At 70.9% G+C, this 55060-nt stretch carries 58 protein-coding genes (2 of these 58 only partly in view); 34 read left to right on the forward strand and 24 right to left on the reverse strand.

What is annotated here, in order from left to right; genetic code table 11:
* Nucleotides 1-128, forward strand: partial view of an ROK family protein gene (locus tag ABFX50_RS03510; protein WP_346143130.1) — the end only. Its footprint begins 745 nt before the window's first position; only the last 128 of its 873 coding nucleotides appear in the window; the start codon falls outside the window, past its left edge; its stop codon occupies nt 126-128.
* 41 nt (nt 129-169) lie between these two features.
* Here ABFX50_RS03510 and ABFX50_RS03515 read toward each other — a convergent pair whose 3' ends face one another.
* The 8 genes from ABFX50_RS03515 to ABFX50_RS03550 all read right to left on the reverse strand — a co-directional run bounded on the left by ABFX50_RS03515 (nt 170) and on the right by ABFX50_RS03550 (nt 10865).
* Nucleotides 170-1837 (reverse strand): acyclic terpene utilization AtuA family protein, encoded by a 1668-nt coding sequence (locus tag ABFX50_RS03515; RefSeq protein ID WP_346143132.1) that lies wholly within the window; start codon nt 1835-1837, stop codon nt 170-172.
* The gene (locus ABFX50_RS03520) at nt 1828-2601 is read right to left on the reverse strand and encodes an enoyl-CoA hydratase-related protein (RefSeq protein ID WP_183645790.1); all 774 of its coding nucleotides are present in this window, start codon (nt 2599-2601) and stop codon (nt 1828-1830) included. Before ABFX50_RS03520 ends, ABFX50_RS03515 begins: the two co-directional genes overlap by 10 nt.
* The gene (locus tag ABFX50_RS03525; RefSeq protein ID WP_346143134.1) at nt 2598-4532 is read right to left on the reverse strand and encodes an ATP-binding protein; all 1935 of its coding nucleotides are present in this window, start codon (nt 4530-4532) and stop codon (nt 2598-2600) included. Before ABFX50_RS03525 ends, ABFX50_RS03520 begins: the two co-directional genes overlap by 4 nt.
* On the reverse strand, nt 4529-6061 hold the full coding sequence (locus tag ABFX50_RS03530) for an acyl-CoA carboxylase subunit beta (RefSeq protein ID WP_346144064.1): 1533 nt from the start codon (nt 6059-6061) through the stop codon (nt 4529-4531). Before ABFX50_RS03530 ends, ABFX50_RS03525 begins: the two co-directional genes overlap by 4 nt.
* A 53-nt stretch (nt 6062-6114) precedes the next feature.
* Nucleotides 6115-6774 (reverse strand): TetR/AcrR family transcriptional regulator, encoded by a 660-nt coding sequence (locus ABFX50_RS03535; protein ID WP_346143136.1) that lies wholly within the window; start codon nt 6772-6774, stop codon nt 6115-6117.
* A gap of 169 nt (nt 6775-6943) precedes the next feature.
* Nucleotides 6944-8917 (reverse strand): serine/threonine protein kinase, encoded by a 1974-nt coding sequence (locus ABFX50_RS03540; protein ID WP_346143138.1) that lies wholly within the window; start codon nt 8915-8917, stop codon nt 6944-6946.
* 41 nt (nt 8918-8958) lie between these two features.
* Entirely contained in the window at nt 8959-9513 is a 555-nt protein-coding gene (locus tag ABFX50_RS03545) for a chloramphenicol phosphotransferase CPT family protein (RefSeq protein ID WP_346143140.1), read from the reverse strand.
* Nucleotides 9510-10865: an FAD-binding oxidoreductase gene (locus ABFX50_RS03550; RefSeq protein ID WP_312895458.1), complete on the reverse strand. Its 1356-nt coding sequence runs from the start codon at nt 10863-10865 to the stop codon at nt 9510-9512. Before ABFX50_RS03550 ends, ABFX50_RS03545 begins: the two co-directional genes overlap by 4 nt.
* Nucleotides 10866-10922: 57 nt before the next feature.
* Between ABFX50_RS03550 and ABFX50_RS03555 the strand changes: the two genes are divergently transcribed.
* Nucleotides 10923-11504, forward strand: a complete 582-nt coding sequence (locus tag ABFX50_RS03555) for a hypothetical protein (protein ID WP_346143143.1) — start codon at nt 10923-10925, stop codon at nt 11502-11504.
* A 118-nt stretch (nt 11505-11622) separates the two neighbouring features.
* Here ABFX50_RS03555 and ABFX50_RS03560 read toward each other — a convergent pair whose 3' ends face one another.
* Nucleotides 11623-12876, reverse strand: coding sequence for an aspartate aminotransferase type Ic (locus tag ABFX50_RS03560; protein WP_346143145.1), 1254 nt, complete (start codon nt 12874-12876; stop codon nt 11623-11625).
* A gap of 91 nt (nt 12877-12967) precedes the next feature.
* A complete protein-coding gene (locus tag ABFX50_RS03565; protein WP_346143147.1) occupies nt 12968-14053 on the reverse strand; it encodes a methyltransferase in 1086 nt (361 codons plus the stop codon).
* A gap of 220 nt (nt 14054-14273) precedes the next feature.
* Between ABFX50_RS03565 and ABFX50_RS03570 the strand changes: the two genes are divergently transcribed.
* Nucleotides 14274-14759, forward strand: a complete 486-nt coding sequence (locus ABFX50_RS03570) for a DUF3293 domain-containing protein (RefSeq protein WP_346143149.1) — start codon at nt 14274-14276, stop codon at nt 14757-14759.
* On the opposite strand, the gene ABFX50_RS03575 is transcribed toward ABFX50_RS03570, so the two are convergent.
* The 5 genes from ABFX50_RS03575 to ABFX50_RS03595 form a co-directional block, all read right to left on the reverse strand.
* Nucleotides 14703-16052, reverse strand: coding sequence for an MFS transporter (locus ABFX50_RS03575; protein WP_346143151.1), 1350 nt, complete (start codon nt 16050-16052; stop codon nt 14703-14705). The two genes, ABFX50_RS03570 and ABFX50_RS03575, sit on opposite strands and share 57 nt — an antisense overlap.
* 73 nt (nt 16053-16125) lie before the next feature.
* The gene (locus ABFX50_RS03580) at nt 16126-16704 is read right to left on the reverse strand and encodes a TetR/AcrR family transcriptional regulator (protein ID WP_346143153.1); all 579 of its coding nucleotides are present in this window, start codon (nt 16702-16704) and stop codon (nt 16126-16128) included.
* A 234-nt stretch (nt 16705-16938) separates the two neighbouring features.
* Nucleotides 16939-17784, reverse strand: a complete 846-nt coding sequence (locus ABFX50_RS03585) for a fumarylacetoacetate hydrolase family protein (RefSeq protein WP_346143155.1) — start codon at nt 17782-17784, stop codon at nt 16939-16941.
* A gap of 85 nt (nt 17785-17869) precedes the next feature.
* Entirely contained in the window at nt 17870-18721 is an 852-nt protein-coding gene (locus ABFX50_RS03590) for an SMP-30/gluconolactonase/LRE family protein (RefSeq protein ID WP_346143157.1), read from the reverse strand.
* Complete coding sequence (locus ABFX50_RS03595) at nt 18718-19494, reverse strand: IclR family transcriptional regulator (RefSeq protein ID WP_346143159.1); 777 nt, start codon at nt 19492-19494, stop codon at nt 18718-18720. Before ABFX50_RS03595 ends, ABFX50_RS03590 begins: the two co-directional genes overlap by 4 nt.
* A 43-nt stretch (nt 19495-19537) precedes the next feature.
* Here ABFX50_RS03595 and ABFX50_RS03600 point away from each other — a divergent pair, with 43 nt between their 5' ends.
* The 11 genes from ABFX50_RS03600 (at nt 19538) to ABFX50_RS03650 (ending at nt 31438) form a co-directional block, all read left to right on the forward strand.
* Nucleotides 19538-21238, forward strand: a complete 1701-nt coding sequence (locus ABFX50_RS03600) for an IlvD/Edd family dehydratase (RefSeq protein WP_346143161.1) — start codon at nt 19538-19540, stop codon at nt 21236-21238.
* Nucleotides 21239-21401: 163 nt separating this feature from the next.
* Nucleotides 21402-23174, forward strand: a complete 1773-nt coding sequence (ctaD, locus tag ABFX50_RS03605) for an aa3-type cytochrome oxidase subunit I (protein WP_183645772.1) — start codon at nt 21402-21404, stop codon at nt 23172-23174.
* A 109-nt stretch (nt 23175-23283) separates the two neighbouring features.
* Complete coding sequence (locus tag ABFX50_RS03610; protein WP_183645771.1) at nt 23284-23517, forward strand: hypothetical protein; 234 nt, start codon at nt 23284-23286, stop codon at nt 23515-23517.
* A 3-nt stretch (nt 23518-23520) separates the two neighbouring features.
* Nucleotides 23521-25254: a fumarate reductase (quinol) flavoprotein subunit gene (gene frdA / locus ABFX50_RS03615; protein ID WP_346143163.1), complete on the forward strand. Its 1734-nt coding sequence runs from the start codon at nt 23521-23523 to the stop codon at nt 25252-25254.
* A 21-nt stretch (nt 25255-25275) separates the two neighbouring features.
* Entirely contained in the window at nt 25276-26040 is a 765-nt protein-coding gene (gene sdhB / locus ABFX50_RS03620) for a succinate dehydrogenase iron-sulfur subunit (RefSeq protein ID WP_346143165.1), read from the forward strand.
* Nucleotides 26037-26423, forward strand: a complete 387-nt coding sequence (locus ABFX50_RS03625) for a hypothetical protein (protein WP_346143167.1) — start codon at nt 26037-26039, stop codon at nt 26421-26423. The genes sdhB and ABFX50_RS03625 overlap by 4 nt, the downstream gene beginning before the upstream one ends.
* On the forward strand, nt 26420-26761 hold the full coding sequence (gene frdD / locus ABFX50_RS03630) for a fumarate reductase subunit FrdD (RefSeq protein ID WP_346143169.1): 342 nt from the start codon (nt 26420-26422) through the stop codon (nt 26759-26761). Before ABFX50_RS03625 ends, frdD begins: the two co-directional genes overlap by 4 nt.
* A 111-nt stretch (nt 26762-26872) precedes the next feature.
* Nucleotides 26873-29563: an immune inhibitor A domain-containing protein gene (locus ABFX50_RS03635; protein ID WP_346143171.1), complete on the forward strand. Its 2691-nt coding sequence runs from the start codon at nt 26873-26875 to the stop codon at nt 29561-29563.
* 47 nt (nt 29564-29610) lie between these two features.
* Nucleotides 29611-30549, forward strand: coding sequence for a diacylglycerol/lipid kinase family protein (locus ABFX50_RS03640; protein ID WP_346143173.1), 939 nt, complete (start codon nt 29611-29613; stop codon nt 30547-30549).
* An 80-nt stretch (nt 30550-30629) separates the two neighbouring features.
* A complete protein-coding gene (locus ABFX50_RS03645) occupies nt 30630-31058 on the forward strand; it encodes an Hsp20/alpha crystallin family protein (RefSeq protein ID WP_183645764.1) in 429 nt (142 codons plus the stop codon).
* A 68-nt stretch (nt 31059-31126) separates the two neighbouring features.
* Entirely contained in the window at nt 31127-31438 is a 312-nt protein-coding gene (locus ABFX50_RS03650; RefSeq protein WP_344836598.1) for a MerR family transcriptional regulator, read from the forward strand.
* Nucleotides 31439-31456: 18 nt separating this feature from the next.
* Here ABFX50_RS03650 and ABFX50_RS03655 read toward each other — a convergent pair whose 3' ends face one another.
* The 5 genes from ABFX50_RS03655 to ABFX50_RS03675 are packed head-to-tail and all read right to left on the reverse strand — an operon-like array spanning nt 31457 to nt 36171.
* On the reverse strand, nt 31457-32389 hold the full coding sequence (locus tag ABFX50_RS03655; RefSeq protein WP_346143176.1) for an NAD-dependent epimerase/dehydratase family protein: 933 nt from the start codon (nt 32387-32389) through the stop codon (nt 31457-31459).
* Nucleotides 32386-33648 (reverse strand): nucleotide sugar dehydrogenase, encoded by a 1263-nt coding sequence (locus tag ABFX50_RS03660; protein ID WP_346143178.1) that lies wholly within the window; start codon nt 33646-33648, stop codon nt 32386-32388. The genes ABFX50_RS03655 and ABFX50_RS03660 overlap by 4 nt, the downstream gene beginning before the upstream one ends.
* 2 nt (nt 33649-33650) lie before the next feature.
* Nucleotides 33651-34577 carry a glycoside hydrolase family 191 protein gene (locus ABFX50_RS03665; RefSeq protein ID WP_346143180.1) on the reverse strand — a complete coding sequence of 309 codons (927 nt, stop codon included), beginning with the start codon at nt 34575-34577 and terminating at the stop codon, nt 33651-33653.
* On the reverse strand, nt 34574-35449 hold the full coding sequence (locus ABFX50_RS03670) for an NAD-dependent epimerase/dehydratase family protein (protein ID WP_346143182.1): 876 nt from the start codon (nt 35447-35449) through the stop codon (nt 34574-34576). Before ABFX50_RS03670 ends, ABFX50_RS03665 begins: the two co-directional genes overlap by 4 nt.
* Nucleotides 35446-36171, reverse strand: coding sequence for a sugar phosphate nucleotidyltransferase (locus ABFX50_RS03675; RefSeq protein WP_346143184.1), 726 nt, complete (start codon nt 36169-36171; stop codon nt 35446-35448). Before ABFX50_RS03675 ends, ABFX50_RS03670 begins: the two co-directional genes overlap by 4 nt.
* Nucleotides 36172-36267: 96 nt before the next feature.
* Between ABFX50_RS03675 and ABFX50_RS03680 the strand changes: the two genes are divergently transcribed.
* The 10 genes from ABFX50_RS03680 to ABFX50_RS03725 are packed head-to-tail and all read left to right on the forward strand — an operon-like array spanning nt 36268 to nt 42371.
* Nucleotides 36268-37005, forward strand: coding sequence for a class I SAM-dependent methyltransferase (locus tag ABFX50_RS03680; protein WP_346143186.1), 738 nt, complete (start codon nt 36268-36270; stop codon nt 37003-37005).
* Complete coding sequence (locus ABFX50_RS03685; RefSeq protein ID WP_346118399.1) at nt 37002-37148, forward strand: hypothetical protein; 147 nt, start codon at nt 37002-37004, stop codon at nt 37146-37148. The genes ABFX50_RS03680 and ABFX50_RS03685 overlap by 4 nt, the downstream gene beginning before the upstream one ends.
* A 36-nt stretch (nt 37149-37184) precedes the next feature.
* A complete protein-coding gene (locus tag ABFX50_RS03690; protein ID WP_183645757.1) occupies nt 37185-37580 on the forward strand; it encodes a phage holin family protein in 396 nt (131 codons plus the stop codon).
* A complete protein-coding gene (locus ABFX50_RS03695) occupies nt 37577-38329 on the forward strand; it encodes a DUF3618 domain-containing protein (RefSeq protein WP_346143189.1) in 753 nt (250 codons plus the stop codon). The genes ABFX50_RS03690 and ABFX50_RS03695 overlap by 4 nt, the downstream gene beginning before the upstream one ends.
* 6 nt (nt 38330-38335) lie before the next feature.
* Nucleotides 38336-39229 (forward strand): YihY/virulence factor BrkB family protein, encoded by an 894-nt coding sequence (locus tag ABFX50_RS03700; protein ID WP_346143191.1) that lies wholly within the window; start codon nt 38336-38338, stop codon nt 39227-39229.
* On the forward strand, nt 39226-39564 hold the full coding sequence (locus ABFX50_RS03705; RefSeq protein ID WP_346143193.1) for a hypothetical protein: 339 nt from the start codon (nt 39226-39228) through the stop codon (nt 39562-39564). The genes ABFX50_RS03700 and ABFX50_RS03705 overlap by 4 nt, the downstream gene beginning before the upstream one ends.
* 32 nt (nt 39565-39596) lie before the next feature.
* Entirely contained in the window at nt 39597-40310 is a 714-nt protein-coding gene (locus tag ABFX50_RS03710) for a DUF1838 family protein (RefSeq protein ID WP_183645754.1), read from the forward strand.
* 17 nt (nt 40311-40327) lie between these two features.
* On the forward strand, nt 40328-40825 hold the full coding sequence (locus tag ABFX50_RS03715) for a MaoC family dehydratase (RefSeq protein WP_312895456.1): 498 nt from the start codon (nt 40328-40330) through the stop codon (nt 40823-40825).
* A complete protein-coding gene (locus tag ABFX50_RS03720) occupies nt 40825-41973 on the forward strand; it encodes an acyl-CoA dehydrogenase family protein (RefSeq protein ID WP_346143196.1) in 1149 nt (382 codons plus the stop codon). Before ABFX50_RS03715 ends, ABFX50_RS03720 begins: the two co-directional genes overlap by 1 nt.
* A complete protein-coding gene (locus tag ABFX50_RS03725) occupies nt 41970-42371 on the forward strand; it encodes an HIT family protein (RefSeq protein ID WP_346143198.1) in 402 nt (133 codons plus the stop codon). Before ABFX50_RS03720 ends, ABFX50_RS03725 begins: the two co-directional genes overlap by 4 nt.
* Here the strand turns inward: ABFX50_RS03725 and ABFX50_RS03730 are convergent.
* Complete coding sequence (locus ABFX50_RS03730) at nt 42355-43287, reverse strand: DUF2332 domain-containing protein (protein WP_346143200.1); 933 nt, start codon at nt 43285-43287, stop codon at nt 42355-42357. The genes ABFX50_RS03725 and ABFX50_RS03730 overlap by 17 nt on opposite strands.
* Nucleotides 43288-43315: 28 nt before the next feature.
* Between ABFX50_RS03730 and ABFX50_RS03735 the strand changes: the two genes are divergently transcribed.
* Nucleotides 43316-44494: a sensor histidine kinase gene (locus tag ABFX50_RS03735; RefSeq protein WP_346118384.1), complete on the forward strand. Its 1179-nt coding sequence runs from the start codon at nt 43316-43318 to the stop codon at nt 44492-44494.
* Here the strand turns inward: ABFX50_RS03735 and ABFX50_RS03740 are convergent.
* Nucleotides 44454-45455 (reverse strand): hypothetical protein, encoded by a 1002-nt coding sequence (locus tag ABFX50_RS03740; RefSeq protein WP_346143203.1) that lies wholly within the window; start codon nt 45453-45455, stop codon nt 44454-44456. The two genes, ABFX50_RS03735 and ABFX50_RS03740, sit on opposite strands and share 41 nt — an antisense overlap.
* A 128-nt stretch (nt 45456-45583) precedes the next feature.
* Nucleotides 45584-46678, reverse strand: coding sequence for a hypothetical protein (locus tag ABFX50_RS03745; RefSeq protein WP_346143205.1), 1095 nt, complete (start codon nt 46676-46678; stop codon nt 45584-45586).
* 89 nt (nt 46679-46767) lie between these two features.
* Here ABFX50_RS03745 and ABFX50_RS03750 point away from each other — a divergent pair, with 89 nt between their 5' ends.
* Genes ABFX50_RS03750 through ABFX50_RS03760 form a run of 3 tightly spaced genes read left to right on the forward strand, consistent with a single transcriptional unit; the run spans nt 46768 to nt 49365 of the window.
* Complete coding sequence (locus ABFX50_RS03750; RefSeq protein WP_346118379.1) at nt 46768-47505, forward strand: LytR/AlgR family response regulator transcription factor; 738 nt, start codon at nt 46768-46770, stop codon at nt 47503-47505.
* A 7-nt stretch (nt 47506-47512) separates the two neighbouring features.
* On the forward strand, nt 47513-47878 hold the full coding sequence (locus ABFX50_RS03755) for a hypothetical protein (RefSeq protein WP_183645744.1): 366 nt from the start codon (nt 47513-47515) through the stop codon (nt 47876-47878).
* Nucleotides 47875-49365: a sodium/solute symporter gene (locus tag ABFX50_RS03760; RefSeq protein WP_346143208.1), complete on the forward strand. Its 1491-nt coding sequence runs from the start codon at nt 47875-47877 to the stop codon at nt 49363-49365. The genes ABFX50_RS03755 and ABFX50_RS03760 overlap by 4 nt, the downstream gene beginning before the upstream one ends.
* Here the strand turns inward: ABFX50_RS03760 and ABFX50_RS03765 are convergent.
* A complete protein-coding gene (locus ABFX50_RS03765) occupies nt 49325-50344 on the reverse strand; it encodes a LacI family DNA-binding transcriptional regulator (protein ID WP_346143210.1) in 1020 nt (339 codons plus the stop codon). The two genes, ABFX50_RS03760 and ABFX50_RS03765, sit on opposite strands and share 41 nt — an antisense overlap.
* A gap of 11 nt (nt 50345-50355) precedes the next feature.
* On the opposite strand from ABFX50_RS03765, the gene ABFX50_RS03770 reads away from it, so the two are divergent.
* From ABFX50_RS03770 to ABFX50_RS03795, 6 genes are all read left to right on the forward strand, one after another.
* Nucleotides 50356-51519 (forward strand): trans-sulfuration enzyme family protein, encoded by a 1164-nt coding sequence (locus tag ABFX50_RS03770; protein ID WP_346143212.1) that lies wholly within the window; start codon nt 50356-50358, stop codon nt 51517-51519.
* A gap of 29 nt (nt 51520-51548) precedes the next feature.
* Entirely contained in the window at nt 51549-52802 is a 1254-nt protein-coding gene (locus tag ABFX50_RS03775; protein WP_346143214.1) for an ABC transporter substrate-binding protein, read from the forward strand.
* Nucleotides 52769-53689 carry a carbohydrate ABC transporter permease gene (locus ABFX50_RS03780; protein ID WP_346143216.1) on the forward strand — a complete coding sequence of 307 codons (921 nt, stop codon included), beginning with the start codon at nt 52769-52771 and terminating at the stop codon, nt 53687-53689. Before ABFX50_RS03775 ends, ABFX50_RS03780 begins: the two co-directional genes overlap by 34 nt.
* Entirely contained in the window at nt 53686-54507 is an 822-nt protein-coding gene (locus tag ABFX50_RS03785) for a carbohydrate ABC transporter permease (RefSeq protein WP_346143218.1), read from the forward strand. The genes ABFX50_RS03780 and ABFX50_RS03785 overlap by 4 nt, the downstream gene beginning before the upstream one ends.
* Before the next feature lie 202 nt (nt 54508-54709).
* Nucleotides 54710-55000, forward strand: coding sequence for a DUF485 domain-containing protein (locus ABFX50_RS03790; RefSeq protein WP_346143220.1), 291 nt, complete (start codon nt 54710-54712; stop codon nt 54998-55000).
* Nucleotides 54997-55060: the 5' portion of a solute symporter family protein gene (locus tag ABFX50_RS03795; protein WP_346143222.1), read on the forward strand. 1538 nt of this gene lie beyond the right edge of the window; 64 of the gene's 1602 nt are visible here — the first part of the coding sequence; its start codon is at nt 54997-54999; its stop codon lies beyond the right edge, outside the window. The genes ABFX50_RS03790 and ABFX50_RS03795 overlap by 4 nt, the downstream gene beginning before the upstream one ends.

Raw genomic sequence — 55060 nt, forward strand, 5'->3', positions numbered from 1 at the left:
GGACGCGCCTCGCCGCCCGACTGGCCTTCCGCCGACCGCCCAGGGTGGAGGTGTCGGCGCTCGGCCCGCAGGCGGGCCTCCTCGGCGCCGCCCTGCTCGCCGCCACCGCGCTCGACACCACTGCCTGAAGCCGGGACGCCGCGCCTCGTGGCGGACGGGCGTGCCGATCTCAGCGCAGGAAGGTCTCGGGCACCTCCAGCATCCGGGCCCGGAGCTCCTCGCCCAGGGCCTTCGCCTGCGGGTCGAGCCGGGGGCTGGCCGCGACCCCCCTGCCGAGCAGCCCGTGGACGACGAAGTTCAGCGCGTTGAGGTTGGGCAGCTCGAACCGCTCCACCATCAGCCCCTCCAGCGAGGGCATCAGCTTCACCAGCCGATCGACTGTCAGCGTCTGCGCCAGCCAGCCGTACTCCTCGGGGGTCCGCACCCACACGCCCAGGTTCGCGTTCCCTCCCTTGTCGCCCGATCTGGCCCCGGCGACCCGCCCCAGCGGCGCGGGCACCGTCGGCACGCCCGTCGCGTCCCATCGCGACGCCACGGGCTCGACGAGCACCTCCACCGCAGGGTCCGGCCGTTCGGAAGAGGGGAGCGCGACCTCCTCGCCGCCCACGAAGACGCGGGGGCGGACGTCGGCGGCGGGGATCAGCGTCGGCCAGTAGACCCCGTACGGCGAGGCGTCCCCCGGCGGCGTCAGACCGTAGAAGCCCGGATAGCTGGCCAGGCCCGTCTCCACCACCGCCGAGGAGAAGGCGCGTCCCGCCCTGCGGGCGTCGCGGTCCATGACGGTGATCCGCAGCAGCGGCGGGTCGAAGGAGACGTCCACCGACTCGAACGACTCGCGGGGCAGGCGGGCCCAGATCGCCTCCTGCGCGATCCGGGCCTTCTCCTCCAGGTCGAGGCCGGTCAGCATGAGCGTCATGGTGTTGCGGTACCCGGCGAGGTAGTTGACGGCGACCTTCAGCGTGCCGGGTGGGGGTTCGCCCTTCACCCCCGAGACCCTCACCCTGTCGGGGCCCTCCTGCGACAACGCGATGGTGTCGAAGCGGGCCACCACGTCGGGCCCGAGATAGCGAGGCGAGCCGATCTCGTACAGCAGTTGCGCGGTGACCGTGCCCACCGAGACCAGGCCGCCGGTGCCGGGATGCTTGGTGACCACCGACGAGCCGTCCTCGTGCAGTTCGACGAGGGGGAATCCGCAGTGCGCCAGGTCGGGCACCTCGCCGAAGAAGGAGTAGTTGCCTCCGGTGGCCTGGCAGCCGCACTCGATGACGTGCCCGGCGACGACCGAGCCCGCGAGCGCGTCGAGGTCGCCGGGGCCCCAGCCGTACCGCCAGATGCCTGGCCCCGTGACGAGGGCGGCGTCGGTGACCCTGCCGGTGACCACGACGTCGGCGCCCGCGGCCAGGGCGGCGGCGATGGGACGGGCGCCGAGGTAGGCGTTGGCCGTCAGGACGGGCTCGGCGAGCCGCTCGCCTGTGTCGAGGTTGACCAGGTCGAGGTCGTGCCCCGTGACGTCGTCACCGGTGACGTGGGCGACCCTGGCCGACAGGCCCAGCTTCTCGATCGCCGCCGCGCACCCTTCAGGGTCGAGCCCTCCGGCGTTCGAGACGATCTTGATGCCCCGCTCCAGGCAGGCGCCGAGCACCTGCTCCATCTGCCTGACGAAGGTGACGGCGTAGCCGGGACGGCCCTTCAGCCTGTTGCCCGCCAGGATCAGCATGGTCAGCTCGGCCAGCCAGTCGCCGGTCAGCACGTCGATCGGGCCGCCCTCGACCATCTCGCGCGCGGCCGAGAGCCTGTCGCCGTAGAAGCCGCTGCAGTTGGCGATCCTCAGCACCACTTGGGCGGCCTCTTCTCCATGAAGGCGGCGATGCCCTCCTGGCCCTCCTCGGAGGTGAAGCGCTGCGCCGACAGCGCGGCCATCTGCCTGAGACCCTCCTCGAAGGAGACCGACGGCAGGTCGCGGACCAGGCGCTTGGTGATGGCCAGCGCCTCGGGGCCACCCTTGACGAGCATGTCGGCGTAGCGGGCGACCGTGGCGTCGAGCTCCTCCATCGGCACCGCCCTGTTGATCAGCCCGATCTCCTCGGCCCTGGCCGCGTCGAACACCTCGCCGGTCATGAGGTACTCCGAGGCGGCCCTTGCCTGCAGCCGCCGCAGGACCGGCACGGAGATCATCGCGGGCACCACGCCGAGCCGTACCTCGGAGAAGGCGAACGAGGCCGTCAGCGGCGCGATCGCGAAGTCGCAGGAGGCGACCAGACCGAGGCCGCCCGCGCGGGCGGTGCCGTTCATGCGGCAGATGACCGGCTTCGGGCTCTCCCAGATCAGCGTCATGATCTCGGGGAACGAGGCGGTCACAGGGGCGTCGCTGACCCCGCGGGCGGGCTCGATGCGCTGCTCCTTCAGGTCGGCGCCCGAGCAGAAGACCGTTCCCGTGGCGGTCAGCACGATCACCCGCACCTCGGGCTCGGCCAGCGCCCAGTTCAGCCGGTCCTCCAGGTCGCCCAGCAGCCGCACCGACAGCGCGTTGCGGTTGGGCGGCGAGTCGAGGGTGATGGTGGCGATGCCACCCTCCAGCTCCTTGTGGACCAGGCGCGTCATGCTTCCCCTTCCTCGATGATCGCCAGCACGGCTCCCGCCTCGACCTGATAGCCCTTCTCGACCATGACGGCCGAGACGACTCCCGCGGCGGGCGCGGCGATCTGATGCTCCATCTTCATCGCCTCGAGCACCAGGACCACCTGCCCCTTGCTGACGGCGGCTCCCTGCTCGACCTCGACGCGCAGCACGCTACCCGGCATCGGCGCCAGCAGGGAGCCGGGCGCGTGCTCCTCGGCGGGTTCCGGCAGGCGCGGCAGCGGGGTCAGCCGGGTGTCCCCGACGTAGACGCGGCCCTCGTAGTGCGCGATCTCGAAGGTCTGGCGCAGGCCGTCCGTCTCCATGACCACCCGGTACGGCCCGGCGCTCACCACCCCCCGCGGCGCGGGGTCGTAGACCGCCTCCGCCTCCTCGAACCTGGCGACCTGGGGTTGCGATCTCACGTTGCGCCAGCCGCACGGCAGGCTCCTCTGCACGGTGGCCTCGCTCCTGTGACGGGCGGCGATGGCGAGCGCCGCCGCCAGCGTCTGCGCCTCGGTGGGCGGCTCGTGCGCCGCGAGCCGGTGCTCGTCGAGGAATCCGGTGTGGGTGTCGCCTTCGCGGAAGGCCCTGCTTCGCAGGATGTTGCGCAGCAGGACGCGGTTGGTGGTCAGCCCGTGGACGCGGGCGCCGTCGAGGGCGGTGGTCAGCTTCCTGATCGCCTCGCCCCTGCTGCGGCCGAACGAGATGATCTTCGCCAGCATCGGGTCGTAGTGGGTGGAGACGGTCGAACCCGACTCCACCCCTGAATCCACCCGCACCGGACCCTTCACCTCGAACAGGTCGACCGTGCCGGACTGGGGCAGGTAGGCGGCGTCCTCGGCGTAGAGCCTGACCTCGACGGCGTGCCCCGAGGGAGAGGGCCGGGTGCCGGGCAGCGGCTCGCCCTCGGCGACGCGCAGCTGCAGCTCGACCAGGTCCACGCCGTAGACCAGCTCGGTGACGGGATGCTCGACCTGAAGGCGGGTGTTCATCTCGAGGAAGGCGATCGTGTCGTCCTTGACCAGGAACTCCACCGTGCCCGCGCCGACGTACCCGATCGCCTGCGCGGCCCTGACGGCCGCCGCCTCCAGCCTGTCGCGCAGCGCGGGGGTGACGGCGGGGGAGGGGCACTCCTCCACCACCTTCTGGTGGCGGCGCTGGATGGAGCACTCCCGCTCGCCCAGCGCCCACACCGTGCCGTGGGCGTCGGCCAGGATCTGGACCTCGATGTGGCGCGCCCGCTCGAGGAGCGGTTCGACGAACACGGTCCCGTCGCCGAAGGCCGATTCGGCCTCCCGCCTCGCCGAGGCGAGCGCCCTGCCGAGGTCGGCGGGCCCGTCGACGACGCGCATGCCGCGTCCGCCGCCGCCCGCCGACGCCTTGACGAGCAGCGGATAGCTCCATCCCGCTCCAGCGGCGCCTTCCGTCTCTCCGCCCACCGGCGGCCCGTCCCCCGGAGCCTCGCCATCCTGGAGGAGGCCGTCACGGGTGGGGGTCTCGCCCAGGGAGGCGGGGACGGCCAGCGAGGGCAGCACGGGGACGCCCGCCTCGGCCATCAGCCGCTTCGCCTCGATCTTGGAGCCCATCGCCGCGATGGCGCCGGGCGGCGGGCCCACCCAGGTCAGCCCCGCCTCGACCACCGCGACGGCGAAGGCGGCGTTCTCCGACAGGAAGCCGTAGCCGGGATGGACCGCGTCGGCGCCCGACCGCTCGGCCGCCCTGACGATCGCCTCGATGTCCAGGTACGCCATGGGCTCGCCCAGCCGTACGGCGAGGCCGGCCTCCGACACGTGCGGGGCGTCCGCGTCGGCGTCGGAGTAGACGGCGACCGTCTCGACGCCCAGCTCGCGGCAGGTGCGGAAGATCCTGCGCGCGATCTCGCCCCGATTGGCCACCAGCAGTCTCGTGATCATGGCCTGAACACCCCGTATCCGGCCGTCTCCGGGACGGGCGCGCTGTTGATCGCCGACAGGCAGAGACCGAGCACCGTGCGGGTGTCGCGCGGGTCGATCACCCCGTCGTCGTAGAGCCGTCCCGACAGGAAGAACGGCAGCGACTCCTGTTCGATCTGCGCCTCCACCATCGCCCGCATCGCCGCGTCGGCCTCCTCGTCGTAGACCTGGCCGCGCGCCTGGGCGGCCTGCCGTCCGACGATCGACAGCACCCCCGCCAGCTGCGCGGGGCCCATCACCGCCGACTTCGCGCTCGGCCAGGCGAACAGGAAGCGCGGGTCGTAGGCGCGCCCGCACATCCCGTAGTTGCCGGCGCCGTAGGAGGCGCCCATGACCACGGTCAGGTGCGGCACCGTCGAGTTCGACACCGCGTTGATCATCATCGCGCCGTGCTTGATGATGCCGCCCTGCTCGTACTCCCTGCCGACCATGTAGCCGGTCGTGTTCTGCAGGAACAGCAGGGGCGTGCGCGACCGGTCGGCCAGCTGGATGAACTGCGTGGCCTTCTGCGCCTCCTGGCTGAACAGCACACCGCGCGCGTTGGCCAGGATCCCGATCCGATATCCGTGCAGGCGGGCCCAGCCGGTCACCAGCGACGCGCCGTAGAGGGGCTTGAACTCCTCGAACTCGCTGCCGTCGACGATCCTGGCGATCACCTCGCGCGGATCGAAGGGGATCTTGAGGTCCTCGGGGACGATCCCGAGCAGCTCCTCCTGCGGGTAGCGCGGCTCGACGACAGGGCCAGGCCGCACGCCGAGCTTCCGCCACCCCAGCGACTTCACGATGGCGCGGCCGATGCGCAGGGCGTCGTGCTCGTCGGCGGCCAGGTGGTCGGCCAGCCCGCTGGTACGCGCGTGCATCTCCGCACCGCCGAGCGACTCGTCGTCGGACTCCTCGCCGGTGGCCATCTTGACCAGCGGGGGGCCGCCGAGGAACACCTTGGCGCGCTCCTTGACCATGACGACGTGGTCGCTCATGCCGGGAACGTACGCCCCGCCGGCCGTGGAGTTGCCGAAGACCAGCGCGATCGTCGGGATCCCCGCGGCCGACAGCCGCGTCAGGTCCCTGAAGATCCGGCCGCCGGGGATGAAGATCTCCTTCTGCGTCGGCAGGTCCGCGCCGCCCGACTCCACCAGGTTGATGTACGGCAGGCGGTTGCGCAGCGCGATGTCGGCCGAGCGCAGCGTCTTCCTGAGCGTCCACGGGTTGGACGCGCCTCCGCGCACGGTCGGGTCGCTGGCGGTGATCACGCATTCGACGCCCTCGACCACCCCGATGCCGGTCACGACGCTCGCCCCCACGGGGAAGTCGCTGCCCCATGCGGCCAGCGGCGAGAGTTCGAGGAAGGCCGAGCCAGGGTCGACGAGCAGCTCGACGCGCTCCCTGGCCAGGAGCTTGCCGCGCTCGCGGTGGCGCCGCACGTACTTCTCCCCGCCGCCGGCGACCGCCTTGGCGTGCTCGGCGTCGAGGTCGGCCAGCTTGGCGAGCATGGCGTTCCTGCGGTCACGGTGGTCGGCGCTCGCCGGATCGAGTCGGCTGATGATCACGCCTCACCCCTTTCCTCTCGGTTCTGCCCGCCGGGACGCGGAGTTGACGCACGCGTCAGCCCGATGGCGCGGGCCCACAGGCGGGTGAGGTGGTCGACGGCGGCGGCCTCGTCGGCCCGCTCGCCGAGATCCAGCCAGACGTGGGCGAAGTGCTCCACCATGCCGCCGAGCATGATCGCGGTCAGCCGCGGGTCGAGGTCCCTGTCGGCCAGGCCCTGCTCCTGCAGCCTGCGCAGGCCCTCGGCGCCCCTCCTGACGAACACCTCGCGCAGTTCGAGCAGCAGCCGTCCGAAGCGGTCGTCGGTGGTCGCCGCGTGCTCCAGCATCCGCACCAGCCTGGAGTTGGCCGCCCATGCGCGCAGGTAGAGCCGGTTGGCGGCCTCGACGCGGGCGTAGGGGTCGTCGGGCGCGGCGGGGCCGACCATGCTGGCGGCGAACATCTCGCCCACCACGGCCCCCGCCACCTCGCCGAAGAGCGACTCCTTCGAGTCGAAGTAGGTGTAGAAGGTGCCGTGCGAGACCCCTGCCCTGGCGCAGACGTCGTCGACGCGCACGGCGTCGTACCCCTGCTCCTCGAAGGCCTCCCGCCCCGCCTCGAGCAGCGCGGCCCTGGTGCGCCGGCCTCTCGCGGTCAGCGTCTCAGACTTGACGATCACGTCAACAACGTAGGCAGGTCAGCACGTCTTCGCAAGAGCCCCCCATAACGGCCCCGACGCCGGCGAAGTACCAGCTGCTGCGGATTCGGGGTGGGCCTGACAGGCCGGCGGCCCGCGTCTCAGGACGCGGGCCGCCGGGAGTCACAGCAGGGGAAGTGCGGACGGAGGGTCAGCCGCAGTGGCTCCAGCCGCTCTTCCACGTGAGCGTGCCCCAGCTGCCACCCCAGATGACGCACTTCTTGACCGCCGGGAGCCTGACAGGCCCCGAGTAGGTGGAGAACTTGCCGGGGTTGGAGCCGCTGGCGCCGCCCTTCACCTGGAGGATGGCGTTCATCGAGATCTTGGCGGGCACCACGTACTTCGACATGGTGATCACGCAGTTCTTCCCCGCGGCGGTGTTGTACAGCAGGTAGATCGTGGCCTTGGCGCCGAGCGCGTGGGAGTTGATCACCTTGTACCCAGAGCCGCAGACCGTCGTCGCCTGGTAGGGGTTCGGCTTGGGCGGGGGAGTGGGCTTGGGAGTGGGCTTGGGCGTCGGCTTCGGCGCGACCGTGGGCTTCACGGTCGGCTTCGGGCTCGGCTTGGACGAGTGGCCGTAGTAGTCGCCCGTCGTCGGCTCGGTCAGCCCGGTGGGCTCGGGCTCCGGGTCCACCAGGTCGGTGTTCTTGGTCGGCTTGACCTTGGGCGTGGACGGCTTGGCCGTCGGCCGCACCTCGGGGGGAGCGATCGTGGTGTGCGGCACGGAGACCGCTGGCTCGTCCTCGCTCTTCTTGGACTTGCTCGCCTTGGGCGTCGGCGACTCGTCGATGAGCTCGGGCGTCAGCTCGAGGTCGCTCGGCGGGTCGACGGGCGCCTCGGTGGAGGCGGCGGCCGGATCGGTGGCCGGATCGGTCGCCGCCGAGGTGGCAGGACCGTTGGCCGCGACCAGCGAGGCGGTGGTGTTCTTGCCCGCCTGGGCCCAGACCACGGTGCCCGCCAGCACGAGCGCGCCCGCCGCCGCGGCCGAGACCGCGATGGTCAGCGTACGGCGGCGCGTGGCCGAGCCTGGCGCCGTACCACCCGAGGGAGGACGCTGGCCGGGGACCTGGGACCCGGGATAGCCGTGCTGTCCCGGCACGGGCCCGCCGGGCTGCCCAGGCTGCCCAGGCTGCCCGGGAACGTGCGGCCCAGGGCCGCCAGGACCACCGGGAGCACCGGGAACGGGACCGCCCTGCGGCCCTGGACCAGCGGGAGCGCCGGGAGCGCCCTGCGGCCCGGACGCCGCACCGGGGTGCGGGAACGGCGGAGGGAGCTGGCTGCCCGTCTGGTGGACGGCGACAGGGCTCTCCCCTGTCTGCTGGCCCGTCAGGCGGGCGATGAGCTGCTCGGCGGTCGGGCGGTGCGCGGGATCCTTGGACAGGCAGGCCTCGACCAGCCCGCCCAGCACCCCTTCGAGCCCGCCGATCTCCGGCTGCTCGTGGAGGATCCTGTTCATCACCACGGGGATGGAGTCGGAGCCGAACGCGGGCTTGCCCGTGGCGGCGAACACCATCGTGACGCCCCAGGCGAACACGTCGGCCGCCTCCGAGACGGGGGCGCCGCTCAGCTGCTCAGGAGCGAGGTAGGCAGGCGTCCCCATCGCCATGCCGGTGGCCGTCGCGCCCGGCGAGTCGAGCGCCCGCGCGATGCCGAAGTCGATCACGACAGGGCCCTCGGGCCCCATCAGCACGTTCGCCGGCTTGAAGTCGCGGTGCAGGATGCCCGCGCGGTGGATGGCCGCCAGCGCGGTGGCCGTGCTGATCGCCAGGCGTTCGAGGGCCGCTCCCCTGCGCGGACCCTCCCTGTCGACCAGCTGCCGGAGCGAGGGCCCCGGCACGTAGTCCGTGACGATGTACGGCCGGCTGCCTTCGAGATCGGCATGCAGGACAGGCGCGGTGCAGAACCTGGCCACGCGTTGCGCCACCGCCACCTCGCGCAGGAACCGGGTCCTGGCGTCGGCGTCGGCCACCAGCGCGTTGTGCAGGAGCTTGACAGCCACCTGCTCGCCCGACTGCCCCTTGGCCAGGTAGACCACGCCCTGCCCACCCTCGCCGAGCCTGGCGACGATCTCGAACGCACCCAGCCGTCGCGGGTCGTCCGCCGCCAACGGCTGGAACTGATTCACGTAGAACCCCCGGAATTCCTCATAGGTGGGGCAAAACGTTATCAGTGTGGTTCGTGTGTCGTCTCACCGGTTTGACGATTCATCCGCTTTGCTATCAACTGCGCGCAGTCATCCGCCGACATGAACGACGTGTCGACCTCCATGTCGTAGACGACTCCCTCGTGGACCATGGTGGCCTGGGACCGCGCCATGCCGATCGGCCGGTCGCCGCGCTCGCCCTCCCTGCGCGCGGCCACCTCAGGGTCGCAGCGCACACCCACCCAGAGCACATCGAGCCCGGTGAGCGGGACGCGCCAGCGCTCCTGCGAGGCAGGGCCGCTGAGGAAGACGTCGTCGAGGATCACCCGCGCGCCCGACCTGGCCATCGTGGCGACACCCGCCATCCAGGCCTCCTCCAGCTCCCCGAAGCGGGGGCCGAGGTGGACCTCCCCGTCGGGCGTGAAGGTGATGCACGAGGACGGCATCGCGTCGACGAGCGTGTCCACGCTGAACGCCAGCCACGGATCGGGCAGCAGCTCCTGGAGCGAGCGGGCCAGCGAGGACTTGCCCGAGCTGGACCCGCCGTTCAGCACGATGACCGCAGGATCGCCTCTCATATCGCCTTTCCCGGGTTGAGAATGCCGAGCGGGTCGAAGACCCTCTTGATGCCCTGCTGGACCTCGGTCGCGACCGGTCCTGACTCCAGCGCGAGCCAGCGCCGCTTGAGCAGCCCCACCCCGTGCTCGCCGGTCAGCGTGCCGCCCATCTCGAGCGCGGCCTTGAACACCTCGTCCGCCGCCGCCCACACGTTGGCGGGCGGCTCCACGGTGCCGTGGTCGAAGATGAACACCGGGTGCAGGTTGCCGTCGCCCGCGTGGGCGACCGTGCAGATCATCACGTCGTGCCTGGCGGCCGCCGCCTCGATCGCGGAGATCATGTCGGGCAGCGCCGAGCGCGGCACGCACACGTCCTCGACCAGGCAGGCGCCCAGCCGCTCCTTGGCCTGGTAGGCCATCCGCCTGATGCCGATCAGGTCCTCGGTCTCCTCGGGCGTCGAGGACAGCGCCACGAAGGAGGCGCCGTTGGCCTCGCACAGCTCCTGCATCATGGCCGCCATCGCCTGGCCGTCCGAGGCGTCGGACTGGCCGATCAGCATGGCCTGGGTGGACTCCTCCAGGCCGATGTTGCGCCAGTCGTCGATCGCCTTCAGCGTCGCCCTGTCCAGCAGCTCCATGAGGGACGGCTGGCAGCCCGCCGCGATGATCGCCGAGACGGCCGCGGCTGCGTCGCGCAGCGAGCCGAACTCCGCGGCGATCGTCGCAGGAGGCGCCAGCGGCGCGCGGCGCAGCCGTACCGTGGCCGAGGTGATGACCCCGAGCGTGCCCTCCGAGCCCACGAACAGGCCGGTCAGGTCGTAGCCCGTCACACCCTTGACCGTGCGGCGGCCGGTGTTGAGGATCCGTCCGTCGGCCAGCACCACCTCGAGGCCGAGCGCGGAGTCGCGGGTCACGCCGTACTTCACGCAGCGCAGCCCTCCGGCGTTGGTGGCCAGGTTGCCGCCGATGGTGGAGATCTCGTAGGAGGACGGGTCGGGCGCGTACATCAGCCCGTGCTCCCTGGCAGCCCTGTCGAGGTCGGCGGTGATCACCCCGGGCTCGACCACGGCGAACTCGTCGGCGGGGTTCAGCTCGCGGATCGCGGTCATCTTGGCCAGCGACAGAACGATCGACCCCTCGCTGGCGGTGGCCGCGCCCGCGAGGCCGGTGCCCGCGCCGCGCGGCACGACCGGCACCCTGTGCTCGGTGGCCCAGCGCAGCGTCGTCACCACCTCGTCGCGGGTGGTGGCCAGGACCACGCCCAGAGCCTTGCCCGGTTCGAGGAACGTGCGGTCGCGCGCGTAGGAGTCGACCACGTCGGGGTCGGTCAGCACCCTTCCCTCGGGAAGAGCCTTCACAAGTGCCTCAATCACGCTGTGGACTCTACGACCCGATTTGCGGGATCCGCACGCCAGGGCCAGACTGCCCGGATGGATCTGTCCTGTCCGGAGTGCGGCCTTGCTGACAGGGTGGCGTCGGTGCCGGGGGTCGTGGCCGACGGAACGAGCTTCCGCCTCGGGCGAGCGAGCATGCCGAAGGAGCGTGCCATCGTCGACCTGCCCGCTGCCTCGCTGGTCGGCACCAGGAAGCACGCGATGACCAGAACCCAGCTCGCGGTGTGGCTCTCCTTCCCCGCCAGGCACGAGGTGCCGCGCGCGCGGCACCAGGGCTACGTCATGCTCGGCTTCGCCGCGCTCGCGCACGTCGTGCTGGCGCTGACCCTGGCGATGAGCGAGCACACCAACCTGCTCGTGGACCTGCTGGGGCCGTTCTGCGTGACGGGGTTCTTCTGGTGGTTCGGGCTGCTGTTCGTCATGGGCGCGCAGGGCGCCCGCCGCCGCGACCAGGCCGAGGCGTCGGCCAGGGAGCAGGCGCTGCTGGTGTGGCAGGAGCTCTACTACTGCCCACGCGACAACGTCGCCTTCGAGCCGGGGGTGGGCCTCGCCTTCCACCCCAGCGAGACGCGGGAGTACATCTTCGGCTTCAGGTACGGCAGACGCCGCCCCCAGTGACATCCACTCCGCCCTTGCAGGCCGTGGACGGGCTCCGGACGGAGGTACCGCCTTCGCGCGGTCGACCCGGCCACCGCCGCCCGCCCCACTGTGGCGGGGGCGGGCTGCGGTGGGGTGCTCAGGCCTGCGAGAGCAGCTTCTCCGTCGCCACGAGGCGCACGCAGACGGTCAGGCCCGTGATCGCCTCCTCCAGCTCCTCCAGGTCGGGGTAGGTGGGGGCGATGCGGATCGTGCGGTCGGCGGGGTCGTCGCCGTAGGGGTGGGTCGCGCCGGCGGGCGTGAGGGCGATGCCTGCGGCCTTCGCCTTGGCCACGACCTCCTTGGCGCAGCCCTCGGGCACGTCGAGGCTGACGAAGTAGCCGCCCGCGGGGGCCGTCCACGAGGCCAGGCCGGTGCCGCCGAGCTCCTTGGTGAGGATCCTGTCGACGGCCTCGAACTTCGGCCAGATCAGCTCGGCGTGCCTGCGCATGTGCGCGGCCACGCCCTCGGCGTCGCGCAGGAACTCCACGTGACGCAGCTGGTTGATCTTGTCGGGGCCGATGCTCTGCTTGGACAGGTTGGCCAGGTACCAGGCGACGTTGGCGGGGGAGGAGCCGAAGAAGGCCACGCCGCTTCCCGCGAGGGTCACCTTGGAGGTGGAGCCGAAGACGAAGGCGCGGTCGGCGTTGCCGTGCTCCTCGCACAGGGCGAGCAGGTCGGCCAGCTCGGCGTGCTCGTCGGTGAGGTGGTGGATGGCGTAGGCGTTGTCCCAGAAGATCCGGAAGTCGGGCGCGGCGGTGGTCATGGCGGCCAGGCGGCGCACGGTCTCGTCGCTGTAGCTGACGCCCGAGGGGTTGCTGTACTTCGGCACGCACCAGATGCCCTTGACCCGCGGGTCCTCGGCGACCAGCCGCTCGACGACGTCCATGTCGGGGCCCTCGGCGGTCATCGGCACCTGCACCATCGTGATGCCGAACCGCTCGCACAGCGCGAAGTGCCTGTCGTAGCCGGGGACGGGGCACAGGAAGACGATCTCCCCCTCGTCCGCCCAGCGGCGCGCCGCGCCGGGCACCACGCTGAGCAGCGAGAAGACGATCGTGTCGTGCATCATCGCGAGGCTGGAGTTGCCCCCGGCCAGCAGCTGCGCCGCGGGGACCTGCAGCAGGCCCGCGAACAGCTCGCGGATCTCGGTCAGGCCCTGCAGGTTGCCGTAGTTGCGGCAGTCGGTGCCGTCGGCGGCCAGGTGCGTGGAGGGCAGGGCGTTCATCCCGTCGGACAGGTCGAGCTGGCGCGGGGACGGCTTGCCTCGCGTCAGATCGAGCTTCAGGCCTCGCCCGACGAGAGCGTCGTAGTCGCGGGCGGCCTGTTCGCGCTGGGCTGTCAGCTCGGTCACGGGGATGTTCCTTCCTGAGACTGGGACATGTCGAGGATAGTGGCCCCGGCAGGGGAAACCGTCGCCGGACAGCGCTTTCGGCGTCGGCGAGTCAGCACGTCAGCCTCCACAGGCTGGTCACCTCGGCGGCTCGCGCCCTGTGCAGGGGGTCGGCGCCGTCGCGGGCGCGCGGGTGCCTGGGCGCGACGTCCAGGCGGCCCGCGACCCGCAGCCCCGCGTCGGCGAACGAGGCGAGCAGCTCCTGCCTGCTGCGCAGGCCGAGGTGCTCGGCGAGGTCCGACAGGATGAGCCAGCCCTCGCCGCCCGCTTCGAGGTGGCGGGGCAGCTCGCCGAGGAAGCCGTGGAGCATCCGGCCCTCGGGGTCGTAGACGGCGTGGTCGCGTCTGGTGCCCGGCCGTACGGGCAGCCAGGGCGGGTTGCACACCACCAGAGGGGCGCGGCCGTCGGGGAACAGGTCGCGCCGCGCCACCTCGACGCGGCCCGACAGTCCGAGCCGCGAGAGGTTGTCGCGGGCGCAGGCGACGGCGCGCTCGTCGAGGTCGGTGGCCACGACCTGCTCGACGCCCCTCCTGGCCAGCAGGGCGGCCAGCACGCCCGTGCCCGTGCCGATGTCGAAGGCGGCCGTGCGGGAGGGCAGCGGAGCGCGGGCGACCAGGTCGACGTACTCGCCGCGGACGGGAGAGAACACGCCGTAGTGCGGGTGGATGCGCTCGCCGAGCGCGGGCACCTCCACGCCCTTCCTGCGCCACTCGTGCGCGCCGATCACCCCGAGCAGCTCGGTGAGAGGGACGAGCGTGGGGCCTTCCGCTGGGCCGTAGGCCTCCGTGCACGCCTGCCGTACGTCGGGGGCCCTGCGCAGCGGCACGGTCAGCTCCTGCGACAGCGGCACCAGCAGCCTGCCCAGCAGGACGGCCCTCGTGGCGCGCGCCTGCCGGTAGGCGTGGAAGTCGGCGGGAGGCGGCTGCCTGTCGGCGCGGCGAGCCAGCGCGCGCAGGAGCTGCCTGGCGTTGTGGAAGTCGCCCCGCCACACCAGCCCCGCGCCCTCACGGGCCAGGCGGTGCGCGGTGTCGGCTTTCGTCGTGTCGTCGACGCGGACCAGCCTGGACGGCGGCGGCTCGGTCGAGCGCCACCCCGCCGACAGGGTGTGACCTTCTTCGTTCCAATGGACGTCGGGCATCGCGTGCTCCTCTTGATCGAACGGGGACTGTCGATGAAGAGCACTTCGACGTGGAGGGGTGGGCTAGCGGATCTCGGACCTCCACGAGGAAGCGCGAGCCGCGGCGTCGCCGAGAACGCTGCCCAGAACGGCGAACGACATGATCAACCTCCTTGGAGTCACCCCATGCTAGCCCCGATACAATCGCCTCCTTTCCTTCGTGCTCGGCAAAGGGGGTCAGGTGCCTGTCGCCAACTGGCAGCTCTACCAGGCGGCGGTGGTGCGCCTTTCGGTGGACGGCGCGTGGCTCCAGGTCGCTCCCGCCGAGCCCGGCGTCCACGCCGGCGCCTTCCCCGACCCCGAGGGCCGGACCATCCACGTGATCACCGCCCACAACCCCCGGGGCCGTACGGTTCCCGCCGCCGACAACGCGCGCGCCCACCGCCGCCTGACCGCCGAGCTCGACGCCCTCGCGCTGTCCTGGTGGCCGGCGGCGGGCGGCGACGTCACCTGGACCCACGTGGAGGAGTCCGTGGCCGTCGTCGGCCTCGACGACGACACCGCCCGCCGCATCGGCGCCCGCTACGAGCAGGACGCCGTCTTCGCGTGGGACCCGAGGCGGTGGCGCCTGCTGGAGTGCGAGGGCGACCACCAGGTGACGTCGGGCTGGTCAGTGACCGTGCCCATGCCCGTGACCGTGCCCGACGAGCGCGGCGGGCCTGCCTGACGGCACCAGGCCGAGCGCGATCACCCCCGCCACCGCCGCAGCCCCCGCGCACCAGGCCAGCGTCGTGGTGAAACCGCCGACCGCCAGGCTGGAGACCAGTGCCACCCCGATCGAGCCGCCCAGCTCGTGGAAGGTGTTGACGACCCCGGAGGCCACCCCCGCCTCGCCCTGCGGCACGTTGGCCATCGTCGTCGCCGTCGCGGCGACGAAGGCGGGCCCGATGCCGAAGGCGGCCAGCACGAAGCCGGGCAGCAGGGTGGTGTGGACGCCCGCCTCGGGCGAGACCCGCGTCATGAGCAGGGCGCCCGCCGCGGTCAGCAGGAAGGCGGCGACCGCCACGGGCCGTCCTCCCACCCTGCCGATCAGGCGTCCGCCGAGGTGCGCGCCGAGCGTGATGGAGATCGCGACGGGCAGGAACAGCAGCCCCGTCTCCAGGGCGCTGAAGCGCAGCACCTGCTGCAGGTAGAGCGAGCTGACGAAGAACAGCCCGAGCATGAGCCCCGTCGCCATGAGCATGACGAACACGCCGGACAGCACGGGCCGCCTGGCCATCGTCTCGGCGCGCATGAGCGGCGCCTTCGCCACCCGCTCGGCCCACACGAAGGCCGCGTACAGCGCCGCAGAGCCGGCCAGCCAGGCGCTCGCGGAGCCCCAGCCCGCCTCGCCCGCCGAGACCAGGCCGTAGATGAGCAGCCCGGTCGCCGCCGTGACCAGCAGCGCGCCCGGCACGTCGAGCGGCCGCCGTTCCGCGGTCGCGGAGGCGGGCACGAGCGACGGCAGCGCCGCCATGACGACCAGCCCGACAGGCACGTTGACGAAGAACGCCCACTCCCAGCCGGGGCCCGCGGTGAGCAGGCCGCCGACCAGCACGCCGACGGCCGCCCCCGTCCCGCCGATCGCCGCCCAGACCGCCAGCGCCCTGGTACGGCGCTCGCCGTGGAAGGCCGTGGTGATGGTGGCGAGCGCGGCGGGGGACAGCAGCGCCGCGCCGACGCCCTGCAGCGCGCGCCCCGCGATGAGCGTCGCGCCGTCGGGAGCGAGGCCGCACAGCAGTGAGGCCAGCGTGAACAGGGCGAGCCCGCCGAGCAGCACGCGGCGGGCGCCGAAGGCGTCGGTGAGCCGCCCTCCGAGCACCATCAACCCGCCGAAGCACAGCGTGTAGGCGGTGACGACCCAGGTCAGCGCCTCGCGGTCGAGCCCGAGCCCGGTGCCGATGGACGGCAGCGCCACCTGCACGACGGTGATGTCGATGATCAGCATGAACTGGGCCAGGCAGAGCAGGACCAGCACCATGTTCCCTCCCAATAACTCGTACAGTAGTGTTCAAGTTATGAGGCAAGCATACGCAGGAGGGGTATGTCTACAGTTATCCGGAAACGAGCACCGAGCGCAGGGTCCTGGTCAGCACCTCGGCCGCCTCCTCGCGCGGCAGGCGGCCCGCCTCGATCTCGCCCGCCGCGTTGTGCAGCACCACGAGGAACGTGCTGACCAGCCACGACAGCGGCAGATCGGTCCTGAAGGAGCCTTCGTCGCGGCCTCGCACGATGAGCCGTTCGACCCTGGCGAGCGGCCCGCTGTGCCGTTCGCGGATGCGCTCGGCGGGCAGCGCCCTGTCGGCCGCCACGAACAGGCGGCTGTGCCTGTCGAGGATCTCCCACGAGGAGGCGACCAGCCGCTCCAGCGCCTCCGGCGCGGGCAGTCCTTCGAGGTCGAGGCCCGACAGCGCGAGCTCGGCGTGGTCGACCGCGTGCTCGAGCACGGCGTCGACCAGCGACTCCCTGGAGGGGAAGTGGCCGTAGAGGGTGACCCTGCCGACGCCCGCCGCCTTGGCGATCTCCGCGACGCTGGCGCCCGGGTCGGCGCACAGCAGCCGGGTGGCCGTGGCGAGAATCGTGGCGATGTTGCGCTCGGCGTCCGCCCTGCGCGGCTGCGTGGTCTTCCCCATGGCCGCACTCTAGGTCCCGCACGCCCCTCCCCTCGACCGGGCGGGGGTTCTACGTGGACATCGCCGCCTCGTGGTAGACGCCCGTGGGGGACTCTGGAAGGAGGCGCCCCGGTGAGCACGTGTGCGTCCCTGTGAAGGGGCGCTCGCGGGTGGCCGCCGAGAACGGTCCGGCCGGGCAGGGCCGCGCGTCCCCGCCCCGATTCAGGTAGGGGACGCCCGCCGCGAGCAGGCCCCTCATGGCGCGGCGACGACCCGTTGCCGCTGGCCGCCGAGGCGCTCGATGCCCAGCTCCATCACGTCACCAGGACGCAGGTAGAGCGGCGGGTTGTGGCCCATGCCGACGCCGGGAGGGGTGCCGGTGTTGATCAGGTCGCCGGGTTCCAGGACCATGAACTGGCTCAGGTAGTGCACCAGGAAGGCGGGGCCGAACAGCATCGTCGCCGTCGAGCCCTTCTGCCTGCGGGTGCCGTTCACGTCGAGCCACATGTCCAGCGCGCCCACGTCGGGGATCTCGTCGGGGGTGACCAGGTACGGCCCGCACGGGTTGAACGTCTCGGCCGACTTGCCCTTCACCCACTGGCCGCCGCGCTCGATCTGGAACTCGCGCTCGCTGACGTCGTTGACGACCACGTACCCGGCGATGGCGTCCTGGGCGGCCCGCTCGTCCTCCAGATACCTGCACCTGCGGCCGACGACGACGCCCAGCTCGACCTCCCAGTCGGTCTTGGCCGAGCGGCGCGGGATGTGGACCTCGTCGTACGGGCCGACCAGAGTGTTCGGCGCCTTGTTGAAGACGATCGGCTCGGAGGGGACGGTCTGCCCCGTCTCGGCGGCGTGGTCGCTGTAGTTGAGGCCGATGCAGATGATCTGGTGGGGGCGGGCGATCGGCGCCCCCACGCGCTGGTCGGCGAGCGGGATGACGGTTCCGGTGGCCGACGCCTCGCGCAGCGCCTCGAGGCCGCCCCTCTCGAAGAAGGCGGCGTCGAAGTCGGGGGTCAGGTCCGACACGTCGACGTAGCCGTCGCCCGATCGGACGGCGGGCTTCTCGGCTCCTGCGGGGCCGACGCGCATGAGGTACATCGCTGAACTCCAGTGCTCGGATCCGGGACGGATCACGTTGTCTCGGGTACTGCGGTTCGTGGGCGGGGGTCTCGAAGCGCGGACGCTAGGCCGGCGCGCTCTCCTGGGGTGAGGGGAGAGGGACGGGGCCCCGCCAGGGGTTGGCAGGCAGGCCGGTGACGCCGGTCTCGGTGGCGAACAGGCCGCCGCCCGCCGTGGTGATGACCAGGGTGGAGCCGGCGAACGTGACGCTGGAAACCTTCGGGGCCGGCACCTTCACCGTGGACAGCAGCCGCCCGCCGGGTGAGTGGCGGCGCACCTCGCCCCGGCCCCAGATCGCGATCCAGAGGTTCCCCTCCACGTCCACCGCCATCCCGTCGGGCAGCCCGTCGTCCACCCGCAGGATCTCGCGGGGCGCGCCGCTCTCGCCGCTCTCCACGTCGTAGGGGCGCGCCCACACCACCCCGGGGACGCTGTCGACGTTGTAGAACGTCCGTCCTTCGGGGGACCAGCCCAGGCCGTTGGAGATCGTCAGCCCCTCGGCGACCACGCTCACCGACCCGTCGAGCTCCAGCCGGTAGAGCCGCTCCTGCCCCCTGCGGTCGTCGCGCGCCATGCCGCCCGCCAGGAAGCGCCCCGCGGGATCGCACGCGCCGTCGTTCAACCGGCTCGGCGCCCCGTCGGCCAGCACGCGGGGGCCCATCGCGAGGTCGGGGCCGAGCGTCGCGAAGCCGTACTCCGCGGCTGTCAGGAGAGAGCCGTCGGCGGCGGGCACGACCGCGCCGACCATGCAGGGCAGCGTGTGGGTCGCGGTGACGGTGAGGTCCCCGTCGAAAGCGCCCTCCATGACGCGCCCTGTGGGGATGTCCACCCAGAGCAGCCGCTCTGCCACCGGATCCCACACGGGCCCCTCCGCCAGGGCGTAGGTCTCGGTCGACAGCGGATGGACGGTCATCATGGCTCCCTGAGGATGGCGTGGATCTCGGGCACCGCCTCGACCAGCGAGGGCAGCGGTGTCCTGTAGGCGAGGGCGCTCACACTGACCGCTCCGCTCGGCCTGGTCGAGGAGATCAGGAAGGCTGGCACGGCCAGGCAGGTGACGCCCTCCTCGTTCTCCTGGTCGTCGACCGCGTAGCCGCGCTCGCGCACGGCGGCCAGCTCCTCGGCCAGTTCCCCCGCGCTCACCTTGGTACGCGGGGTGCGCCGCTCCAGCGGGGCCTGGTCCACCCACGCGGTCACCGCGGCGTCGTCGGGCAGCGCCCAGGCCAGCAGCAGCTTGCCGACACCGGTGTTGTGGGCGGGGTTGCGCCCGCCGACCGTCGAGGTCAGCCGCACCGCGCCCGAGGGCGGGTCGACCTTGGCCCGGTAGACGACCTCGCGGCCGTCGAGCACGGCGTAGTGCGCGGTCTCGCCGAACCTGGCGGCCAGCCGCTCCAGCGCGGGCCTGATCCTGACGTGGTCGGGGCGCGCCTCGTGATGGGCGAAGGCGAGCCTGAGGAAGTCGTCGCCCAGCACGTAGCGGCCTCTGCCGTCCTGGCTGGCGAACCCGGCGCGGCGCAGCGCGGCCAGCGCCCTGTGCGCGGTGGGCTTGGGGCTGCCGACCGCCTTCGCCATCTCCTCCAGGCCGATGCCCTCGGGGTGCTCGGCCAGCACCCGCAGCACCACGAGCACCCGGTCGGAGCCGACGAGCCGGTCTTCTCCTCGGGCCGTTTCGGGGCTAGAGTCGATCACGTTCCGAAGGGTAGATCAGTGTTCCGATTAATGGAAGAAGCGCATGCGTAGTTCGCACTGGTATGCAGGAACCGATCGAAACGCCTACATTCACCGCGCGTGGATGCGTCGCGGTCTTCCGCAGGACGCCTTCGCGGGCGGCAAACCGCACATCGCGATCGCCAACACCGCCTCCGACCTCACCCCGTGCAACGCCCACCTCGACGAGGTCGCCACGAGCGTCAAGCAGGGCATCTGGGAGGCGGGCGGCGTCCCGCTGAACCTGCCGGTCATGTCCCTCGGCGAGACCAACCTCAGGCCGACCGCCATGCTGTGGCGCAACCTGGCCGCGATGGCGATCGAGGAGATGCTGCGCGCCAACCCCATCGACGGTGTGGTCCTGCTCGGCGGCTGCGACAAGACGATCCCCTCGTTGCTCATGGCGGCGGCCTCAGTGGACCTGCCCGCCGTCGTGGTGCCGGGAGGGCCGATGCTGACGGGGCACTTCCGCGGCGCGCCGCTCGGCTGCGGCACCGACGTGTGGCGCCTCAGCGAGGAGGTGCGGGCGGGAACCCTGTCGAGGGAGGCCTTCCTGCGCTCGGAGTCGGCGATGATCCGCAGCAAGGGCCACTGCAACACGATGGGCACCGCCTCCACGATGGCCTGCCTGGCCGAGGCCCTCGGCATGACCATCCCCGGGACGGCGGGCACCCCCGCCCCCGACGCCAGGCTGCTGGAGCGCGCCCACGAGGCGGGGCGCCTGGCGGTCTCGCTCGTCGCCGAGGACAGGACACCGAGCAGGGTGCTCACCCGCGCCTCCTTCCTCAACGCGATCGTCACCCTGGCCGCGATCGGCGGCTCCACGAACGCGGTCGTCCACCTGCTGGCCATCGCCGGACGGCTCGGCGTCGAGCTGACCCTCGACGACTTCGACAGGGTCGGGTCGGGCGTCCCGCTGCTGGTCGACCTGCAGCCCGCCGGCCGTCACCTCATGGACGACCTGTTCAGGGCCGGCGGACTGCTGGCCGTGCTGAAGGAGGTCGGCGACCTGCTCGACCCCTCCGCGCCGACCGTCACGGGGGAGCCGCTGACGGCCTACCTGGACGCGGCGGAGATCTGGGACGAGACGGTCATCAGGCGCAGGTCGTCGCCGCTGCTGGAGGACGCGGGCATCGCCGTCCTGCGCGGCAACCTCGCCCCTCGCGGCGCGGTCATCAAGCCCGCCGCCGCCTCGCCCCAACTGCTGCGCCACCGCGGCAGGGCGGTGGTCTTCGACAGCGTCGAGGACCTCAACGCCAGGCTCGACTCGCCCGATCTCGACGTGGACGAGACCAGCGTGCTCATCCTGCGCGGCTGCGGCCCTCGCGGCTACCCCGGCATGCCCGAGGTCGGCAACCTGCCCCTGCCCCGCAGGCTGCTGGAGAAGGGCGTGCGCGACATGGTGCGCGTCAGCGACGCCAGGATGAGCGGCACCGCCTACGGCACCGTCGTGCTGCACGCCGCGCCCGAGGCGGCCGTCGGCGGGCCGCTCGCGCTGGTGCGCACAGGGGACCCGATCGTGCTCGACGTGCCCGCGCGCAGGCTCGACATCGACCTCCCGCAGCGGGAGCTGTCACTCAGGACCCCGGTGACCACCGGCTTCGCCGAGCCCGCCAGGGGCTGGCAGCGTCTCTACATCGACCACGTCCTGCAGGCCGACCAGGGCGCCGACCTCGACTTCCTGGTCGGCTCCAGCGGGCACGAGGTCAGCAGGGAGTCGCACTGAGAACGGCGCTCGTCAGCGGCGGCGGGCCGCATCGGGCCCGTCGACATCCTGGTCGACAGCGCGGGGATCATCGGGCTGAACGGTCTGCGACAGCAGCGGCGGCAGGGCCACCTATTGAGAAATCCGTGGTTACGGCTTTCTATCCGGTGGGCATGGGCGTGAAATGGGAGTGACCGGGCTCACACCCAGCGTGGAGGGAGCAGCCGTGACGACCGTTCGCGAGGCCTCAGTCCAGCAGGTCAGGCGCCGACGCACCGGCACCGTCATCGCCGCGTGGATGTCGACCACCGATCACAAGGTCATCGGGTATCTCTACCTGATCACGTCGTTCGCGTTCTTCCTCATCGCGGGCGTCATGGCGATGATCATCCGCGCCGAGCTCGCCCAGCCGGGCCTGGAGTTCGTGAGCCAGCAGCAGTACAACGCGCTGTTCACCATGCACGGCACGATCATGCTGCTGCTGTTCGCCACCCCGCTGTTCGCCGGGTTCGCCAACGTCATCATGCCGCTGCAGATCGGCGCGCCCGACGTCGCCTTCCCCAGGCTCAACGCCGTCGCGTACTGGCTGTTCCTGTTCGGCGGCCTCATCGTGCTGGCCGGGTTCGCCACCCCTGGCGGCGCCGCCGACTTCGGCTGGTTCGCCTACACGACGCTGTCCACGGCGACCTTCTCGCCCGGCGTGGGCGGCGACCTGTGGATCATGGGGCTGGCGCTGTCGGGGCTGGGCACGATCCTGGGCAGCGTCAACTTCATCACCACGATCATCTGCATGCGCGCCCCCGGCATGACGATGTTCAGGATGCCGCTGTTCACCTGGAACACGCTGCTGACCAGCATGCTCGTGCTGATGGCCTTCCCCGTGCTGGCCGCCGCGCTGCTGGCGCTCGAGTCCGACCGCAAGCTCGGCACCCACATCTACGACCCGGCCACGGGCGGCCCGCTGCTGTGGCAGCACCTGTTCTGGTTCTTCGGCCATCCCGAGGTCTACATCATCGCGCTGCCGTTCTTCGGGATCATCACCGAGGTGATCCCCGTCTTCAGCCGCAAGCCCCTCTTCGGCTACATCGGCCTGGTGGCCGCGACGATCGCCATCGCGGGGCTGTCGATGACGGTGTGGGCGCACCACATGTTCGCCACGGGCCAGGTGCTGCTGCCCTTCTTCTCGTTCATGACGTTCCTGATCGCCGTGCCGACGGGGGTGAAGTTCTTCAACTGGATCGGCACGATGTGGCGGGGCCATCTCAGTTTCGAGACGCCGATGCTGTTCGCGATCGGCTTCCTGATCACCTTCCTGCTCGGCGGGCTGACCGGCATCATCCTCGCCTCGCCGCCGCTCGACTTCCACATCAGCGACACCTACTTCGTCGTCGCGCACTTCCACTACGTGGTCTTCGGCACCGTGGTGTTCGCGATGTTCTCCGGCTTCTACTTCTGGTGGCCGAAGATGACGGGGCGGATGCTCGACGACCGCCTCGGCAAGGTGCACTTCTGGTCGCTGTTCGTCGGCTTCCACACCACCTTCCTGGTGCAGCACTGGCTCGGGATGATCGGCTTCCCCCGCAGGTACGCCGACTACAGCGTCAACGACGGCTTCACCACCCTGAACCTGATCTCCTCGGTCGGCGCGTTCCTGCTCGGGCTGTCCACGCTGCCGTTCCTCTACAACGTGTGGAAGACCGCGCGCAGGGCGCCCAAGGTCACCGTCGACGACCCGTGGGGTTACGCCAACAGCCTCGAATGGGCCACCTCCTGCCCGCCGCCCCGGCACAACTTCCGGTTCATGCCGCAGATCAGGTCGGAAAGGCCCGCCTTCGACCTGCACTACCCGCGGGCGGTCGAGCCCGACGACACCGTGACAGGCGCCCCGACGGAACTCGACGCCGTCACCGGGTCGGGGGAGGTCACGGCCACGGACGACGCTCCTCCCAAGGGCTGAGCCAGGAGGGAGCGGTCCGCGTCGCCATGCCGTGGAGGAACAGGGGTTTCCGAAACCCGCACCCGGTGCTTACGTGGAAGGGACGATTCGCCAATCAAGGAGGTCGGCGATGACAGGCACACGCACCCCCTTCGCACCCGAGACCGCACCCTGTGGCAGGAAGTGCGGTGGTGAGCGGTTCGTCGAGGACGACGGTTACGGCCTGCTGATCAGGGACCAGTACTTCGACTGCGGCTGCCGCAGGATCCGCCACGAGTACCACGACGGCAGCATTCATCTGACGGCGGTGCGCCACGACGGCAAGCCCATCAGGGACCAGGTCCAGCCCGACCACGGGAGCTGAGGCATGATCGACGTGCTCATCGTCGGGGGAGGAGGGGCCGGTCTGCGCGCGGCCATCGCGGTCGCCGAGACCGACCCGTCGATGACGGTGGCGGTGGTGTCGAAGGTCTACCCCATGCGCAGCCACACTGTCTCCGCCGAGGGCGGCGCCGCGGGCGTCATCGCCGACGGCGACACGCTCGACGAGCACGCCTACGACACCATCTCCGGCGGGGACTGGCTGTGCGACCAGGACGCGGTCGAGGCGTTCGTGGCCGAGGCGCCGCGCGAGTTGATGCGCCTGGAGCACTGGGGCTGCCCCTGGAGCAGGGAGCGCGACGGGCGCGTGGCGGTGCGGCCCTTCGGCGGGATGAAGAGGATGCGCACCTGGTACGCCGCCGACAAGACCGGCTTCCACCTGCTCCACACCCTGTTCCAGACCACGCTGAAGTACCAGGAGATCGTCAGGTACGACGAGTGGTACGTCACCTCGCTCGTCGTCGACGACGGACGCGTCCACGGCGTCGTGGCGGTCGAGATCAGGACGGGCAGGGTCGAGGCGATCGCGGCCAGGACGGTCATCCTGGCCACCGGCGGCTGCGGGCGCGTCTTCCCCTTCACCACCAACGCCGCCATCAAGACCGGCGACGGCATGTCCCTGGCCTACAGGGCGGGCGCGCCGCTCAAGGACATGGAGTTCGTCCAGTACCACCCGACGGGCCTGCCGTTCACCGGCATCCTCATCACCGAGGCGGCCAGGGCGGAGGGCGGCTGGCTGATCAACAAGGACGGCTACCGCTACCTGCAGGACTACGACCTCGGGCAGCCCACCGAGACGCCGAAGCTGCGCAGCATGGAGCTCGGCCCCCGCGACCGGCTCTCGCAGGCCTTCGTGGCCGAGCAGAACAAGGGGCGGACGGTCGAGACCCCCTATGGCCCTGTCGTCTACCTCGACCTGCGCCATCTCGGCGAGGCGAAGATCGAGGCCCGCATCCCGTTCGTGCGGGAGCTGTGCCGCAGCTACCAGAACCTCGACCCCGCCACCGACCTGATCCCGGTCAGGCCCGTCGTGCACTACATGATGGGCGGCGTCCACACCGACCTCCACGGCGCGACCCCGATCGCGGGGCTGTTCGCGGCGGGGGAGACGGCGTGCGTCAGCATCAACGGGGCCAACCGCCTGGGCTCCAACTCGCTGCCGGAGATCCTGGTCTTCGGTGCCCGCGCGGGGGCGGCGGCGGCCGCGTTCGCGCGGGAGCACCGCGAGGGAGAGGCAGCCGCCGTCCGCAGCCAGGGCGCCGACGAGCAGCGCAGGCTGCGGCGCGCGCTGGAGAGCGGCGGCACCGGGCCGAGGATCGCCGACCTGCGGGAGGAGATGCAGCACACGCTGGAGGGCGCGGCCGGCATCTACCGCACCCACGACACGCTGGCCAAGGCCGTGGAGACGCTGGAGTCGCTGCGGGAGCGGGCGGCCGACGCGCGGGTCGACGACCACAGCACGACCTTCAACACCGAGCTGATCTCGCTGGTGGAGCTGCACGTGATGCTGGACGTCGCCGAGACGATCGTCACCAGCGCGCTGAACAGGACCGAGTCGCGCGGCGCGCACCAGCGTCTCGACTTCCCCGCCCGCGACGACGAGCGCTTCCTGGCCCACTCGCTGGTCCACCGCGCCCCCTCAGGGACCCCCTCGGTCGGGCTCCTGCCCGTCGCCCTCACCCGCTGGCCTCCGGGCGAGAGGATCTACGGCCGTGACTGATCTCGTACGGAGGTGCGGGCGATGAGCGCCAAGGCCACACGGGCCGCACGGTTGACCGGCGGCGAACGCACGATCACACTGGAGATCAGCCGCTTCCGCCCGGAACAGGACAGCGAGCCCGTCTTCGAGACCTTCGACGTGCCGCTGCGCGACGACTGGGCCGTCCTCGACGGCCTCAACCACGTCAAGGACCAGCTGGACGGCACGCTGTCGTTCCGCTGGTCGTGCCGGATGGGGGTCTGCGGCTCCTGCGGCATGACCGTCAACGGCAAGCCCAGGCTGACGTGCGGCACCTTCCTCACCGAGTTCGGCGCCGGCCCGGTCAGGATCGAGCCGCTCAAGGGCTTCCCCGTGATCCGCGACCTCGTGGTGGAGATCGACGACTTCCTGGCCAAGCTCTCCCACGTCAAGCCCTGGCTGATCAGGGAGGGCGAGGAACTGCCGCTGACCGCGGAGTACGCCCAGACGCCCGAGCAGCTCGAGGCCTACAAGCAGTACTCGATGTGCATCAACTGCATGCTCTGCTACTCGGCCTGCCCCGTGTACGTGCTCAATCCCGACTTCCTCGGCCCTGCGGCTATCGCGCTCGCCCAGCGCTACAACCTCGACTCCCGCGACCAGGGTGACAGGCTCGACCTGCTCAACACCGACGAGGGCGTCTGGGGATGCACGTTCGTGGGGGAGTGCACGAGCGCCTGCCCCAAGCACGTCGACCCGGCCGAGGCCATCCAGCGCTACAAGGTCACCGCGGCGATGCGCTCGGTCCTGCCCTGGGGGCGGCGATGAGCGAGACGACCAGGACCTACAGGCCCCGACGCGACCGGATGTGGTTCCTGCGCTCCAGGGCCTACACGATCTTCGTGATCAGGGAGCTGACCAGCGTCTTCGTGGCGTGGACGATCGCCTACCTGCTGTTGCTCGTCGCCGCCGCGCTCGACGGCGCCCTGCCCGCGTTCACCGCCTTCGCCGCCCAGCCGTGGGTGATCGCGCTCAACCTGGTCGCGCTGGCCGCCACCGCCTTCCACTCCGTCACCTTCCTCAACCTCGCCCCCAAGGCCACCGTCGTCAGGCTGGACGGCTGGCGGGTGCCCGCCTTCATGATCCAGGGCGGCAACCACACCGCCTGGCTGCTGGTCTCGGCCGTGCTGTTCTGGGTGGTGACGCGATGAGGCGCACGCCGGAGCCGTACCTGTGGCTGCTGTTCAGCGGTGGCGGCGTGGTGGCCGCGCTGCTGCTGCCCGTCCTGGTGCTGCTGTTCGGGGTGCTCATGCCGCTGGGCCTGGTCGACTGGCCCACACAGGCGGAGCTGGCCGCCCTCCTCGACCCCCTCCTCGTACGGCTGGCGCTGCTCGTGGTGGTCGTGCTCTGCCTCTTCCACGCCGCGCACAGGATCCGTTTCACCAGCGAGGAGATCCTGGGCGTCGCCAGGTTCGACCTGGCCGTCGCCGTCCTCTGCTACGGCGCGGCCGTCGCGGGCGGGGTGGTGGCCGCCCTGCTGCTGTTCTGACATACCGCTTTGTGTAAAGGCCGGAACGATCTCCGCTTTCGCGCCTAACGTCCGCACTGCACGACCTCTGAGGCCATTCGCCCGGTAGATCCCGGGGAGAGAGGGAATGTGGTGCCAAGCACGAAGCGCCTGCTCGTGGCGCTCCCCCTGGTGGCGCTGGTCGCGGGCGGGTTAACGGGCGTCCACGCCGACACCGCCGCCCGCTACGAACCGGCGCTCGCCGACCACTACATCAACTACGTGCCGCCCGCCGAGGGCTTCACCCCCGCCGACCCGCCCAGGCCGGGCAAGGACGCCAGAGCCCGCATCCCCGCGCAGAAGCTCGACAGCCGGTTCAGCAGCGGCAACCCGGTGACCGCCAGGGTGCTGGCCGCGCGGGAGCGCCAGGCCGTCAGGACCGGGCTCAACCCGGCCGACTTCATCTTCAAGAAGTCCCGCAGGACGAAGACGGCCAGGCTGCTGACGATCCTGGTCGAGTTCAACGACCGGGCGAACGATGATTTTTCGGGATTCGAGCGGCTCAGGGGGCCGCGCAGCGCTCCCGACGACTGCGTCACCGAACCGCCCGGCACCAGGCTGAACGGCCCCCTGCACAACCGCATCCCCGACCCCGACACCCTGCCCCGCGAGGACAACTTCTCCTTCTGGGTGCCCGACTTCAGCCCCGGCCACTACGACAGGCTGCTCTACTCCAGGCAGGGCCTCACGGCCAAGGTCAGAGGCGTCGACCTGTCCGGCCTCACCATGCGGAACATGTACGAGGAGATGTCCAAGGGCGCCTACTCCGTCTCGGGCTCGGCGGTGGGCTGGATCAGGCTCCCGCACTCCGAGGCGTGGTACGGCGCGGCGGCGTGCGGCCAGCCGTACCAGGACATGTCGGGGCACCCCGACAACCCGCGCGGCAACGCCCAGCTGCCCATCGACGCCGTGAACGCGCTGGCCGCCGCCCAGCCCCGCTTCAACTGGTCCGACTACGACCGCGAGGACCTCGGCGACGCCGACCGCGACGGGAACCTCGACGAGCCCGACGGCGTCGTCGACCACCTCGTGCTGGTGCACGCGGGCAAGGACAAGTCCTCCGACGGCGGCGCCCAGGGCGCCTACGCGCTGTGGGCGCACTCCAGCGCGGTCGCGGGAGGTCACACCGTCCCCGGCACGAGACTGAAGATCTCCAACTACATCGTGCAGCCGGAGGACGCCGGCGTCGGCGTCTTCGCCCACGAGTACGGCCACGACCTCGGCCTGCCCGACCTCTACGACACCAGCGGCGCGGCCAGTTCGGCCGTCGACTTCTGGGACCTGATGGCGAGCGGCTCGCACAGCGGGTCCCTCTACCAGTCGATGCCCGCGCACCTGGGCCTGTGGGCCAAGTGGGTGCTCGGCTGGGCCGACCCCGAGATCCTCGACCCGGGTGACAAGCCCAGGACGGTGGTCGTCGGGCAGTCCTCGCGCACGCCCCGCCTGACCGAGGACGGCGTGCGGGTCAACCTGGACAGCGCGCCGCTGAAGATGCTCGCCCCCCACGGCGGCGCGAAGATGTGGTGGTCGGGCATGGACCAGGAGTGGGCCGACGTCAGGATCACCCGCGACCTGGCCGTGCCGGCCGGCTCCGATCTGCGGTTCTGGATGTGGAACAGCTACGACATCGAGCCCGACTACGACTACGGCTTCGTCGAGGTCTCCACCGACGGCGGGGCCACCTGGACCCAGCGCAAGGTGTTCGCCGAGTCGGGGGCCGAGGTCAGCACGCCCGACGGCTACCCCGACCCCAACAAGGCCCTGCGCGACTACGGCGGCAGGAAGCACGGCCTGACCGGCGCCACCGGCGGCTGGCGGCACGACTACGTCGACCTCACCCCGTTCGCGGGGACCACGATCAAGCTGCGCCTGGTCTACAACACCGACGGCGGCACCACCCCGCGCGGCTGGTTCGCCGACGACTTCGCCCTCACCAGCGGCGGCGCCACGGTGTGGAGCGACGGCGTGGAGCAGGGCGCGGGCGGATGGACGCCCTCGGGCGCCACCTTCACCAACACCAGCGGGCAGGGCTGGACCGTCAGCACGGGCTCCCGCGAGATCTCCCGCTTCTACCTGGCCGAATGGCGCAACCTCGACGGCTTCGACAGGGGCCTGGCCCACGCCTACGACACCAGCTACCTGCGCGAGGGCTCGTGGAAGGTCGAGCGGGTGCGGTACAACGCGCCTGGGCTGCTGGTGTGGCTGCGCGACTCGACCTACACCAACAACGTGCTGGCCCCCACGCTGCTCGAAGGGCCGAGCCTCGGGGTGAAGGGCGGGCTGCTGCTCGTCGACTCGCACTACGAGCCGCTGCGCCGTACGGGGAAGTCGGCGGCCGTGGACCCGAGGGAGCGCAAGAACCTCGACGGGCGGGTGCAGAGCTCGAACGCGGCCTTCTCCTTCGGCGCGACCCGTCCGTTCAGGGAGTGCCTGGAGGGCGAGCCCTTCACCGAGCACTGCGCCTCCTACCCGGCGCTGAAGGGCGTGCCCGCCTTCACCGACGCCAAGACCTGGTACCCGGGGCTGGACCTCGTCGAGGGCTCCCTCGACTACCGCGACTTCGACGCCTCGGTGGTGATCCCCGCCAAGGGGCCCTACACCACCAGGGTGGTCGACGAGGACGGCAGGCCCGCCACCGAGCTGTACGGCACCGAGCTCGCCGGCGGCCACGTCCTCGGCTCGGGCGACCCCGGCGGGCAGGCGCTCGGCGTGCGGTTCAGCCTGCTCACCCCGCTGCCGGGCAACCTGGGAGCCGTCGTGCGGGTCACCCCGCCCAAGAAGTGATCATGCGCCGCCAGGGCGAGCGTCCCGGCGGCCCTACGATGTCATCCATGACCGAGCTCCGCAGCAAGGCCGAGCACACCGAGGCCATTCGCAGGGACCGGCGGATCGCCGTCGTGATCAACACGCGTTCCCGCCGTGGCCGCCGCCACTACTTCGAGGTGCTGGACCAGATCCACGCGCTGGGCTTCGAGCCCTTGGCGGAGTTCCCTGTCGTCAACCCCAAGAGGCTGCGCGCCCACCTGGACAGGGCCTTGGAGACCAAGCCCGACCTGCTCGTCGTGGGCGGTGGCGACGGCACCCTGTCCTCGGCGGTCCGCCACGTCGCCCACCGCGACGTCGCGCTGGGCGTGCTGCCGCTCGGCACCACCAACAACTTCGCCCGCAGCCTCGGCCTGCCGCTCGACCTCGCCGGCGCGATCCGCGTCTTCGACACGGGCAAGGTCGCCGACATCGACCTCGGCATGGCGGAGGACAGGCCCTTCGCCAACCTCGCCAGCTTCGGCGTCTCCGTCGAGGTGGCCGGCACCGTCAAGCCATGGCTCAAGCGCGTACTCGGCCGTCCCGCCTATCCGCTGACGGCCCTGACGATCCTGCCGGGGCACAAGCCGTTCAAGGCGATCCTCACCGTCGACGGCAAGCGCCACGAGCTCCTCACCGACCAGCTCAACATCGCCAACGGCCGCTTCCACGGCGGCTGGCAGGTGGCCAGGGACATCAGCATCGACAACGGCATGCTCGTGGCCTACCAGCTCGGCTCGGGCAAGAAGCTGCGCCTGCTGGGCGAGACGCTCGTGCGCGCGACCACGGGAAGGTGGCGCAGCCTGGCGGGCGGCCCGTTCGTGATGGGCCGCGAGATGCTGCTGGAGACCGAGCCGCCGATGGCGGCCGACGTCGACGGCGAGGTACGGCTGCGCACCCCGATCAGGCTGCGGGTGGTGCCGAACGGGCTGCGGGTCATGGTGCCTTCGGAGTTCGAGGACAGCTGACCCGGCCACTTGCATCCAAGCTGGCAGCGAATTAACCTATAAACAGATTTGCAGGTTCCAGTCAGCGAGGAGGTTCGGAGATGCTGTTGACCTCGATCGACCCGTTCATCCAGGAGTTCGAGCGCCAGTTCAACCGGCTGGCTCGCCAGAGCGTCGAAGCCGGCTCGGCCATGCCCATGGACGGGCTGCGGCGTGACGACGACGTGGTGCTCAAGTTCGACCTTCCCGGCATCGACCCCGACTCCATCGAGGTGACCGTCGACCGCGGTGTGCTCAGCGTCACCGCCCGCCGCGAGGAGGAGATCGCCGAGAACGAGCGGATGTTCGTGAGGGAGCGCCCGATGGGCGCCTTCACCCGCCGGGTCTACCTTTCCGAGCATCTCGACAGCGACAGGATCGACGCGGGCTACGCCAACGGCGTGCTCGTCGTCCGCATCCCCGTGCTGGAGCGCGCCAAGCCGCGCAAGGTCGAGATCCAGCGCGGCGAGAGCAAGGCCATCAAGGCCTGACCTTGAGGCGGGGGCGGGCGAGGGAACCCAGGTCCCCGTCGCCCGCCCCATGTCCCCAGGAGGCCGTGATGCCCGCCCTGCCCTTCGACGACGACCACGCGCCGCTCTACTCACTGGGACAGGTGGCCGACATGCTGCAGGTGCAGCAGGCCTACCTGCGCCGGCTCGACCAGCACGAGGTCGTCAGCCCCGCCCGCTCCACCGGCGGGCAGCGGCGCTACTCCCGCCACGACATCATGACCGTGCAGCACGTCACCCAGATGGCCGACGAGGGCATGACGCTCATCGCCATCCGCCGCATCCTCGACCTCGAACGTGAGGTGCGCCGCCTGCGCCAGGAGCTGAAGGCGGCCCAGGCCCGTCTGACCGAGCAGGGCTGAGGCCGGCGCGCGGGGCGCTCAGGCGTGCTCGCGATACCAGGCGAAGGTCCTGCGGACACCCTCCTCCAGCGAGACCTTCGGCTCGAAACCCGTGAGCTCGCGCAGCAGTGCGATGTCGGGACAGCGGCGGGCGACCGAGCCTGCCGGCGCGGGGGCGGGAGAGATGACGGGATCGGCGCCGGCCACCCTCAGGACGAGCTCCGCCAGGTCGGCGATCCCGGTCTCCGCGGTGTCGTCGCCGATGTGCACGATCCGCCCGAACGCCTCGGGCGTGGCCATCAGCCTGACCATCGCCTCGACCGCGTCGTCGACGTAGCAGAACGCCCTGCTCTGCTCGCCGCCGTAGAGGGTGAAGGGGTTCTCTCCGCGCGCCGCCCGCAGCGACAGCTCGGGGATGACGTGGTCGTGGCCCATCCTCGGCCCGTAGACGTTGTGGAAGCGCCCCACCACCGCGTGCGCGCCGTGCAGCACCGCCGCCTCGCCGTGCAGCTTGCTGATCGCGTAGGAGAAGCGCGGCGCGGCGACGTCCTCGATCACCAGAGGGACGGTCTCCGGCGTGGGAACGGGGACCAGCCCCGCGGTGACACCGCCCGCGTACGCCTCACTGGTGGAGGCGAAGAACAGCGGCTCACCGGGCTCGATCCAGTCCAGCAGGTGCATCAGCGCCAGCGTGTTGACCCGCAGCACCCTGGCGGGGTCGCGCTCCACGTTCCGCACACCGACGACGGCGGCCAGCATGTAGATCTGGTCCCAGCCGTGCTCCAGCGCCCGGTAGGAGCCCGGGTCGGTGAGGTCGGCGTCGCGCACGTCCAGCGGCAGCTCCTCCAGCGCGGGATCGCGCCTCCCTCTGGAGAAGTCGTCCACGACCGTGACGGCGTGGCCGTCGGCGAGCAGACGCGCGGCCAGGTGCAGGCCGATGAAGCCGGCGCCGCCCAGCAGGAGGACTCTCATCGCGTGTATCCGATCCCCGCGTAGCGGATGCCCCTGCCGGCGAGCACGCCGGCGTGCCGGTCGGTGTCGAGAACGCGCCAGGAGTCGAACAGGACCCTGATCGAGGTCTCGCCGATCTCCATCCCCCTGTAGTCGGGGTGGTCGTTGACGATCAGCATGGCGTCGGCCTCGGTGAAGGCCTTGTCGAGGCTGACGGGCTGCCCGCCGTACTCGCGGATGACCTCGTCGGTGACCAGCGGGTCGTGACCGAGGACGGTCAGCCCGGCGGCGGTGAAGACCGGCATCATGTCGGCGATGGGGGTGCCGCGCATGTCGTCGGTGGCGGGCCAGCCCTTGTAGGCCCAGCCCAGCACCGACAGCCGCCTGCCGCGCGTCTCGCCGAAGGTCTCGCGGATCAGGTCCACGAGCCTGCCGGCGACGTGGGAGGGCAGGCGTTCGTTGAGCGCCCTGGCGTGGCCGACCAGGGAGGTGGTGGCGCTGGCCCGCATGAGATAGGGGTCCTTGGTCAGGCAGCCCCCTCCCACGTAGCCGGGTCTGGCCAGGTCGGGGCGGGGGTAGTCGAGGTTGGCCGCGCGGATGACCTCCAGGGGGTCCAGGCGGTGCTGCTCGGCGACCAGGGCCAGCTCGTTGCCGTAGGCGTAGATCAGGTCGGTGTGGCAGTTGTTGGCCAGCTTGACCATCTCGGCGGCCTCGAGGCTGGAGACGGGAACGACCTGGTCGGCCAGGCCCTCGAACAGCTCGACGCCCTCGCGCAGGCTGGCCTCGTCCAGGCCGCCGATCACCTGCGGCAGCTCGACCAGCTCGCGCAGCGCCTGGCCCTGGATCGTGCGTTCGGGCGCCATGACCAGCCGGGCGCCCTCGTCCAGCCTCGGCAGCACCACGGCGCGGCTGGTGCCGATCGGCACCGTCGAGCGGACCACCACGAGGCGCTGCCCCGCGCAGGCGGCGACGGCCTCGGCCAGGTTGCCGAGCCTCGGCGCGCCGCTGGCGAGGTCCACGGGCGTGGAGACGCAGAGGATCACCGCGTCCAGCGGCTCACCGCCGGGCAGGGTGTGCCCGACCGTCACACCGGTGCCCAGGTGGTCGGCGAAGACCTCCGCCACCCCCGGCTCGTACACGTGGACGCGGCCCCTCGACAGGGCCTGGACGACCTCGGGGTTCGCGTCGACCCCGTGCACCCTGTAGCCCTTGGCGGCCATCGCCGCGGTGAGCGTGAGGCCCACGTATCCCATGCCGACAACGCCGACAGTCTTCGGCATCGTCACTCCTTTCCGTCACAGGGAGGACTCACCACGTCGAGTTCGACCGTGGTGACGTTGCCCGCGAACCCCGCCCTGCCGTACGCCTCACAGGCGGTACGGCGGTGCGCGGCCGTGGTGGCGTAGTCGGTGGCCAGGACCGCCTTGCCCGCGGCGCGCAGGGCGGCGGCCTCCGAGAGGTTCTCCCCGCACCATTGCCGGTCGCAGGGCAGGTCCGTGGCCCTGAAGAACAGCTCCTCCATGCCGATGCCGTCGATCGCCTCGGTGTAGCCGGCGTGGCGGCGCAGCTCGGGGGAGTTCTGCGGGACCACGAGGAAGCCTGGCCTGCTCGCCTTGGCGTGGGCGCTGATCCTGACGATCAGGTCGGCCATCTTCCTGCCGAGGCTGCGCCGGCTCTCTCCCGGCACGCGTGCCAGGTCGATCTCCTCGTAGGCCAGCGGGGTGTCGAGGTAGACGCCGTCGAACCCGGCCCGCATCGCCTGCTCGAGCCTGGGCCTGACGACCAGCTCCCACCAGCGCGGGTCCCAGTAGCGCACGAAGTGCTCGTCGGGCCAGTCGGGCCAGACGTTCAGCCTGAGATCGGCGGGCAGCGTGGCGAACTCCGTGCGGAACTCCTCCACCGAGCCGATCTCGAAGTAGGCCAGCACCCTCTTGCCCGACTTCCTGACCTCGGCGATCTCGGCGGCGCTGAAGTAGCCGGGAGCCGTGGCGTCGCGGGACAGGTCGACGATGGCCAGCTCGTGCGGGGCGGCGGCGACCGCGTCGAGCCGTCCGCCCGGATAGCCGGTCAGAACGTAGGTGAACGACCGCACCCCGGTCAGCGGCCCCGCCTCCCGCGAGGCCGACCCCTTCGACGGCGCGGCGCAGGCGGGCAAGGACAGGGCGGTCAGGGCCGCCAGCGCGGTCAGCGCCGCCGCGGGCCGCCTCATCCCTGCTCCGCCATCGCCTTGAGCGAGTCGGCCAGGCCGTGGACAGGTCGCCAGCCGAGCACCTTCTCCGCCCGCGAGATGTCGGCCTGGCTCCACGTCGCCGCCCCCGACCTGTCCCCACCCGTCACCGCGCGGGGGTCCTCCCTCTCGCGGATCTCGCCGGTGAAGCCGACCGTCCGCGCCAGTTGCTCCACCGCCTGCCTGACCGTCACCGCGCGCCCCGAGCCCACGTTGAACACCCGCTCGGGGAGGGGGCCGGCGAAGGCGGCGGCCGCCACCGCCCGCGCCACGTCCCTGACGTCCACGAAGTCGCGCACCGCGCCGAGGGGGCCCAGCGTGATGCTCCCCTCCGCCTCGCCGAGCAGGGCGTGAGCCTTCCCCATCACGTTCACCCTCGTCAGCCCGGGGCCGACGGGGTTGAAGACCCGCAACGAGACCCCGTCCACAGGGGCCGAGGTGATCAGCCCGGTGCCCGCCAGGTGGCTGACCCCGTAGGCGGTCACCGGCCTGGCGGGGTCGTCCTCGCGGGTGGAGCTCCCGTACGGCACCGGCCCGTACTCGGCGGCCGAGCCCAGCCTCACCAGCCTGGCCGAGGGCGTCACCTCGGCCATCGCCTCCACGAGCATCGCCACCACGCCCGCGTTGCCGCGCAGCAGCTCGTCGGGCCCGCCGCTCATCCGCCCTGTGCAGTTGATCACGACGCCGGGCCGTACGGACGCCAGCAGCCCGGCGACGGAGGCCACGTCGGCGCGGAGGAGGTCGAGCCTCGCCCGTCCCGCGCAGACCAGCTCGCCCACCCTGGGGTCGCCTTCGAGCAGGAGCCGCACCTGCCTGCCGAGGAAGCCGGAGGCGCCGAGGAGCAGCACTCTCACAGCGCCCGCTCCCTCTCGGGCAGCAGCAGCGGCCTGATCTCCTCGAAGCGGGCGTTGGCCTCGTCGTAGTCGTCGGGGCGGCCGATGTCGAGCCAGTAGCCCTCGAACTCGAACACGGCGGGCGGCCGCCGCCTGGCCAGCAGGTCGAGCACCAGCTCGTCGAAGCCGAAGGCCATCCCCTCGGGATAGCCCTCGATGCAGCCGCGCGACAGGGCGTAGACGCCCATGCTGACCAGGTAGCTCAGCAACGGCTTCTCCCTGAACCCCGTGATGTGCCCGCCCGCGGCCTCCAGCACACCGAAGTCGATCTTGACCACCCGCGGCGCCGTGGCGACGGTCAGCGGGGCGCTGGAGGCGGTGTGGTAGTGCAGCAGGTCGGCGTAGTTCAGGGTGGTCAGGACGTCGCCGTTCATGACGAGGAAGTCGTCGGGCAGCCGGTCCCTGATCGAGAACAACGGCCCGATCGTCGACAGCGGCGTCACCTCCTCGGTGTAGTCGACGGTGAGATCCCAGCGGGTGCCGTCGCCGACGAACGCCCTGATCAGCGGTGACAGGTGGCCGACGGCCAGCGTCACGCTGGTGAACCCCTGCGCGGCCAGCTGGCGCAGGATGATGTCGAGGATCGCGTACTCCTCGCCGATCGGCACCAGCGGCTTGGGCAGCGCCGAGGTGTACGGCCGCAGCCGCACCCCCTTGCCGCCCGCGAGTATGACGACATGCATAGGCTTCCCTTCCAGCGGTAGTGCCGAGTTCCACGAGTGTCGGGGCCGGGAGTTTCACTTCGGTTCCTCCTTGATTTCCCGGATAGGCTCCCGATCATGGGATTCGAGGGTGCGGAGGGACGCTGGCGCGCCGGTCTCGGGACGCTGCGCAACGTGGTCAGGCAGGAGCTGGTGACCAGGCAGCTGGACCGCCATCTGCCCGCCGCCCCTGCCCGCGTGCTCGACGCGGGATGCGGCCAGGGCACCCAGGCCCTGCGGATGGCCGAACGCGGCCACGACGTCACGGGGGTCGACGCCTCCCGCGAGCTGCTCGACCTCATCGACCCCGCCCTGGTCCGCACGGTCCGTTCCGACCTGTCAGGGCTGTCGTCGCTGTTCGAGCCCGAGTCGTTCGACGTGGTGCTGTGCCACGGCGTCCTGATGTACCTCGACGAGCCCGGCTCGCTCCTCACCGACCTCGCGGCGCTGGTCAGGCCCGGCGGGTTCCTGTCGCTGCTGGTGCGCAACGGCGACGCGCTCGCCATGCGGCCCGGCCTGATGGGCGACTGGCAGGCCGCTCTGCGGGCCTTCGAGGGCGGCCGCTACACCAACCGCCTGGGCCTGCGAGCCAGGGCCGACCGCCGCCTCGACCTGTCCGCGGCCCTGTCGGCCCGCGGCCTCGAGGTCGTCGCCTGGTACGGCGTGCGCGTCTTCACCGATCTCGATCCGGGCACAGAGGAGGCTCCCGCAGACCTCGACGCGCTGATCGCGTGCGAGGAACTCGCCGGCCGTACCGATCCCTATCGGTCGGTGGCCGCGCTGACTCACCTCATCGGTGGTAGACAGGAGATATGAAACGTCCCGGCTCCTGGTGCGAAACGCCGCGTCCTCCCCAGCCGTGGTGCGAGCGCCCCGCCCCTCCCGCCCCCTGGTGCGAGAGCCCCGAGTCCTCCGTGCTCAGCGTCCTGGACAAGCTGCTGAAGGCCGTCAAGCGCTGAGGTTTTCCTTCCGTGGGGTGGGTAGGCGCCATACCCATGAACACCAAGCAGGGCCTGTCCACGGCTGAGCTGGTCAGCGACCTCTCCGCACAGCTGTCGCAGCTCGTGCGTAGCGAGATGCGCCTGGCGCGCCTGGAACTGGCCGAGAAGGGCAAGCGGGCAGGGTTCGGCGCGGGCCTGTTCGGCGGCGCGGGTCTCATGGCCTTCTACGGCGGAGCCGCCCTGGTGGCCGCCGTCATCTTGCTGCTGACTGCCGTGCTGCCGGCCTGGGCCGCCGCCGCGATCGTGGCCGCGGCCCTGTTCGTGCTTGCCGCCGTTCTCGGCCTGATCGGTAAGAAGCAGGTCAAGCAGGCGACGCCACCGACACCCGAAGCGGCGATCGCGAGCGTCAAGACCGACATCGACGTGGTGAAGGAGAGGGCACGACGATGAGCGAGACCGATCCAGGCTTCAGTGAGTCACACGCGGGCGACGTCGGAGCGCGCAGGGCCACCGTCGGCACGCCGACAGATCATGAGTCCATCAACGTTCCGCCGACCCGCGCGGGCGCGGCGGAGAACGCCCATCAGGCCGAGGAGTCCCGCAGGCCGCACGAGGAGTTCGTGGCCGAGGGAACGGTGCCGGACGAGCGCGTCGGCTCGGGAGAGGTCGTCCAGCCGCCGGAGATCCCCGGCTCGGGCAAGACCGCCGCCTGGACGCATGCGGGGGCCTCGGGAAGGCCGGCCGCCTCCAAGGAGGCCGAGCTCCGGGCCGAGACGGCCGCCTCGGCCGAGTTCGAGACGGCCCAGGAGACGAGCCGCTTCGTGGAGAACGGCGGCCGCGGGGTCGCCCGCCCGGCGGCCAGACGGCCACGCGGCACCACAGGATCGACGACCGCCCGTGACACAGAGGTATTCAAGGAGGAGCAGGTGCGCAAGGACATCACCGAGACCCGCAAGGAGCTCGGCGACACGGTCGAGGCCATCGTGAACAAGGCGGATGTGAAGGGCAGGGCGACCGAGGCCGCGGGAGCGGCCAAGGACAAGGTCGTCGCCGTCGCCGACAAGATGCCCGACCAGGTGAAGGACGCCGCCGACAAGGTCGGCGCGGAGGCGAGGCGCAGGCCGGCCCTGATGATCGCGGCGGCAGGGGCGGTCGCCCTGTTCGTGATCCGCAAGATGATGAAGCGGAACCGGAAGTAGGCGCATGTGTGGTGGGGTGCGCTCAAGAGGGCGTTCGCCGAGTTCAGGCACGACGGGGTGCAGGACTGGGCGGCCGCCCTCACCTACTACGGCGTCCTGTCGGTCTTCCCCGCGTTGATCGTGCTGGTGTCCTTATTGGGGCTGGTCGGGCGTGACGACGCGGCGGCCGTCATCGGCAGCATCGCCGTCCTCGCTCCTGCCGAGGTGCGCGACCTGCTGGTCCAGGGGCTGGCGGGGGTGCGCAGCACCGGCGCGGGCGTGCTGGCGATCGTCGGCCTGCTGGTCGCGCTCTGGTCGGCCTCCGGCTACATCGCCGCCTTCGTCCGCGCCGCCAACGCGATCTACGACATCGAGGAGGGGCGCCCGTTCTGGAAGCTGACCCCGCTCAGGCTCGGCCTGACCCTGCTGGTCATGGTGCTGCTGGCCGCGGGGGCCATCGCGGTCACGCTGACGGGCAGGGTGGCGCAGGTGGCGGGCAGCAGGCTCAGCATCAGCGACACGCTCGTCACGCTCTGGGACATCGTCAAGTGGCCCGTCCTCGCGCTCATCGCCGCAGGACTGATCATGGTGCTCTACTGGGCGGCGCCGAACGTGCGGCAGCCGGGCCTGCGCTGGATCACTCCAGGCGGGCTGCTCGCGGTGGTGCTGTGGGTGCTGGTCTCCGGCGGCTTCGCGCTGTACGTGGCCAACTTCGGCTCCTACAACAAGACCTACGGCACCCTCGCCGCCGTCGTGGTCTTCCTCATCTGGCTGTGGCTGTCCAACATGGCCCTGCTGTTCGGCGCCGAGTTCGACGCCGAGCTGATCAGGGGCAAACGCATCGCGGAGGGGCATCCCCCCGACGTGGAGCCGTACGCGGTGCCGAGAGATCCACCCAAGCCGGATACGCTTCCTGAATGATTCGTCGCGCGATGGTGGCGCTGGTCCTCGCGCTGGGCCTGGCCGGATGCGGTGCGGGCACGGCCGTCAGTGATCTCGGCAAGGTCGTCGAGGGGGCTCCCGGCGCCACCACCCCCGTCGAGGTGCGCCAGGGGCAGCGCTTCTCGCTGTCGCTCACCGAGGGACAGTGGGACCTCAAGGCGGTGCCCGACGCCAAGGTGGCCTCCTTCATCAGCGAGGAGCACCTCGACGGCCGCACCTACTTCGTCTTCAACGCCAAGCATCCAGGCTCCACCCGCGTCGAGATCACCGGCCAGGCGCAGGCGAGTTTCTCGATCACCGTCAGGAACTCGTAGGCCCGCGCCGTCGTCATGAGTAGGGTGCGCCCATGAGCGATCTCCGAGACTTCATGCGAGTGCGGGCCAGCGCCGACGGCGCCGAGACGGTGACCTGGTGGACGGGCGACGTCTACGCCTACGGCCTCGACGACGGCCCGCACCACCTGTTCGGGTTCGAGGGCGTCAACGTGGCCAGGGCGGTGGAGAAGGACGGCGGCTGGGAGCTGCTGACCAGGGAGGCGGCGGCCTATCTCGACCCCGCCTCGCGCGACCCCCTCGACACCTGGGACAACCCCTTCACCGGCAGGCTCGTGGACGTCCAGCACGTCTACAACGACCCGGTCAACCAGCGGCTGCGCGGCTTCCAGGTGCCTGCCACGCGCATGGGCGACACGGTGGTGCTCAACACCGACATCCTGCTGGCCTACCCTTCGCCGCTGAAGGTCGCCGACTACCCCGACAACTCCTTCAGCGACACCTACAGGGCGATGGAGCTGTTCCAGTTCTTCGCCCCCGCCGCCGCGCTCGAGGGCGACGCGCCGTCGGTGCCGAACACGCTGTCGTGGTGCAGGGTCTCGCCCTGGCTGCCGTGGATGACGATGGGCCAGCGGCCGGGCGCGCTGGTCTACCACTGCAGGGGAGCCAAGGTCGGCGAGGTGCCCGGCAATCTGGAGACCCTGTTCGGGCCGCTCAACGCGCCCACCGAGTGGAGCGCGCCCAACCAGACGAGCTGGACGACGTTCGTTGACCGAAGAAAGTTCTGATCGTTAGCCTTGTCAGGGTGACGCTTGGCAGGTACTACGAGGACTTCACCGTCGGCGACGTCTACCAGCATCCTCTGGGCAGGACGATCAGCGAGGCCGACAACACCTGGTTCACGTTGCTGACGATGAACACCAACCAGAACCACTTCAACGCGCACTTCGCGGCCAAGGCCCCGGCCGGGAAGATCATCGTGAACTCCGGTCTGTCGGTGGCGATCGTGCTGGGCCTCTCGGTCATCGACGTCAGCCAGACCGCGATGATGAACCTCGGCTGGGAGGAGATCAGGCTCACCCACCCCGTCTTCATCGGCGACACCCTCTACGCCGAGTCGAAGGTGCTCGCCAAGCGTGAGTCCGGGTCGAGGCCGTACGCGGGGATCGTCACCTGCGCCACGCGCGGCCTCAACCAGGAGGGCGACGAGGTGATGTCCTGGCGCAGGACCGTCATGGTCTACAAACGCGACGCCCCGCACGACAAGGGCTACTTTCCCACCGCGAAGAACGGACCCATGTGATGAACTTCGAGCTCGACGAGGACCAGCAGCTGTTCCGCGCCACGCTGAGGGAGTTCGTCGACAAGGAGATCGTGCCCGTCGCCTCCGAGTGGGAGCGCTCGGGACGCTATCCCGCCGAGATCGTCGAGCGGTTCAAGGAGCTCGGGCTCTTCGGCATGACGATCCCCTCCGAGTACGGCGGGCTCGACCTCGACCGCGTCTCCTACGCGCTGGTCTTCGAGGAGATCGCGCGCGGCTGGATGGGCGTGGCGGGGGTGCTCGGCTCCCACTCGCTGTCCGCGTGGATGATCAACCAGTACGGCACGCAGGACCAGAAGGAGCGCTACCTGCCGGACCTGGCCAGGGGCGCCCGCCGTACCGGCATCGCGCTGACCGAGCCTGGCGCGGGCACCGACCTGCAGGGCATCCAGACCCGCGCCGAGCGCGACGGCGAGCACTACGTGGTCAACGGCGCCAAGACGTGGATCACCAACGCCCGCCACGCCGACCCCATGCCGGTGCTGGTGAAGACCTCCGACGAGAGGCCCGCCCACAGGGGGCTGTCGATGCTGCTCGTCGAGGCGGGCACGCCCGGCTACACCGTCAGCCGCGACCTGCCCAAGCTGGGCTACAAGGGCACGGAGACCTGCGAGATCACCCTGCAGGACGTCCGCGTGCACAGCGACCAGCTGCTCGGCGGCGTCGAGGGGCGCGGCATGCAGCAGGCGCTGTCGGCCCTCGAGCTGGGCAGGGTCAACATCGCCGCCAGGGCCGTGGGCGTCTCGCAGTGCGCCTTCGACGCCGCGCTCGCCTACGCGGGCCAGCGCGAGGCGTTCGGCAGGCCCATCGGCGACTTCCAGGCCATCCAGCTCAAGCTCGCCGACATGGCCACCGAGATCCAGGCGGCCAGGCTGATGACGTACTGGGCGGCCTCCAGATCGGCCAGGGCGGAGGCCGCCATGGCCAAGTACTTCGCCTCCGAGGTCGCCCTCAGGGTGACGATGGAGGCCATGCGGGTGCACGGCGGCTACGGCTACTCGCAGGAGTTCGTGCTCGAACGGCTCTACCGCGACGCGCCGCTCATGGCGATCGGCGAGGGCACCAACGACGTGCAACGCCTGGTGATAGCAAGGGACCTGCTCAGCGGAGCGGTTAAGGTCGGCTGGTGAGCTGTCTGTTCTGCGAGATCGTGGCAGGGGAGCGACCCTCCTTCGTGGTCACCTCCGACGAGGTGGCGCTCTCCTTCCTCGACACCAGGCCGGTGTTCAAGGGACACCTGCTCGTCGTGCCGCGCGCGCACGTGGAGACACTGACGGACCTGGCCGAGGTCGGGCCGTTCTTCGAACGCGTCCAGCACCTGGCGGGAGCGGTCGAGAAGGGGCTCGAGGCGGCGGGCACGTTCGTGGCGATGAACAACCGCGTCAGCCAGAGCGTTCCGCACCTGCACGTCCACATCGTGCCGCGCAACAGGAAGGACGGCCTGCGCGGCTTCTTCTGGCCACGCACCAGGTACGCCTCCGACGAGGAGGCCGAGTCGTACGCCGCGGCGATCAGGCGAACCAGCTGAGCGACTGGCCGTGCGGCCCCGCGAAGGCCAGCGGCCTGCCGTCCAAGACCAGCGCCATCACCGCCCTGTCGGCCGGCGGCGGGTACGGCAGGCGCACCCACGGCTGCCTGGCCGGTCCCTCGTTGGCCAGCCAGTGGCACGGCAGCGCCCGCATGGTCGCGGCGAACCGCTCCCTCTCGGCCTCGCCCAGGTACGGCAGCACGGCGGTGTGGAAGACCACGACCGTCGCCTCCTCGGGCGCCTGCGCGACCAGCCCCGCCACGCACTCGTTGAGGTCGCCGCGCACCAGACGGGGCGGATCCTGCGCGACGACCGCGACGGCCCGCTCCAGGTTGGCCAGCCGTTCGGGCTGCCACGGCCACACCAGCGCCCTCAGCCAGGCCACGGCGTCGGGGTCGCGCACGTCGAGCGGGTTCAGGTCCACGCCCACCCGCCACACCACCTCGGGCAGCCTGTCGGGCAGCGGGGCCGGCCCGGTGACCTCACACGTGAACGCCCCCTCCTGCGGGCCCAGCTCGCGTCCCGGATAGCGGTAGCCGTACCTGTCGGGATAGAGACACAGCCCCGCGGAGGCGCCCACCTCGATCAGCGCCAGCGGTCCGTCCAGCAGGCAGAGCGCGGGCAACAGGGCGGCGCAGCGGGCCGCCTCGTTGGTCTGGGTGGAGCGGGCCAGCATGGTGGCGCGGACGGCGTCCCAGCTCTGCCGTACGAACGAGGAGAAAGCGGGATAGGCGGTGACAGGGCCGCCGAGAAAGCGGACGGCGGCGAACAGCAGGTTGGGCTGCTGCTTCGGGGCGGGCAGCGCGGCGATCAGGCTCAGGAGCGCCGGATCGGCCGCGATCCCCTCGGTCAGCTCCCGATAACCCGGCGCCTCCACCCGTCCGAACACCTCGTAACGCCGCGCGAGATCGTTCACGCCCGCAGCATAGGGGTAAGCTCCGCGCGTGGAACCCTTGGTCGTCGTTCTGCTGCTGGTCCTCCTTGTCGGGGGTCCCTCGCTCGTGCTGTGGCGCGTCCTGCGGGGCAGGCGCGAGCTGGGTGCGGGCCCCGCCGAACGGGCGACGTTCGAGACCCTGCACACCGCCTCCCTGGCCGCGCCCCCGCTGCGCGCGGGGCTGAGCGAGGAGGGCGCGCAGCGGGCCTCGCGGCACCTGCGCGAGCTGCTCGGCTCGCCCGCCATCGCGATCACCGACGGCGAGCGGCTGCTGGTCTACGACGGCGCGGGCGAGCACCACGCGGCCGAGGCGTTCGCGCACGCGGCGGGCACGCTCAAGGACGGCCGTACCCAGGTGCTGAACCTCGACTGCGACCTTCTCGAATGCCCGATCAGGCACGCCGTGGTGGTGCCGCTCAGCACCGACGACAGAGTGGTCGGCTCGCTGGCCGCCTACGGCCAGGAGACCTCAGCGGGGCTCGTCAGGGCCGCCCAGGAGGTGGCCAGGTGGGTCGACTCCCAGCTGGAGCTGGCCGAGCTCGACCGCAGCCGTACCCTGCTGATGGAGGCCGAGGTGCGGGCGCTGCGCGCGCAGATCTCCCCGCACTTCATCTACAACTCGCTGACCACCATCGCCAGCTTCGTCCGTACCGACCCCGAGCGCGCCCGCGAGCTGCTGCTGGAGTTCGCCGATTTCACCCGCTACAGCTTCCGCAGGCACGGCGACTTCACCACCCTGGCAGAGGAGCTGCGCTCCATCGACCGCTACCTGATCCTCGAGCGCGCCCGCTTCGGCGACCACCTGCGGGTCACGCTGCGCATCGCGCCCGAGGTGCTGCCCGTCGCGGTGCCGTTCCTGTGCCTGCAGCCCCTGGTGGAGAACGCGGTACGGCACGGCCTCGAATCCAAGAACGGCGTCGGCCGCATCGCGATCGTCGCCGAGGACGCGGGCGCGGAGTGCCACATCAGCGTCGAGGACGACGGCCTCGGCATGGACCCCGAGCGCCTGCGCCGCATCCTGGCAGGAGACGTCTCGGCCGAGAGCGGCGTCGGCCTGGCCAACGTCGACGAGCGGCTGCGCCAGGTCTACGGCGACGAGTACGGCCTGGTCGTCGAGACGGCGGAGGGCGCGGGCACCAAGGTCAACATCAGGGTGCCCAAGTACCACCCCGGCGTGTCGGCCCGCTGATCAGCTCCTCCAGTCGCAGCCCCTTCAGCTCGGGCGAGTCGCGCGAGACCATCCTGGCCGCCAGCCTCTCCACCGGAACGACGCCGAGCGGCCTGGCCGCGTCGATCTCGTCGCGGATGAGCAGCGCCACCCGCCGCTGGTCCTTCGGCACCAGGTCGGAGGAGGTCCACGCCCGTACGATCGCCTCGGTCCTGATCGCGTTCATCGACTCGGTGTTGCCGCGCAAGCCGTCCTCGACCGCCCGCCTGATGAGCTGCTCGAGCTCGGGCGTGATGGGGTCGTCGCGCTCCTCGCGGCACTCCACGCGCAGCACCAGGTAGTCGAGCAGCACCGGCCGGCCGTCGGCCCTGAGCCGTCCCTCGACGATCTCCAGCTTCCCCGGCGGCGCGGGCGCGTCGAGCACCACCAGATGCCCCGCCTGCACCGGCCTGCCGCCGCCGCCTGGCGCCACCATGCTCCAGTGGACGCCCAGCCTCGGCTGGTCTCCCGTCGCCTCCAGCACCACCTCCAGGCCCTCGGACATCTTCTCCGCGATGGTGGCCGCGGTCGCCAGCGGCGGGCCGACCAGTCCCGCGAGCTTGCCCAGCACCTGGACGGCGGCGCCCAGCGGCCCCTGCTGCGTGACCTGGTAGAGGCCGGCCTCGACGGTGACCACCCCGCCGTTGTACGGCACCAGCGGCGAGACCTGCAGGTCGAGGTGGACGCCCGGCGTGGACCACGCGGGGGTGCTGACCGCCTTGAACCCGACGGGCTGGGTGCCCAGGAAGTTGAGGGTGAGCCCGCCGTGCAGGGCGGGGAAGTGGTCGTTGCCCCACGACCTGCGCTGGGCGAGGAACCCCTCGGTCAGCCACAGCCGCACGTAGCCCTCGCGGGGGACGAGCGGCCTGGAGCCAGGGTCGGGGATGAACTCCAGGTGGACGTGGTCGGCCTTGGCGCTGAACCACTGGGACAGACGGCTCATTCATTCTCCGGGTCGATGGGAAGGAACAGGATCAGGTCGCCGACCATGGGGGAGCGGGCCGAGCGGACGCGAGCCCACGGGGGTGCTCACCACGCCCTCGGCGACCCTGACGACGACGCGCGGGAGCGTCACACCAGCCTCCTGGTGAGCTCGCCGGTCAGCTCGCGCAGGGAGGGGGCGGCAGGGGCGGCGCCCATGGTGCCGTCGGGGCCGCACAGGGGCAGCTTCTCCAGCAGCCTGGTGTGCACCCCTTCGGGGTCGGAGGGGAAGGCGGCGACCCCGGCGGCGACCAGTGTCCTGGCGGCGGCGCGGGAGCGCACCTTGGTGATGGCGCTGTCGTTCGCGGCCAGGGCGGAGGTCCACCGGCGCGCGAGGTCGGCGTCGAAGCCCTGCCCGAGCTCGCGCAGCGGACGGCCGTCGACCTGGAGGCCGAGCAGGCCGGAGGAGGCGGGGTCGGCGAGCAGGGCCAGGCGTTCGGCGGGCGGCGGGTAGTAGAGCGTGTCGACGCTCAGCCCGTGCTGGAGCTCCTCCACCATCCAGGCGGCCGCGTCGCCGACCATGAGCACCGAGTAGGCGTCGGCGAACATCTCGTCGGCCCAGTCGCCTGCCACCATCCTGGCGTCGTGGGCCAGGTCGAGGTCGTGCATGACGAGGTGGCCCGTCTCGTGTGCCGCGACCACCAGCCACCACGCCTGTCTGGCCGCCCACGCGGGCAGCGAGATCACCGGGATCGGCAGCTCGCGCACCAGCTCGTCGACGAGGTCCCTCGGCACGTCCTTGCGCGGGGTGGCGAAGGCGTCGAACATCGGGTCGAGGTAGGGCAGCGGCCCGGCGGGCGGTCTTCTGCCCAGCACGTCGAACGGCTGCCACCAGCAACTGCGCACCACCTCGTCGGCCGCGGCGAGCACGGGGCCGCGCAGCGGGTCGAGCCGCTGGTCGTACTTCGGGGCGTACCACTCGAAGAGCCGTTTGACCGTCGACAGGCTCGCGTCCAGATGGAAGCAGCGCGCGTAGGCGGCCTCCGAGGTCGCGCCCGTCACCGCGAGCAGTTGCTGCCTGATGCCGGTGAGCATGCCGTCCAGGATCGCCCCGAGGACCTCGAAGTGGTGGCCGAACCTGCGGAAACGCCCGTCGGCCGCGCGGGCGGCCAGCCAGGCGGAGGTTTCCTCGCGCAGCAGGTCGGCGGCGGTGAGAGAACGATCCACTCGGTTCTGCACACGCACGGGGAAACCATACTCGGCTGTGATCGGGGCGTGACAGGCTTGACGCCTGATGTCTGTTTCATCACTCTCAACGATGGAAGGGGAGAGCCGTGAACAGGCTGCGGGTGCTGGCGGTCGACGACGAGCTTCCGGCGCTCGAAGACCTGTCGTACCTGCTGCGGGCCGATCCCAGGATCGGCGAGGTGGCCACCGCTCGTGACGGGGCCGCCGCGCTGCGGCTGCTCGACAGGGCCATCGCCGAGGGGCGGCCGATCGACGCGGTCTTCCTCGACATCAGGATGCGCGGGCTCGACGGCGTGGTGCTCGGCAGGCTGCTGTCGCAGTTCGCCAACCCGCCCCGCGTCGTCTTCGTGACCGCCTACGAGGAGCACGCGGTCGACGCCTTCGAGATCAAGGCCGAGGACTACCTGCTCAAGCCGGTGCGGCCGGAGAGGCTTGCCGAGGCGATCAGGCGGGTGTGCGTCTCGGCCGACGTTCCCGTCGAGGGCGCGGAGTCCGACACGATCCCCGTCGAGCTGGGCGGCGTGACGAGGTTCGTCTCCACGGCGGACGTGATCTACGTGGAGGCGCAGGGCGACTACGCCCGGCTGCACACCGCCGCGGGCAGCCATCTGGTCCGCATCCCGCTGGCCACGCTGGAGGAGCGCTGGGCCTCCTCCGGCTTCGTGCGCGTGCACCGCAGCCATCTGGTGGCGCTCAGGCACATCGAGGAGCTGCACATCGACTCCGGGCGCTGCTCGGTCAGGGTCGGCGACACCGAGATCCCGGTCAGCCGCCGCCACACCCGCGAGCTGCGCGACCTGCTGCTGCGCAGGGAGAGGCGGTGAAGGCCTGATGACCAGGCGCAGAGTCACGGTCATGAGCCCGCGCACGGCCGCCGCGCGCAGGCCCCGCTACCCGGTCAGCAGGGAGATCGACGAGCAGACCCACCTCGGTGAGGTCTACATGCGCTCGCTGCTGCGCACGCAGTTCAGGCTCGCGCTGCTCGTCTGCACCGTGCTGGCCTGCGTGGTGCTGGGGCTGCCGATGCTGTTCCTGCTCGTGCCCGAGCTGCGGGCGGTGCACCTGGCGGGGGTGCCGCTGCCGTGGGCGGTGCTGGCGGGACTGATCTACCCGATGTTCGTCGCGGGGGCCTGGCTGTACGTCCGGCAGGCCGAGCGCAACGAGCGCCACTTCGAGGACCTGGTCGAGCGGCAATGAGCCTGGCCGCCGTCGTCATCGTGGTGGTCGCGGCGATCCTGATCGGCGCGTTCGGTCTGCGTCTGTCGCGCACGACCTCCGACTTCTACGTGGCCTCCCGAACGGTCACCCCGCTGTGGAACGCCTCGGCCATCGGCGGGGAGTACCTGTCGGCCGCCTCCTTCCTCGGCATCGCGGGCCTCATCCTCACCCATGGCGCGGACATGCTGTGGCTGCCCGTCGGCTGGACCGGCGGCTACCTGGTGCTGCTGGTGCTGGTCTCGGCGCCGCTGCGCCGCTCGGGCGCCTACACCCTGCCCGACTTCGCCGAGTCGCGCCTGGAGTCGATGGCCGTGCGCAGGACGGCCAGCGTGCTGGTGGTGCTGATCGGCTGGCTCTATCTCATGCCGCAGTTTCAAAGCGCGGGCATCGTGCTGCGCGCGATCACGGGGGCGCCCGGCTGGGTGGGCGGTCTGGTGGTCGCCGTGGTGGTGGCGGTCAACGTGCTGTCGGGAGGGATGCGCTCGATCACGTTCGTGCAGGCCTTCCAGTACTGGCTCAAGCTCACCGCGCTCGCCGTCCCCCTGGTCTTCCTGCTGATGGCCTGGCGGTCGGGCGGCGCGCCCGGGCTGTCGGAGCACGACATGGCGCACTGGCAGCTGCCGCTGTCCAGCGCCAAGGAGTACGGGCTCTACTCGACCTACTCGCTGATCCTGGCCACCTTCCTCGGCACGATGGGGCTGCCGCACGTGCTGGTGCGCTTCTACACCAACCCCGACGGGCGGGCGGCCCGCCGTACGACGTTGGTGGTGCTGTCGCTGCTGGGCGCCTTCTACCTGCTTCCCGCGCTCTACGGCTGGCTGGGCAGGATCTACGCTCCCGACGTGGCGGGCACCGACGCGGTGGTGCTGACGCTGCCCGGCAGGGTGATCGGCGGCACGCTCGGCGACGTGCTGACGGCGCTGGTCACCGCGGGCGCCTTCGCGGCGTTCCTGTCGACCTCCTCGGGGCTGACGGTGTCGGTGGCGGGCGTGATCGCGCAGGACCTGCTGGGCGGCGGCGCGGTGCGCGCCTTCCGGCTGGCGACGCTGATGGCCGTGGCCGTGCCCCTGGCGCTGGCCGTGTGGGCCAGGGCGCTGCCGGTCGCCGACGTGGTCGGGCTCGCCTTCGCCGTGGCGGCCTCGTCCTTCTGCCCGCTGCTGGTGCTGGGCATCTGGTGGCGCAGGCTGTCGTCGACGGGGGCGCTGGCGGGATTGTTCGTGGGCGGGGGGCTGGCGTGCGCGGCGGTGATGGCGCAGATCACCGGCGGGCCGTACGGCGGGCTCGTGGGCGCGCTGCTGGCCCAGCCCGCGGCCTGGACGGTGCCGATCGCCTTCTTCGTCATGGTCGTGGTCTCGTTCCTGACCCCGCACCGCGTCCCGCTGGGGGTGGCCAGGACGATGGTCCGCCTGCACACCCCCGAGACGCTCAACCTCGACCGCGGCGACTGGCGCTCTCGCTCGTCGTGACGGGCAGCTCGCCCGAGCCGCGCACCACCAGCTCGACCGGCACCCTGACCATGCGCGCGGGCCCGCCGTCCAAGAGCAGGTCGACGGCGGTACGGCCGAGCAGCGCGGTGTCGTAGCGCACCACGCTCACCCCCGGGTCGAAGACGTCGGCCAGCGCGAAGTCGTCGAACCCCACGAACGCGGGCCTCTCGCGGCGCGTCCTCAACGCCTGGAGGATCCCGATCGCCGCCCTGTTGTTGGTGGCGAAGAAGGCCGTGGGCGGGTCGGGCAGCTCCAGCAGCCTGTCGACCTCGCGCGCGGCCCGCCAGGGGTCGAACACCCCGCTGGTCACGAGCGACTCGTCCACCGTGCCGAGGGCCTCGCGGTAGCCGCGCGCCCTGTCGTGCACCGAGCTGAGGTTCTCGTCGTCGGAGATGAGCGCGATGCGCCGGTGCCCCCGCGCCATCAGGTGCTCGGTGGCCAGGCGCCCGCCCTTGAAGTCGTCGAGCAGCACCGCGCTGGACTCGGGCAGCCCCGCGGGCACCCTGTCCACGAACACCGCGCGAAGGCCGCCGCCCAGCAGTTCGGCCAGCCAGCCGTGGCCGCCTGCCGACGGCACCAGGATGAGGGAGTCGACGCCGCGCGCGAACATCGACTCCACGAGCATCCGCTCCCGCTCGGGCCGCTCCTCGTAGGAGCCGAAGACGACCAGCGCCTCGTGCTCGGCCGCCGCGCTCTCCACGGCGGCGGCCAGGTGGGCGTAGAACTGGTTGGAGATGTTCTCCATCACCAGCCCGATCGTCAGCATCGCCGCGCCCCTGGCCAGGCGGCTGGCGGCCTCGTTGCGGCGGAAGCCGAGCGCGTTGATCGCCTCCTGCACCCTGCGCTGCAGCGGCCCGCTGACGTGCGGCTCCTGGTTGACCACCCGCGAGACCGTCTTGAGGCTCACCCCCGCGTGCCTGGCCACGTCCGCCATGGTGGGTCTCTGGCGCGCTGTCATAGTGTCCCCCCATGAACGATGACTGGATCTGCGGCAGGCTGGGCGAGGACGAACCGTGGGCGCTGGGCGCGGTCAATCCGCCGGTGTTCGAGAACTCCCTGTTCACCTTCGAGACGGCGGGCGACCTCGCCGAGGCGATCAAGGACGAGGACGAGCGCTACGTCTACTGGCGCGGCACCAACCCGACCGTCGACCTGGCCCAGCGCAAGCTGGCGGCGCTGGAGCGCGCCGAGCGGGCCAAGTGCTTCGGCTCGGGCATGGGCGCGATCTCGGCGACCGTCTCGTCGCTGGTGTCGGGGGGCGACCACGTGCTGGTGCTGGGCGCCATCTACGGGCCCACCACGCAGTTCCTTCGCTACCTGGAGAAGTTCGGCGTCACGCACACACATGTCGGCGACCCCGCCGGTCTTGACAGCGCTATCAGAGCGAACACGCGAGTACTCTACTTCGAGTCGCCCTCCTACATGAGCTACCGCGTGGTGGACATCCCCGCCGTGACCGCGTGGGCCTCGGGTCACGGGCTGGTGTCCGTGATGGACAACACGTGGTCCACGCCGCTGTTCCAGAAGCCGCTGACCATGGGCGTCGATCTGGTGATCCATTCGCTGTCGAAGTACGTGGGGGGCCACAGCGACCTCGTCGGCGGGGTGGTGGCCGGCTCCGCCGAGCTGATCAGGCCGATCGCGCTGACGGAGTACCAGCTGTACGGCGCGGCGATGTCCCCGCACGACGCGGCCAAGGTGATCAAGGGGTTGCGCACGCTGCCCGTCAGGATGGCCGCCCACCAGGAGCGCGGCCTGGCCGTCGCGGCCTTCCTCGACCGGCACGAGGCGGTGCGCGCCGTCCACCATCCGGGGCTGGCCTCCCACCCCGACCACGAGCTGGCGAGGCGGCAGATGGCGGGCTTCTCCAGCGTCTTCGGCCTCGAGCTCGACACCGACGAGCGGCAGGTCGTGGCCGCCTTCCTCGACGGGCTGAAGGTCTTCAGGATCGGGGTGTCGTGGGGCGGGTTCGAGAGCCTGGTCGCCGCGCCCGCGCTGACCACCGAGGAGTCGGTGCGCGTCACCATGGGCATCCCCGTCGGGCTGGTGCGCCTGTCGGTGGGTCTCGAGCCTGCGGACACGCTCGTCGAGGATCTGGCTCTAGCGCTGGAGGGGGTTGTGCGCCTAGCTTGAGTGACAGCGCTGTCACCCAGGAGGCACCCATGAGAACTCCCCTCCTCGCGGCCCTGGCCGCCGCCACTCTGACGATCGCCGCGTGCGGCTCGGGCTCCTCGTCCGACGGCGGCGGCACGGTCAGGCTCCGCATGATCGAGAGCCTGACCAGCCCTGACAGGACCAAACTGATGAAGAGCCTGCTCGCCGACTTCGAGAAGGCCAACCCCGGCGTGGAGGTGGAGCTCATCTCGCCGCCCCTCGACAGCGCCGACCAGAAGATCACCCAGATCCTGCAGACGAAGAAGGACCTGGACGTGCTGGAGGTGCGCGACCACACGGTCAAGTCCTTCTCCAACAACGGCTGGCTGGCCGAACTGCCCACCACGCAGTGGGCCGGCTGGCAGGACCTCACCGAGCTGGCCAGGAAGAAGGCCGTGGAGGTGGGCGGCAAGCCGTACCTGATTCCCTACGGCTTCTACCAGCGGGCGCTGTTCTACAGGACCGACTGGGGGATGACCAAGCCGCCCGCCACCTGGGAGGAGCTCTACCAGGAGGGCAAGAGGATGACCACGGGGGAGCGGTTCGGCTACTCCTTCAGGGGCGGCAAGGGCGGCGCCGACTACGCGGTCCAGATGATCAGCGCCTACAACGGCGAGGCGCTGGACCCCGAGAAGTCCTTCTACCTGAAGGACAAGAAGACGATTTTCTCCACGCCCGAGGCGGCCCAGGCGCTCGACCTGTTCGTGAAGATCTTCAAGGAGGCGTCGCCGCCGGACTCGGTCTCGTGGGGCTACCCGGAGATGGTCCAGGGCTTCACCTCGGGGGTCACCGGCATGCTGATCCAGGACCCCGAGGTGATCAAGACGGTCGAGGAGAGCGGCGTCACCTCCTGGTCGACGGCGCCCATCCCCAAGGGCCCGACCGGCTACGCCTTCCAGCCCGTCGGCTACGCCGGATGGGGCGTCACCTCCTTCAGCGCCCACAAGGCCCAGGCCGTCAAGCTGGTGCAGTTCCTGTCGGAGGCGCAGCAGAGCCTGCGCTTCGCCAAGGGCAACTCGCTGATCCCGATCTCGTCCTCGGCGCAGAACGACCCGCAGTTCTCGCAGGGCGCGTGGAAGGCCTACCTGGAGGCGCAGAAGGACCCCAAGCAGGTCATCACGATCAGGCCGGTCGACTCGCCGGGATGGAGCCAGTTCCTCGTCGACTCCGACCGTGACGTCCAGGCGCTGCTGACCGGCAAGAAGAGCACGGCCGAGGTGCTGAAGGCGTGGGACGAGTTCTGGACGGGTCAGGCTTCGTGAGCCGTCCCGCCTTCACCGCGAGGAAGGCAGGGCTCATCGCGCTGTGCCTGCTGCCCGGCGTGGCCTTCGTCGCGGTCTTCACCTACTACCCGATGGTGCGCGGCAGCGTCATCGCCTTCCAGCGCTACAACCTCTTCGACCTGACCTCGACGCCGTTCGTGGGCCTGGAGAACTTCAGGGCGGTGCTGGCCGAGGAGCGGTTCTGGACGGCGCTGCGCAACACCGGCCTCTGGGTGGGCGTGTCGCTGTTCTTCCAGTTCCTCCTCGGTTTCGGTCTGGCCCTGCTGCTGCGCAGGCACTTTCGCGGCAGGGGGCTCTACCAGGCGTGGGTGTTCTTCCCCTGGGCGATGTCGGGCTTCCTGATCGGGCTGCTGTGGCGGTGGATGTTCAACGGCCAGTTCGGCGTGATCAACGACCTGCTGCTGCGCACCGGGATCATCGACACCCGCATCGGCTTCCTGTCCTCGCCCGGCTGGGCCATGACGTCGGTGATCGTGGCCAACGTCTGGTACGGCGTGACCTTCTTCGCGATCATGATCATGGCGGCGCTGCAGTCGGTGCCGCGAGAGCTGTACGAGGCGGCCGCGGTGGACGGCGCCTCGCGCCTGCGCCAGTTCTGGCACGTGACGCTGCCGCACATCCGCCCGACGCTGGCGCTGATCGTGCTGCTGCGGGTGATCTGGATCCTGAACTTCCCCGACCTCATCTACTCGATGACCGGCGGAGGGCCCGCGGGCTCCACGGACATCGTCACGACCTTCCTCATCCAGCAGGTGATGGGCGGCGACTACGGCAGGGCGGGCGCGGTCGGCTTCCTGGTGCTCGGTCTGCTGCTGTCCTTCAGCCTGTTCTACCTCAACGCCACACGCTTCGAGAGGTCGCGATGATCCTGAGGAGAGCGGCCAAGGCGATCGTGCTCGGCGTCTGGCTCCTGATCACGGTCTTCCCGCTGTACTGGATCGTCATCACCTCGCTCAAGCCCAAGAGCGAGATCTTCTCCATGCCGCTGCGCTACTGGCCGGCCGAGGTGACCTTCGAGCACTACGCCGAGCTGTTCTCCTTCGCCGACTTCGACCTCTACCTGCTCAACAGCCTCCTGGTGGCGCTGGTCTCCGCCGCGGTGGTCACCGTGATCGGGGTGCTCGGCGGCTACGTGCTGGCCCGCTTCGACTTCCCCGGCAGGGGCGCGCTGATGCTGGCCTTCCTCGTCACGCAGATGATCCCGCTGTTCATCGCGCTGGGCCCGCTCTACCTGCTGATGTCCGACCTCGGCCTGCTCAACAGGCTGGCGGGGCTGATGGTCGTCTACATCGCCATGCTGGTGCCGTTCTGCACGATCATCATGCGGGGCTTCCACGAGCGGGTCCCCGTCGCGCTGGAGGAGGCCGCGCAGGTGGACGGGGCCTCCAGGCTCCAGGCGATGGTCAGGGTGATCCTCCCGGTCATGCTGCCGGGGGTCGCGGCCACCTTCATCTTCGCCTTCGTCCAGGTGTGGAACGAGCTGTTCCTGGCAATCACCTTCATCGACAGCGAGGACGCCAAGACCGTGCCGGTGGCGATGAACTCCTTCATCACCCAGTACGACATCGACTGGGGGTCCATGGCGGCGGCCACCGTGGTGTCGGTGGTGCCGACGCTGGTGCTGTTCGCCGCGATCCGGCGCTACATCGTCGAGGGGCTGACGGCGGGGGCGGTGAAGGGGTGAGACCGCTCACCGCGCAAATCGGACCATTCATCGCAACCTGACTTCAGCTGGTCGCCACGCCGTGGCGGCTCACCGAACAGGCGGACTCACCCCCTCCACGCCGGGTAGTTTGCCCTCTTACCTTGTGCGTGATCCGCATCACACTCCCCGGAGGGCTTGAGCTGTGACTACCAGAGAACATGACTCTTCTGTCTATGAACAGGTGCAGGCCAGCAGTGAGTTCCAGGAGCTGAGGCGGCGCTTCAGGGCGTGGACCTTCCCGATGACCGCGGCGTTCCTGTCCTGGTACCTGCTGTACGTGGTCCTGTCGGGCTGGGCGCGCGACTTCATGGGCATCAAGGTCCTTGGCAACATCAACATCGCGCTCATCTTCGGACTGCTCCAGTTCGTCTCGACCTTCTGGATCGCGTGGGCCTACGCCAGGCACATGGAGAAGAAGCTCGACCCCATCTCCGACAAGCTCCGCCACGAGGTCGAGGAGAAGGCCAAGTGACTCTCTCCGCCGTCCTCTTCCTCGTCTTCGTCGTCGCGACGCTGGGCATCACCTTCTGGG

This window comes from Nonomuraea recticatena (assembly GCF_039533245.1).
GTDB classification, from domain to species: Bacteria; Actinomycetota; Actinomycetes; order Streptosporangiales; family Streptosporangiaceae; genus Nonomuraea; species Nonomuraea roseola.

What these genes read in the sequence shown, in the direction of transcription:
- ABFX50_RS03520 (WP_183645790.1), bottom strand. Translation starts at nt 2,601, where the DNA reads ATGACGCGCCTGGTCCACAAGGAGCTGGAGGGTGGCATCGCCACCATC.
- ABFX50_RS03525 (WP_346143134.1), bottom strand. Translation starts at nt 4,532, where the DNA reads ATGATCACGAGACTGCTGGTGGCCAATCGGGGCGAGATCGCGCGCAGG.
- ABFX50_RS03530 (WP_346144064.1), bottom strand. Translation starts at nt 6,061, where the DNA reads ATGCTCGCCAAGCTGGCCGACCTCGACGCCGAGCACGCCAAGGCGGTC.
- ABFX50_RS03545 (WP_346143140.1), bottom strand. Translation starts at nt 9,513, where the DNA reads ATGAGAGGCGATCCTGCGGTCATCGTGCTGAACGGCGGGTCCAGCTCG.
- ABFX50_RS03555 (WP_346143143.1), top strand. Translation starts at nt 10,923, where the DNA reads ATGGATCTGTCCTGTCCGGAGTGCGGCCTTGCTGACAGGGTGGCGTCG.
- ABFX50_RS03565 (WP_346143147.1), bottom strand. Translation starts at nt 14,053, where the DNA reads ATGCCCGACGTCCATTGGAACGAAGAAGGTCACACCCTGTCGGCGGGG.
- ABFX50_RS03575 (WP_346143151.1), bottom strand. Translation starts at nt 16,052, where the DNA reads ATGGTGCTGGTCCTGCTCTGCCTGGCCCAGTTCATGCTGATCATCGAC.
- ABFX50_RS03580 (WP_346143153.1), bottom strand. Translation starts at nt 16,704, where the DNA reads ATGGGGAAGACCACGCAGCCGCGCAGGGCGGACGCCGAGCGCAACATC.
- ABFX50_RS03585 (WP_346143155.1), bottom strand. Translation starts at nt 17,784, where the DNA reads ATGTACCTCATGCGCGTCGGCCCCGCAGGAGCCGAGAAGCCCGCCGTC.
- ABFX50_RS03590 (WP_346143157.1), bottom strand. Translation starts at nt 18,721, where the DNA reads ATGATGACCGTCCATCCGCTGTCGACCGAGACCTACGCCCTGGCGGAG.
- ABFX50_RS03600 (WP_346143161.1), top strand. Translation starts at nt 19,538, where the DNA reads ATGCGTAGTTCGCACTGGTATGCAGGAACCGATCGAAACGCCTACATT.
- ctaD (WP_183645772.1), top strand. Translation starts at nt 21,402, where the DNA reads ATGGGAGTGACCGGGCTCACACCCAGCGTGGAGGGAGCAGCCGTGACG.
- ABFX50_RS03610 (WP_183645771.1), top strand. Translation starts at nt 23,284, where the DNA reads ATGACAGGCACACGCACCCCCTTCGCACCCGAGACCGCACCCTGTGGC.
- frdA (WP_346143163.1), top strand. Translation starts at nt 23,521, where the DNA reads ATGATCGACGTGCTCATCGTCGGGGGAGGAGGGGCCGGTCTGCGCGCG.
- sdhB (WP_346143165.1), top strand. Translation starts at nt 25,276, where the DNA reads ATGAGCGCCAAGGCCACACGGGCCGCACGGTTGACCGGCGGCGAACGC.
- ABFX50_RS03625 (WP_346143167.1), top strand. Translation starts at nt 26,037, where the DNA reads ATGAGCGAGACGACCAGGACCTACAGGCCCCGACGCGACCGGATGTGG.
- frdD (WP_346143169.1), top strand. Translation starts at nt 26,420, where the DNA reads ATGAGGCGCACGCCGGAGCCGTACCTGTGGCTGCTGTTCAGCGGTGGC.
- ABFX50_RS03640 (WP_346143173.1), top strand. Translation starts at nt 29,611, where the DNA reads ATGACCGAGCTCCGCAGCAAGGCCGAGCACACCGAGGCCATTCGCAGG.
- ABFX50_RS03645 (WP_183645764.1), top strand. Translation starts at nt 30,630, where the DNA reads ATGCTGTTGACCTCGATCGACCCGTTCATCCAGGAGTTCGAGCGCCAG.
- ABFX50_RS03650 (WP_344836598.1), top strand. Translation starts at nt 31,127, where the DNA reads ATGCCCGCCCTGCCCTTCGACGACGACCACGCGCCGCTCTACTCACTG.
- ABFX50_RS03655 (WP_346143176.1), bottom strand. Translation starts at nt 32,389, where the DNA reads ATGAGAGTCCTCCTGCTGGGCGGCGCCGGCTTCATCGGCCTGCACCTG.
- ABFX50_RS03660 (WP_346143178.1), bottom strand. Translation starts at nt 33,648, where the DNA reads ATGCCGAAGACTGTCGGCGTTGTCGGCATGGGATACGTGGGCCTCACG.
- ABFX50_RS03665 (WP_346143180.1), bottom strand. Translation starts at nt 34,577, where the DNA reads ATGAGGCGGCCCGCGGCGGCGCTGACCGCGCTGGCGGCCCTGACCGCC.
- ABFX50_RS03675 (WP_346143184.1), bottom strand. Translation starts at nt 36,171, where the DNA reads ATGCATGTCGTCATACTCGCGGGCGGCAAGGGGGTGCGGCTGCGGCCG.
- ABFX50_RS03680 (WP_346143186.1), top strand. Translation starts at nt 36,268, where the DNA reads ATGGGATTCGAGGGTGCGGAGGGACGCTGGCGCGCCGGTCTCGGGACG.
- ABFX50_RS03685 (WP_346118399.1), top strand. Translation starts at nt 37,002, where the DNA reads ATGAAACGTCCCGGCTCCTGGTGCGAAACGCCGCGTCCTCCCCAGCCG.
- ABFX50_RS03690 (WP_183645757.1), top strand. Translation starts at nt 37,185, where the DNA reads ATGAACACCAAGCAGGGCCTGTCCACGGCTGAGCTGGTCAGCGACCTC.
- ABFX50_RS03695 (WP_346143189.1), top strand. Translation starts at nt 37,577, where the DNA reads ATGAGCGAGACCGATCCAGGCTTCAGTGAGTCACACGCGGGCGACGTC.
- ABFX50_RS03705 (WP_346143193.1), top strand. Translation starts at nt 39,226, where the DNA reads ATGATTCGTCGCGCGATGGTGGCGCTGGTCCTCGCGCTGGGCCTGGCC.
- ABFX50_RS03710 (WP_183645754.1), top strand. Translation starts at nt 39,597, where the DNA reads ATGAGCGATCTCCGAGACTTCATGCGAGTGCGGGCCAGCGCCGACGGC.
- ABFX50_RS03720 (WP_346143196.1), top strand. Translation starts at nt 40,825, where the DNA reads ATGAACTTCGAGCTCGACGAGGACCAGCAGCTGTTCCGCGCCACGCTG.
- ABFX50_RS03740 (WP_346143203.1), bottom strand. Translation starts at nt 45,455, where the DNA reads ATGAGCCGTCTGTCCCAGTGGTTCAGCGCCAAGGCCGACCACGTCCAC.
- ABFX50_RS03755 (WP_183645744.1), top strand. Translation starts at nt 47,513, where the DNA reads ATGACCAGGCGCAGAGTCACGGTCATGAGCCCGCGCACGGCCGCCGCG.
- ABFX50_RS03760 (WP_346143208.1), top strand. Translation starts at nt 47,875, where the DNA reads ATGAGCCTGGCCGCCGTCGTCATCGTGGTGGTCGCGGCGATCCTGATC.
- ABFX50_RS03765 (WP_346143210.1), bottom strand. Translation starts at nt 50,344, where the DNA reads ATGACAGCGCGCCAGAGACCCACCATGGCGGACGTGGCCAGGCACGCG.
- ABFX50_RS03770 (WP_346143212.1), top strand. Translation starts at nt 50,356, where the DNA reads ATGAACGATGACTGGATCTGCGGCAGGCTGGGCGAGGACGAACCGTGG.
- ABFX50_RS03775 (WP_346143214.1), top strand. Translation starts at nt 51,549, where the DNA reads ATGAGAACTCCCCTCCTCGCGGCCCTGGCCGCCGCCACTCTGACGATC.
- ABFX50_RS03785 (WP_346143218.1), top strand. Translation starts at nt 53,686, where the DNA reads ATGATCCTGAGGAGAGCGGCCAAGGCGATCGTGCTCGGCGTCTGGCTC.